The sequence below is a fragment of the Nonomuraea sp. NPDC050478 genome, assembly GCF_044458265.1.
In the GTDB taxonomy this organism is placed as follows: domain Bacteria; phylum Actinomycetota; class Actinomycetes; order Streptosporangiales; family Streptosporangiaceae; genus Nonomuraea; species Nonomuraea ferruginea.
Genome location: NZ_JBITHT010000003.1, coordinates 509873 through 566244, shown reverse-complemented (window position 1 = coordinate 566244; position 56372 = coordinate 509873). Strand labels below are relative to the sequence as shown.

The following is a 56372-nucleotide window of genomic DNA, read 5'->3' as shown; positions in this document are numbered from 1 at the left end:
GTGCTGGCGCAGGCGCTGGGAGCCGACGACGCGCAGGTGGACGCGGCGCGTACCGGCCGCTTGGCCGCATGCGACGTGCTGTGGCAGGCGTTGGAACGCCATCGCGACTGGCTGCTCGTGATCGACGACGCCGACGACGTCGCGGAGCTGGAGACAGCCGGTCGCACGGTGCGCGACGGCAACGGGTGGGTGCGCGGGTCGAGGTCCGGGCTGGTGGTGGTCAGCACGCGCGACGGCGATCCGCGGCACTGGGGCCGTGGGGCCGAGCTCCATCCCGTGGGTTGGCTGAGCAAAGAGCAGGGCGGCCAGGTGCTGGTGGACCTGGTTCCCTGGGCCGGCGACATCACCGAGGCCGAAGCACTGGCAGAGCGGCTGGGCGGTCTCGCACTCGCGTTGCATCACGCCGGATCGCAGCTGGCGTCCCCGTTCGCCCAGCGGCAATCCTTCTCCGGCTACCAACAGGTCCTGGAGTCCAAGGGAACAGCCGTGCTGGGCGGCACGGCAGGCGACGTGGACGATCGCGCCGTGGTGGGCCGGACATGGGAACTGTCGCTGGCTCAGCTGGACGCCGCGGGCGTGGGGCAGGCACGAGGGCTGTTGCGGGTGCTGGCCTGGTTCGCGCCCGCCGTTCCCATCCCGGTCAGCGGTTTGGATCACGAGATACTCGGCCGGGCCTGTGACAGTCCTGATCCGGCCGGCGTGGTGGCAGGGCTGGAAGCCCTGCTCTCGGTGGGGCTGATCCAGACCTCGCTGCCCGCGGCAGAAGGCGCGACGGCGGAGGCGATCGCCGGGGTGATGGTGCATCCGCTGGTCGCCGAGACGGTCCGTGAGGATCTCGACCACGTGGAAACCGACCGTGCCGTATCCGCCGCCACCGAACTGCTGATACACGCGACCGCGGATTTACAGGTGGACAAGCCCGCGCATTGGCCGGCCTGGCAGAAATGGTGGGCCCATCTTGAAGAAATGCTGAACGCCGCCGGCCCACTGGTTCGTGAACCCGTCTTGGCGAACCTGGTCTGCACCGCATGCGTCACCGCGACGATGCTGCTGTGGGCCGGTTCGTACAACGCCTCTGTGAAGATTTCGGAGGCCGCGCTGAAACGCCTGACCCGTCTCGGTTCTGATCACCCTGTCACGCGGCCGTTGCGGCGCGTACAGGCAGGCGCGTACCAGTTCGTCAACAGATTGGCCGAGGCCGATCGCATCTATCGTGAGTTGTTGTCCACGGCGTCGGACGGCAACAGCATGGAATCACTGGAGATACGGGCTGATCTCGCGGTGGTGGTGGCGGAGCAGAAGAGGTTCGCCGAGGCCGAGAATCTTCTCCAGGAGCTGCTGCGGGACCAGGAGTCGGCGTTGGGCGCCGATGACGAGCGTACGCTGGCCACGCGGTACGAGATCGCACGGACCTTGGCGGGCCGGGGGGATTTCGCCGAGGCAGGGAATCGCTTCCGAGATCTGCTCCGGGACCAAGAGGCATGGCTGGAACCCCAGCATCCGGCGACATTGGCCACGCGTTATGAGATCGCCAGGGTGTTGGTGCAGCAGGGAGACCGGGCCGAAGCCGAACGCCTTTTCCGCCAACTGTTGAAGCAGCAACAGCAAGTCCTGGGCAGCGACCATCCCCACACCCGGCTCACGCTTCGGGCACTGTCCGGTTTGAATGAAGGCAACATTCCGTGATCACCTGTAAGGGGACTCCGAGGCCGCCGCGGGCCGGCGATCGAATGCGGCCTGAGTGCTCTTTCTGGTTGCGCGTTTCGCAACTCGCGTGCTCCGGCCAAGTATGGTTGAGTCACCGCAGCTCCCTGCAACTCGGGTGCGGGATCTTCGTCATGAGCGGTGATGACGAACGACGTACTGGTGCGATTACATCTGCGGGCGGGTGTGGCAATGCCTTCCAGCGGCAGCGGCTTCGAGCCGTACGTCGGCCTGAGTGCCTATCGCCGGGAGGACGCGACGAGATTCTTCGGCCGCGAGGCCGAGGCCGCCGCTCTCGCGCACCTGTGGCGGAATCACCGGGTGACGATCCTGCACGGCCCCTCGGGCGTGGGCAAGACGTCGCTGGTGACGGCCGGTGTGCTGCCTCTTCTCGCAGGTTCCGACGTACTGCCCTTGGGAAGTGTGCGGCGGCCCTCCGTCTTACCCGCTGCCGCCATCCTCGACGACAGCGACCCACACGCCTTCGCGCTGATGTCGTCATGGTCGCCGCACGAGCACCCTCTCCGGCTCTCCGGCCTCACGATCAGCACCTACCTGCGCTGGCATCACTGGAACCCGGACGGCGGAACGGTCATGGCCGTCTTCGACCACGCCGAGGAACTCTTCACCGCCCACCGCCGGCATCCTGACGGCCACATCCATCTCCTCGACCAGTTGAGCGACGCGCTCAGCGGCGATCCCCCGCTCCACCTTCTCATCGTCATCGCCGACGAGCACCTCGAGCCGCTGCAGCGCCATGAGGGGATGCGCACGCACATGACCTCTGAGTCGTTCATCCGGCTGGAGCCCTTCGCCGTGGACGCGGCGCTGGAGGCATGCCGACGACCACTTGTGAGCTGCGGCCGGGAACTCGCTCCAGGGGTGGCCGAGAAGCTCGTCGACGAGTTGCGGGCCGACCGCTCCACCACGGTGGAACCGGCTCACCTGCAACTGGTCTGCGAGGCACTCTGGAAGTCCACGAACGAGAAGGACACCCCCATCGGCGACGCCGACCTGGTGGACGTGGACAAGGTGCTGGCCGACCACTGCGACCGGACCATCCAGGAGGTGGCGCGGGACCTGCTGGACGGGGATGTGGACCAGCTGGTCGCCTTGCTGCGCCCGATCGTGACGAACGGGACGGATGGCGAGGACCTTCCTCCCCGGGTCGCGCAGGCGCTGACACGAGGCCGAATCCTGCGCCGCGGGGAGAAAGGGCGCTACGAGATGCCCGCACGCCTCGTAGGACCCTTCTTGAGCACCTCGTTCGGGCGGCAGCAGCCCGAACCGCCCAACCACGTTTCGACCATCGAAGCCGCGTTGCAGCGAGGCTGGTTCGAGTTCGCCGCGAAGCAGGCGGAGAGGGCTCTCCGGAACTCCGCCGACGGCAGATCACGGGCTCGTGCCGAGTCCTTGGCCGGAGATGCCGCCTACCTGCTGGATGACTTCGACGGGGCTATCGCGCACTATCGCGAGGCGGCGATGATGTACGCCACGATGCGCGGCACCGACCGTATCGTCGCCACCTTTCTGGCCGCCATCGGCCGGATCCTGGTCGATCAAGGCGCCTACCAGGAAGCGATCAGGGAACTGCGGGCGGCGGTGAAGCGGAGTCCGGAACCCGTGATCCTGACGGAGCTGGCTTGGGCGTTGTGGTACATCGGGCACGAAAGCGGCGCGGTCGACATGCTGGACGCGGCGCTCCGCTCCGGGAACAACCCGGCCGAGGCGCTGCGGGTCCGGGGGGAGATCCTCTCGGACATCGCGCCTCAGTCCGCGCTGCGCGATCTCGATCGGGTCCGGCCTCATGAGCTGGCCTCGACACGCGCCGCCTACGCGCTCGCCCTGGCGCTGAGCGGGGACGTGGTCGCGGCGGTCCGGGCGCTGCCACGACTGGACGCGGACAGCGACGCCACAACCCTGCTGCGGACCGCACGCGTCATGAAGAAAGCCGGGCAGGACTTGGAAGCGGCTCGTCTGGCCCGGCGCGCCCAGCAGAGTGCGAGCCGCAAGCCGCTCCCACCACGGTTGACCGCCCAGGCCGAACTCCTCATCGCTACCTGACTCCGGACCGGACCGACGCGGAGAGCACCTGGAGGGGTCAGCCGTCGGAGCCCATGGCGATGGTCTGCGACACCTCGGCGTGCCGTTCGGCCTCCTCCTCCGCGAAGCGGGCTGCGTCCAGTTTGTCGGCGATCTCCTCGTCCTGCTTCATCAGCGCCTCCAGCGACTGGCCGGCCATCTCCAGCACGCCCATGTCCGCGTACGCCTGCTGCAGCCGCGGGCTCCACAGCCCGATGTCCTTGACGCACGGCACGATGCGGCTGAACAGCAGGGACCGGAACAGCCGGAGGTACTCCGACTGGTCCACCGCGACCATGGCCTCGTCCACCTCGGCCCTGCTCAGGCCGAGGTTCTCCCAGGTCTCCCGGCCGCGCAGGCGGTCGCGCATGAGGTAGCAGCCCTCGATGACGAAGTCCTCGCGCTCGCGCAGCTCGGCCTCCGACAGCTGCCGGTAGTAGTCGCGCAGCGCCATCCGGCCGAAGGCGACGTGCCGGGCCTCGTCCTGCATGACGTAGGCGAGGATCTGCTTGGGCAGCGGCTTGGTGGTGATGTCGCGCATCACGCCGAAGGCCGCGAGGGCGAGACCTTCGATCAGCACCTGCATCCCCAGGTAGGGCATGTCCCAGCGGGAGTCGCTCAGCGTCGAGTCCAGCAGGGACTTCAGGTACGGGTTGATCGGGTAGGCGAGGCCGACCTTCTCCTGGAGGAAGCGGGCGTAGGTCTCGGCGTGGCGCGCCTCGTCCATCGTCTGGGTGGCCGCGTAGAACTTGGAGTCGAGGTCAGGCACCGATTCCACGATCTTGGCCGAGCAGATCATCGCACCCTGCTCACCGTGCAGGAACTGGGAGAACTGCCAGGACGCGTTGTGCAGCCGCACGTCCTTGCGCTGCTTGTCGTCCATCCGCTCCCACAGCGGGGTGCCGTAGATGGCGATGGTCTGGTCGGGGATGCCGAGGATGTCGTACGGATCGACTTCGAGGTCCCAGTCGATCCGCTTGGTGGAGTCCCACTGCTTGTCCTTGCCCTTCTGGTACAGGGCCAGCATGCGGTCCCTGCCGTCGTCGTACTCCCAGGTGAACTTCGTGGTTCCGGCCATTTCCACGTTCCACGTGGCCAGGCCTGCGGGGATGGTGTAGAGCTCGTGGGTCGACATCGGACCTCCGGAGGGGGGTGACGTACACCGTACGTTCCTTGGAGGCTTGCACGTACGCTGTACGCGCGTCAATAGAATGCAGTGTGACCACCCAGCCGCTGTCCCGGGCCCGGATCGTCGCCGCCGCGGTCGAGCTGATCGAGCGCGAGGGCGCCGACGCCGTCTCCATGCGGCGCATCGCCTCCGAGCTGGGGGTCGGCGTGATGTCGCTCTACAACCACGTGCCCAACAAGGGCGCCCTGCTCGACGGCGTGGCCGAGAGCGTGCTCAGCGAGATCGAGTTCACCGACGACCCGGAGGCCCACTGGGCCGACCGGGTGCGCATGCAGGCGCGCGCCTTCCGCCAGATCGCCCACCACTACCCGCGCTGCACCATGCTCGTCGTCAGCCGCCAGCTCCACAGCCACGCCGGGCTGCTGCCCGTCGAGCGGGCCCTGGCCACGCTGCGCAGCGCCGGGTTCGACGGCGCCGACGCGGTGCGGGTGCTGCGGCTGTTCATCGCGTTCATCGTCGGCTCGCTGCTGCGCGAGGTCGGCGTGACGCCCGCCTTCGCCCCCGGCCGCAGCTCGACGATCGACCCCGAGGAGGTGGATCCCGAGCTGTTCCCCGAGGTGAGCGCGCTGTCCGAGCTGCTGGGCTCCTGCGACCACGAGGCGGAGTTCGCGTTCGGGGTGGAGCTGTTCGTCCAGGCGATCGCGGTGCACCCGGCGAGGAGGGAGGGCACCCGGTGACCCGCGGATGCCCTCCGGCGTCCGGCTAGTACCAGTTGTGCGACCTGAAGTGCCCCCAGGCGCCGCACGGCTTGCCGTACCTCCCCTTGATGTAGGACAGGCCCCAGCGGATCTGGGTCCTCGGGTTGTGCCGCCAGTCCTTGCCCGCTCCCCGCATCTTGCCGCCGGGCAGTGCCTGCGGGATGCCGTAGGCGCCGGACGAACGGTTCACGGCGCGGTGGTTCCAGCCGCTCTCCCTGGTCCACAGGTTGTCCAGGCAGTGGAACTCGCGCAGGCCCCATGACCTGCGCACCACCTGGTCGAGGGCGAAACGCTTGCTGGTGCTTCTCGGACGGTGGGCGGGGACGCGCGGTTCCGCGCTGGTCCGCCACGTACGGACCACCATGGGCGCGTCGTCGGCGCCCTCCGTCTCGGCCGTGGCCGCGACCTCCATCCCGCCGAGTGCGGCGGTGAGCGCGGCCAGGGTCACGATCGTGCTGCGTAGCGTGCGCTTGCTGTTCAAGTCGATCCTCGCGGTCGGGTCGCGTGCGGACGGGCGCTCTCGCTTCCCCGGCGCCCCTGCCGGTCCGCGTCCGTGGCTCGGACGAGAAGGGTCCGCGCGGCCCTCCGGGATCCTTGATCCGCCCGGCTTCTCGCCGGACGGCCCGGAGGGCTCCACGACATGTCCTCTGAGCCGGTTTCTAGTACGCGCGACCGCGCGCGGTCAGAACCCGGGACACGCCAAGGACAGGTGTTTGCGGGATCGATGCGGATAAAGGGCGCTCTCGTTGGGCCCGGATTGATCGGCCCGGCGCCTCGATGGCCGGCGCTTTCCGCGAAACTCGCGCAAGCCTGAGGTTTGGATCAGTACCAGTGGTGGGATTGGAAGTGGCCCCAGGCGCGACACGGCGTGCCGTACCTCTTCTTGATGTAGCTCAGCCCCCAGGCGATCTGCGTCCTGGGGTTGGTGCGCCAGTCGCTCCCGTGCGAGGCCATCTTGCCGGCGGGCAGCGCCTGGGGGATGCCGTAGGCGCCGGAGTAGCGGTTGCCGGCCCGGTGGTTCCAGCCGCTCTCGCGTTCCCAGAGCTTGACCAGGCATCTGAACTGGGTGGCGGCCCAGCCGCGCTTGTTCACCATCTTCTTCGCCATGGACTTGTTCTTGCTGCTCGTGCTGGTCGCACTCGTCTGGGAGCTCTGCGCCTGTGCGGCCGTGGCGCCGCCCGCAACCATGAGCGAGGCGCTCATGAGCAGGACGCTGGTACGGCGGAGCATGGGCATTCGGGTTCCCTTTCGCAGGAATCGGGGACCGCGCCACCCTGCCGGACTTGTCACCTTTACTGCGAATTGACCATGGAAATGTAGATCGTCAGTAAAGATCTCGATATATGCCTGTTGCTGGGCCTTCGGGGGATAAATGTGGATTAGGTCACGTTTTGGGGCTGACAGGCATCTCGTAAGGTCGGACCATGAACGTTCGAGAGATCCCGGTCCGCACCCTGACGGACGAACCCACCACCCTCGCCGGCGTGGCCGGCGACAAGGCCCTGCTCATCGTCAACGTGGCCTCCAAGTGCGGGCTCACCCCGCAGTACACCGACCTCGTCAAGCTCCACCAGGAGTACGGCCCGCGCGGGTTCAGCGTGGTCGGCATGCCGTGCAACCAGTTCATGGGGCAGGAGCCGGGGAGCGCCGAGGAGATCCAGGAGTTCTGCTCCACCACGTACGGGGTCGACTTCCCGCTGCTGGCCAAGGCCGACGTGAACGGCCCCGACCGGCACGCCCTGTACGAGCGCCTCGTGCAGGCGCCGGACGCCGAGGGCGAGAGCGGCGACGTGCAGTGGAACTTCGAGAAGTTCCTCGTCGACCGCGACGGCCGGGTGGTGGCCCGCTTCCGCCCCCGCACCGTGCCGACGGACCCGGCGGTCCTGGCCGCCATCGAGAAGGTCCTCTGACCGCTCGGGAGCAGGCGCCCTAGGGAAATCCCTGGGGCGCCTCCTGACGCGGCCGCCGCCGTGCTCTGAGAGCTTGTCCCCTGTCGGGCAGGCGCGCGGACCGGGAGGCGGCATGGGGATCAGCGAGGGCGCGACCGGGCAGGCCAAGCGGCTGGCCGACGCCGTGGACCTGCGGGACTTCCTGGACACGGCGGGCACGCTCACGCTCGCCGACCGGCGCACGCTCGTGGAGCAGGCGCTGGTGCTGATCGAGCAGAACTACGCGCACCTCCCGCTGAAGATCGCGATGTACGCGGTCAACCCGGTGCAGCGGCTCCGGCTGCTGGCCCTGAGGCTCAGCCGGCAGACCGCCGCGACCGCCGACCCCGAGCCGCGCTTCCACGCGGAGCTGTCGGAGATCTTCCACTCGGTACGCGACCTGCACACGAACTACCTGCTCCCGCAGCCGTACGCGAGCAAGGTCGCCTACCTCCCGTTCCTGGTCGAGGAGTGCCACGAGGACGGCAGACCCCGCTACCTGGTGACCAGGCTCGTGGAAGGGTTCTCCGCGCCGGGGCTGGAGCCGGGCGCCGAGGTCACCCACTGGAACGGGACCCCGATCGGCGCCGCGGTGGACGCCAACGCCGCACGGTACGCCGGCGGCAACCCGGCGGCGCGGCACTCGCGCGGGCTGCAGTCGCTGACCATCCGGCCGCTGGTGATCCACCTGCCGCCCGACGAGTCCTGGGTGACGCTCGGCTATCTGGGCCGGGACGGGATAGCCCACGAGCTGAGGGAGCCGTGGCGGGTGACGGACAACCCGCCGCCGTTCGTCGACGCCGGGGCGCTCACCGAGGCCGCCGTGTCGCAGGGGCTGGACCTGGGCACGGACGCGATCTCCCGCGCGCTCAGGATGCTGTACGTCCCCCGGACGCTCACGGCGGAGATCGTCGACGCCGCCGGGACCGACGCCCCGGGAGCGGACCTTCCGACGTCCATGCCGGCGTTCTTCAAGGCGCGGGCCGTGGAGACCCCGTCGGGGACCTTCGGCCACATCCGCGTGTTCACCTTCAACACCAACGACCCCGGCGCGTTCGTCGGCGAGTTCGTCCGGCTCGCCGGCCTGCTGCCGCGGGACGGGCTCGTGGTGGACGTGCGGGGCAACGGCGGCGGGCACATCCACGCCGCCGAGTTCCTGCTGCAGACGCTGACGCCGCACCGGATCACGCCCGAGCCGACCCAGTTCGTCACCACGCCGCTGAACGTGCGGATCTGCGCGCAGCACGAGGAGAACCCGACCGGGCAGATCGACCTCGGGCCGTGGTGCCCGTCCATGAACCAGGCCCTGGAGATCGGCGCCGTCCACTCGGCCGGCTTCGCCATCACCCCCGAGGCCGGGGCCAACGCCATCGGCCAGTGCTATCACGGCCCGGTCGTGCTGATCACCGACGCGCGCTGCTATTCGGCGACGGACATCTTCGCCGCCGGCTTCCAGGACCACGGGATCGGCCCCGTCCTCGGCGTGGACGACAACACCGGCGCGGGCGGCGCCAACGTCTGGACGCACGAGCTGCTCAAGCTCCTGCTCGAACTGCCCAGCCCGGCGCCCGGCTCGCCGTACCGGCCGCTGCCCGGCGGAGCGGGCATGCGCGTGTCGGTCCGCCGCACGCTGCGCGTCCACGAGCTGGCCGGCACGCCCGTCGAGGACCTCGGCGTACGGCCAGGCCACCGCCACCGCCTGACCCGCCGGGACATCCTGGCCGGCAACCAGGACCTGCTCGACCGCGCGGGCGAGCTCCTCGCGGCCCTTCCCGCCCGCCGCCTCGACGTGCGCGTCGCGGGGGCGGCGGACGAGCTGACCCTACGGACCGGCCTCCTGGACCGGGCGGACGTCTACCTGGACGGCAGGCCGCGGCTCACCGTCGACCTGACCCAGGAGACGGTCACCGTGACCGTCCCCGGCCTCGCCGCCGCGCAGGTCGTCCGCGTGGAGGGCTTCCAGTCCGGGCGGCTCGTCGCCGCCCGCACCCTCAAGCCCTGACCCCGGCCCCGGGCCGGCCGGGGTACGGCCCGCAGCTGCCCCGGACGATCAGCTCCGTGGGCAGCACCACCGTGCGCGGGCGGCGGGCGCCCGTGCGCAGGACGAGCTCGGCCGCCCGGTAGCCGATGTCGCGCCCCGGCTGGGCGATCACCGTCAGGGGAGGCGAGCAGAGCTCCGCCCACGGGACGTCGTCGTACATCACGAGGGACACGTCCCTCGGCACCCGCAGATCGAGTTCGCGGGCGGCGAGGACGGCGGCCTCGCCGAGCACGTTGCCCCCGGCCACCACCGCCGACAGGTCCGGACGGCTCTGGAACAGGCCGGAGGCGGCCGCGTAGGCGGAGTCGCGGCTCCCGGTGGCGAACACGATCAGCTCCTCGTCCGCCGGCGCCCCCACCGCCTCGCGGAACGCCTCCGCCCGCCGGTCGTGCCCGGGGCCGCCGAGATAGGCGATGCGCCGGTGGCCGAGCCCTCTCAGGTAGCGCACCGCCGTACGGATGCCCGACCGGTCGTCGGCGAGGACCGCGGGGACGTCCAGCGGGCGCGACGGCCGGGCCGGCGGCAGGCCGTCGAGGAGCATGAGGTCGCGGTCGGGGCCCTCGCCGGCCGGATCGGCGCCCTCGACCGGCAGGCGGTCGGCGAAGACCACCGTCATGCCCGCCCTGAGGGCCGGCTGCCAGGTCTCGGCGTCGCCGGACGGCACCGCGACCACCCGGTCCACGCTCTGCTCCAGCAGCATGCCGATCATCTCCGACTCCTGCTCCGGGTCGTCGCCGGTGGAGCCCAGCACGACCGGCTCGCCGGCCGAGCGCGCGTACGCGAGCGCCCCCTCGGCGAGCTGGCCGAAGAACGTGTCGGTCAGGTCGGGGACCAGCAGCCCGAGCCCGCCCGTGCGGCGCTGGCGCAGGTTGCGGCCGACGGCGCTGGGGCGGTAGTCGAGCTGGGCCGCGACCGCCAGCACCCGCTCCCTGGTCTGAGGGCTGGCCGAGCCGCCTGACAGCACCCGGGACACGGTGGCGATGCCCACCCCCGCGGCCTCGGCCACGTCCTTGATCGTCGCCCGCTTATCCATGGAAACGATTCCATCATGCTTTCCCGATTTCCGGAAGACCGCCGGTCCCGCGATGGCTGTTCATAGGGGAACCCTTGACAGGGATATCCGTTTCACGATGAGATGCTTGAAAACGTATCCACATACGCAACATCGACTATCGGGGCCATCGCCCTGCGCGAAGGACTGTCATGGCATCCATCGTTTTGACCGACGTCGACAAGATCTACGCCGGTGGCGTCAAGGCTGTGAACGGGCTCAACCTTGAGATCAAGGATGGCGAGTTCATGGTGCTGGTCGGCCCCTCCGGTTGCGGCAAGTCGACCGCCCTCCGGATGATCGCCGGCCTCGAGGACATCAGCGGCGGCGAGATCGCCATCGGCGACAAGGTGGTCAACCACCTGCCGCCGAAGGACCGCGACATCGCGATGGTCTTCCAGAACTACGCGCTCTACCCGCACATGACGGTCGAGGAGAACCTCGCCTTCGGCCTCAAGCTGCGCAAGATGCCCAAGGCCGAGATCCAGCAGCGGGTCCAGGACGCGGCCAAGATGCTCGGCCTCGAGACCTACCTCAAGCGCAAGCCGGCCGCCCTGTCCGGTGGTCAGCGCCAGCGTGTCGCCATGGGCCGCGCCATCGTCCGCGAGCCGCAGGCCTTCCTCATGGACGAGCCGCTGTCCAACCTCGACGCCAAGCTCCGCGTCTCCATGCGCGCCTCGCTCAACCAGATGCACGAGCGCCTCGGCGTCACCACCGTCTACGTCACCCACGACCAGGTCGAGGCCATGACCCTCGGCGACCGCGTCTGCGTGCTCCGCGACGGTCTGCTCCAGCAGGTCGACACCCCGCAGAACCTCTTCGACAAGCCGGTCAACCTGTTCGTCGCCGGGTTCATGGGCTCGCCGTCGATGAACTTCGTCAACGCCGAGCTGGTCCGCGACGGCGGCGCCGCCGTGGCCTTCGCCGGCTACAAGCTGCCGATCCCCGAGTCCACGTTCACCGAGAAGCCCGGCCTCGACCAGTACATCGGCAAGAAGCTCATCCTCGGCATCCGCCCGTCCGACTTCGAGGACGCCGCCTCCGCCGGCGCCCACGCCGACAACGGCTGGGCGACGCTGTCCGCCAAGGCGGAGGTCACCGAGGAGCTCGGCTCCGAGATCAACGTGCTGTTCCTGATCGACGCCCCGCCGGTGGAGCACAAGGACACCGTGGCCGCGGCCGACACCGGCGACGACGAGGAGGCCACGCTGCCGCTGGCCGGCGACAAGTCTCTGTGGACCGCCCGGGTCAACGCCCGCAGCCACGTGCGCCACGGCCAGACCATCGACCTGGTCGTCGACACGCACAACCTGCACTTCTTCGACCCGGCCTCCGGCCTGGCCGTCGGCCACCCGGCCAACGTCGGCCGCTGACCGCAGCCGTACTCCGGCTACCGATTCCCGGCCGCGGGCCCGCCCGCGGCCGTCCGGGCCCTCATCGCGACCCCCTCCCGCGAAGAGGGCCCGACCCGTTTCCCGGGGCGTCCGTCAGCGGCGGCCGATGCGGGCGGAGACCTCCGCGACCAGGCGGCGCGGCACGAACCTGCCGACCGCGACGACCGCCTTGTAGCGCAGGGAAGGCACCGAGACCCACTTGCCCAGCGCCAGATCGCGCAGCGCCTCGGCGACGAGCTTGTCGGCGTTCAGCCACATGAACCCCGGCATGCCGGACATGTCGATCGAGGCGCGCTGGTGGAACTCCGTCCGCACGAAACCCGGGCAGAGCGCCATGACCTTGACGCCGGGCTCGCTGATCTCGGCCGCGGCGGACTCGCTGAAGTTGGCCACCCAGGCCTTGGACGCGCTGTAGGTGCCGCGGGTGAAGAAGCCCGCCACCGAACCGACGTTGACCACCGCGCCCTTGCCGCGCTTGCGCATCCCCGGCAGCGCCGCCAGGGTCAGCCGCAGCACCGCCTCGCAGTGGACCTTGAGCATCCGCAACTCGTCCTCCACCGGCGTGTCGAGGAAGTCGTGCCGCTGCGCGAACCCGGCGTTGTTGACCAGCAGATCGACCCCGGCACGGCAGCGCGCCTCCACCAGGGCCAGGCCGTCGTCGGTCGCCAGGTCGGCGGGCAGGACCTCGACCGCGACCCCGTACCTCAGCTCCAGCTGAGCGGCGGCCTCGCCGAGCCGCCGCTCGTCGCGCGCCACCAGGACCAGGGTGAAACCGTCGGCTGCCAGCCGGCGGGCGAAGGCGGCGCCGATGCCGGCCGTGGCGCCGGTGATCAATGCGGTAGGCATGCCAAGAACCCTAACGTGGCGGGGGTGCGCGATCGCTGGAGCCGATCGTTCCGGTTCGTTCGCGGCGGACCGGCGGCGACCGGAGAATCAACATCGACAACCTTTTTCGGGAACCCCCTCGGGCTGGGCGCCGTCATGCGTGCCTTACGGCCCGCTCAGCCCGCCGTAGCTCCGGAAAACGGAGTGGGGAGGGGGTGCAAGTCCGGGTCGCGGAGCCTGACCGGGTTCGGGCTGCTCGCGATGGAGAAGCGGGAGGCCACGTACCCTCCGCATCACGTGGGTAGTGGCGCGCGAAGAGCGCGCGGGGACGGCGCGGCGGTGACGAAGAGCGCGCGGGGACGGCGCGGCGGTGGCGAAGAGCGCGGTTGGGACGGCGTGGTGGGGAAGAGCGGGGTAGCGCAGGTGGTGGCGAACTGCAGGCGGGGGCGGGTGGTGGTGAACTACAGGCTGGGACGGCGTGGTGGTGAACTACAGGCTGGAACGGCGTGGTGGTGGCAAACTGCGGGTTGGGGCGTGGTGGTGGCGTTGGGCGGTGGTGAGGGCGGTTGGGGCGTGCGAGGATGGGCGGCGTGCGCCTCGCTGTGGCCGTGCTCGTCGTCGTCCTGACCGGCTGCTCCGCCGCGCCGCCGGAAGGGGCCCCCGTCCCGCCGTCCGCATCCGTTCCGGCCGGCACTGAGGCGGCGAGTCCGTCCGCGTCCGTTCCGGCCGACGCTGAGGCGGCGAGTCCGTCCGGTTCGCCCGCGGAGAGTACGCCCGCGCAGGGCGGGCTGCGGTTCACGCGGATCGCCGAGCTGGAGCGGCCGGTGGCATTCGCCGTCCGGAGCGGGGATCGGCGGCTGTACGTGGCCGAGCAGGGCGGCAGGTTGCGCACCACCGACGGTGACACGGTCGTCGACCTGTCCGGAGAGGTGAGCGGCGGCAACGAGCAGGGCCTGCTCGGCGTCGCCTTCCACCCGTCCGGCCGCTGGCTCTACCTCGACTGGACCGACAAGGCCGGCACCACCCACGTCACCGAATGGGCCTACGACGGCGCCCGCGCCACCCGCAGGCGTGACGTGCTGACGCAGGAGCAGCCGTTCGCCAACCACAACGGCGGCCAGCTCGCCTTCGGTCCCGACGGCTACCTCTACATCGCGCTCGGCGACGGCGGCGGCGGTGGTGACCCGGAGGGCAACGGCCAGGACCTGGGCACGCTGCTGGGCAAGATCCTGCGCATCGACCCGCGCGGCGGGAAACCCTACGCGGTGCCAGAGGACAACCCGTTCGTCGGCAAGGAGGGCGCGCGGACCGAGATCTGGGCCTACGGGCTGCGCAACCCGTGGCGGTTCGGCTTCGACCGGGCCAACGGCGACCTGTGGATCGGCGACGTCGGCCAGAACGCGTGGGAGGAGGTCGACTACCAGCCGGCCGGCTCCGAAGGCGGCGAGAACTACGGCTGGAACCTGCGTGAGGGCAGGGAACGCTTCCGCCAGGGCCCGGCCGGGAAGCTGACCGACCCGGTGATCGTCTACCCCCTGAACGAGGGCGGCAACTGCTCGGTGATCGCCGGATTCGTCTACCACGGCGCGAAGATCCCGTGGCTGCGCGGCCAGTTCCTCTACGGCGACTTCTGCGCGGGGTGGATCAGGGCGGCGCCCGTCGACGAGCCGGCACGCGACCGGCGCGTGGGCGAGGTGGAGCAGCTGTCCTCGTTCGGCGAGGACCACGACGGCGAGCTGTACGCGCTCAGCCTGGCCGGCCCCGTCTACCGGATCGATCCCGCCTGACCAGCTCGATCAGGTCCTCGACCTGCTTGCCGAGCCGGGTCCCCCGCGTCCAGCCCGCGTAGTGGGTGAGGAAGACGACGAGCTCCCGCAGCTCGGCCTCGTCCAGGTCGCCCGTGCGCAGCGCCGCGTCGAGCTGCAGCTCCACCTGGTCGTCGATGCCCTGTCCGACGAGCAGGCCGAGCAGGAGCAGGCGGCGTTCTCTGAGGGTGAGCGTCTCCCGCGACCAGAGGTCGGCGAAGGCGCGCTCCGCCGTCATCCCGTACGAGTCGACGATCTCCGTGGCCGGTCCGGCCGGTTCTGTCATCGTGCGCTCCGGTCGCGTGAGGGGGGTGGCTTCATCTTCGGCCACCCACCGCGCGATGACCAAGAGGCCCGGCCGGAAGTCAGACCTGGACGACAGGAAGACCTGTTGATCTGTAACAAGTGAGACCAACGCACGGCCAAGTTTTGGTCAAGATTTCTCATGCCGCGCACGGCTCAGTCGGGAGAAAACGGGCACAACAACTGCGGTGCCTCGTCATGCGGAGGTAATCCCTGGTGAAGACGACGCGGGCGTGGATCGCGCTCATCGCCGCGGCGGCGACCATGGCCGCTTGCGGGCAACCCGAGTTCCACTACGTGCGCGACCGGGACGGCACCACCTACTTCAAGGTGCCGTCCTCCTTCTCCCGGCTCGACGCGTCCCCGCTCGAACGGCTGCTGTCGGACGACCACCCGAGCTCGGCGGCGGCGCAGTTGCGCAGGCAACAGGTCTGGTCGACGGCCTACGACCAGGCGGCCCGTCCCGCCGTGGAGCACCTGTTCGGCTCGCGGGACCCGTTCGTGTACGTGACCGTGCGCAAGCTGACCGACGGGCAGCGCAACGAGATCTCGCTCAACCGGATGCGCGACTTCCTCCTGCCGGTGACCGAGCAGACGCGCACGGCGTACCTGATGTCCGTGCTGCGGGCGGGGCGGGCGCCGGCGTTCAGCCACTTCGAGCCGCTCATGGACAGGGAGCTCACCCTCGGCGACGGGGCCAGGGGGGTCCGGGTCCGCTACAACTACCGGATCGGCGGCGAGATCCAGACGTTCGACCAGACGGTCATCCTCGACGGCCAGGGAACGAGCCTGTCGGTGATGTTCCTCGCGTGCGAGGCGACCTGCTTCACCCGGCGCGCCGCCGAGTTCGACCAGATCGCGGGTTCCTTCAACCTGCTCAGGCTGCCCGGATGAGGGAGCACCCCGTGAAGACCACGCCCCACGCAGGGCTGCGCGCCCCCGGAAGCGGGCCCGCCGACCCGGACGCCGCCACGGCTGAGAGGCGGCGGCTCTGGGACCGGAGCAGGGTCCTGGCCGGCCTGACGGCCGTCTATCTGGTGCTCGCCCTGAAGGTGATGGCGGATCACCCGGGCATCGTGCCGTTCTCCGACGCGGTCCGGGTGGTGGCCAGGGACCATCAGTGGATCTTCTGGCTGCTCGGCGCGGAGGCGGCACGGCAGCTCCACCTCCTGGCCGGCGAGCGCCTGCCGGGCTACCGGCGGTTCTGGCGCCGGCGGGTCTTCGGCGGGTGGGAGCGCTGGTCGCACCGGCGTCTCGACGACTGGACCAGGTTCCGCGTGGCCCGCCTGGCGAAGATCGCTGTCTGGGTGGCGCTGCTGGCCCTGGTGCTCGCGGCGGTGCTCGGCACCAGCCCGGCGGTCGCGCTGTTCGAGGCTCCGGCGCTGCTGTCCCGGGCGCTGCCGCTCGTGGTCCAGATCGCCGTTCCGCTCGTCGTGATCATCGTCGTGTTCGCCGGTCTGCTCTGGTTCCTGTCCCGGAGCGGCGTCGAGACGTACTTCCCCGGCGACGTCACGACCCGCTTCGCCGACGTGTGGGGGCAGGACCACGTGGTCGAGCGGATCAGGCAGAGCCTTGTCCTCCTGGAGAGACCCGGGGAGATCGAGCGGCGCGGGGGGTACGTGCCGGGCGGTCTGCTGCTGTGGGGGCCGCCGGGCACCGGCAAGACGCTGATTGCCGAGGCCGTCGCGGGGGAGACCGGCAAGCCGTACGTGGTCGTGGACTCGGGCGCGTTCACCGGCACGTTCGCGGGCGTCGGCGTCCTGAAGGTCAGGACGCTCTTCAGGAAGCTGCGCAGGCTCGCGCTCCGCTACGGAGGCGTGGTCATCCTCTTCGACGACGCCGACGCGCTGGGCGGGCGCGGCCGGCCGGGACCGCCCGCCGAGGGCGGCGGCCTCTCCGGCTGCCACGGACCGGACTACCTGTCGGAGGAGAGCCGCTCGGTGCTCGCCTTCCCCGGCGAGCCCCTCGGCGGAGGCGGCGGCGATGCCCGCACGCAGCGGGCGCTGCTCACCGAGCTGTCCGGGCTGAAGGAGCCGCGCGGGCTCTTCAACCGGACGGTCAGGCGGCTGCTCGGGATGCGGCCCAAGCCGCCGCCCCCGTACCGCGTCCTCGTCATCCTGGCCACCGAGCGGCCGGACGCGCTGGACCGGGCGCTGCTGGGGCCCGGGCGCGTCGACCGCGTCCACCGGGTCGGCCACCCGTCCAGGGCCGGGCGGCTCCGCACCTACCAGGGGTACTTCGCCGAGGTGGCGCACGAGCTGACCGCGGAACAGATCGGCAGGCTCGCCGCCATCACCCCGTACGCGACCGGCGCCACCATCAAGGACCTGGTCAACGAGTCGCTGATCAGCGCCGTGCGCGACGGGCGGGAGACCATCACCTGGCCGGACGTGCTGAGCGCCAGGCGGCAGCGGCTCGGCCCGGACGAGCACGTCGAGCGCGAGCGCCACGCCGTGGCCGTGCACGAGGCCTGTCACGCGGTGGTCGCGTACGTGACGCGCTCCCACCAGGAGATCGGCCTCGCCACCATCGAGAAGGGCGCCGGCGACCTCGGCCCGTCGAACGGGTCCACCCGCTGGAAGTCGGAGTACGAGGCGGACATCATGGTCTCGCTCGCCTCCCTGGCGGGGGAGCGGATGTTCTTCGGCGAGGACAGCTCGTCGGGCGTCCGCGACGACCTGCACGCGGCGACCTGCCTGAGCGCGCTCATGGAGTCGTCCTGGGGGATGGGCTCGGGCGTCACCTCGCTGCCCGCCCTCCGGGAGCTGGGGATCATCGGCGGGCGAACCGGCGTGCTGGGGGAGCGGATCGAGGACGACCTGGCGCGGCTGCTGGCCAAGACCGGGGACCTGCTCGCGGAGCACCGCCGGGACGTGCTGTGCCTGGCGCACGCCCTGGAGACGCACCGGACGCTGGACGGCGACGACGTGGTGGCGATCCTCCGGCGGCGGCGGGGGCCGGTCGTCGACGGCACGATGTACGCCTCCGACGAGTTCTACCGGGACCTGGAGGACTACCACGCGGAGGCCGCCCTCGCGCACCGCGAACACCGCCCGGTGGCGCGCGACCTGCCCGGCGCGGCGGAAACCAACACCCCCGTCCCACCAGGCGACGGCTCCACGGCGCCGGCCCCGGAAACGGCGAACCCCCTCGCCTTCGCGGTCCCCGGCACGGATCCCGACTGGATCGGCGCCCCCGGCACGGCCCCGGCCTGGCCGGGAGCCCCCGGCACGGCCCCGGCCTGGCCGGGAGCCCCTGGGACGGCCCCCGCCTGGCCGGGAGCCCCCGGCACGGCCCCGGCCTGGCCGGGAGCCCCCGGCACGGCCCCCGCCTGGCCGGGAGCCCCTGGGACGGCCCCCGCCTGGCCGGGAGCCCCTGGGACGGCCCCCGCCTGGTCCGGCGCCTCCGGCGGCGACACCCCCGGGTCGGATCCCGCCTGGCCCGCGGCGCACGCCGGGGTCGGTGCGTCGCCTCCGGATGCTGGCTGGTCCGGCGCGTCTCCTGTGGTGAGGGGTCCGGCGCCCCTTTCCCTCGCCGCGGGTGAGGGTGATGAAGGGCGGCCCGAGATCGTGCCGTGGGGTTCGGAGCAGCCGCCGCCACCGCCGAGGGCAGTGCCGTTGATCGTGGACGACACGGTCGAGCAGCCGCCGCCGCGGAGTCGTACCGGACGGTTGTGGGTGGTCGCGGCCAGCCTGTTCATGCTCGTCGGGCTGGCGATCATCCTCGCGCTCGCGCTGACCGGCGTGCTGACCGCAGGCCCAGCCTCGGGGACGGAGACCGGCGCGGCCGCCGCCCCCGCCCCCGCGCCGGGCATCGCCTCGCCGTGGCTGCTGATCGCGCTCTTCGTGGTGGTGGTCGCGGTGGTCGTCGGCGTCGGGCTCACCACCGTGGCCGTCAAAGGCGTCCGGGTGGCCCAGGCCAAGGCGGAACGGGACCGGGACGAGGCGCACGCCCGCGCCCAGCTCCTGGCGGCGGCGCTGGACCCGGACACCGCGATGCGGCTGCTCGGCTACGACGGGAACGGACGGCGCGAGCTCGGCCAGGAATACCGCCTCACGACGGGTGACAAGAAGCGACGGCCTTAACACGGCGTTCACATAAGGGCAAAAACCGGGAAACGGCGGTCCATAAGACTCGGCGTGGCTGATGAACATGGGAAAGGGACCCGCTGTGAGCTACAAGGCTGAGTACATCTGGATCGACGGCACCGAGCCCACCGCTCTGCTGCGCTCGAAGACCAAGATCCTCGCCGACGGGGCCGAGCCTCCGGTCTGGGGCTTCGACGGCTCCAGCACCAACCAGGCGAAGGGCTTCAAGTCGGACCTCGTGCTCCGCCCCGTGCTCACCTGCCCCGACCCGATCCGCGGCGGCGACCACGTGCTCGTGCTGTGCGAGGTCGAGGAGGTCAGCGGCGACCCGCACAAGAGCAACACCCGCGCCCAGCTCCGCCCGGTGGCCGAGCAGTTCGCCGAGCAGGACTCGTGGTTCGGCATCGAGCAGGAGTACACGTTCTTCAAGGGCAGCCGCCCGCTCGGCTTCCCCGAGGGCGGCTTCCCCGCCCCGCAGGGCCACTACTACTGCGGCGTCGGCGCCGAGGCCGTGTTCGGCCGTGAGATCGTCGAACTCCACCTCGACCGCTGCCTCGCCGCCGGGCTGAAGGTATCCGGCATCAACGCCGAGGTCATGCCCGGCCAGTGGGAGTTCCAGATCGGCCCCGCCGGTCCGCTGGAGGTCGGCGACCACCTGTGGATCGCCCGCTGGCTGCTCTACCGCACCGCCGAGGAGTTCGGCGTGGAGGCCACGCTCGACGCCAAGCCCGCCCGCGGCGACTGGAACGGCGCCGGCGCGCACACCAACTTCTCCACCAAGGCCATGCGCGAGGGCTACGACGCGATCATCACCGCCTGCGAGGCCCTCGGCGACGGCGACAAGCCGATGGAGCACGTCAGGCACTACGGCGCCGACATCGAGAGCCGCCTGACCGGCGCGCACGAGACCGCCCCGTGGAACAGGTACACCTACGGCGTCTCCGACCGCGGCGCGTCCGTCCGCATCCCGTGGCAGGTCGAGGTCGACAAGAAGGGCTACATCGAGGACCGCCGCCCGAACGCCAACGTCGACCCGTACGTGGTCGCCCGCCTCCTGGTCGACACCTGCTGCACCGCCCTGGAGAAGGCCGGCCAGGTCTGACCCGGGTTCGAGGAGGGGAGAGAACGCGGGCACCCCTGAGGCCCGCGTTCTCCTCTTCAGCGCAGCCGGGACTGGTAGACGCGCCGCGCCTCCTCCAGCACCTCCAGGCCGTCCTCGTCGACCCGGTCCCTGATCTGCTTCTCCAGCAGGTCGAGCCAGCGCAGGCAGAACGTCACGTCCTCCTCCCTGGCCACCCGCCGGTGGCACACGTCCAGGTGGACCGGACTGGTGTGGGCGAGCACCCGCCCGCGGCCCTCGGCGACCGCGACGACGTACGTCGGCCACACCACGGACAGGCGCGCGGCCAGCTCGCCGGGCGGCCCCGACGCCAGCTCGCCGTCGGCCGTCAGCAGCCGCACCCGCCCCGCCCCGTCGCCGAGCACCCGCGCCGACACCCGGACCGTCTCGCCCGGCGCTAGGTCGAGCGTGTCGCCCGGGCCCCGGCCGTCCACCTCCAGCTCCAGGAACGGGCCGGTGGTGACGAACGTGCGGCCCCGCCGCACCGCCTCCGCGTACGCGCCGGCGGTCAGCCGCCCCTCGACGTGCGCGTACGTCCGTTCGCGCCCGATCGGGCCCAGCCGGTGCGTGCGGCCGCCCGTCGCCGCGACCCGGTTGCCCGCGCCGATCAGCCGGCGGTACGCGCAGGGCGAGCCGATCACCGACGGGAAGCCGTCGACCAGCCCCAGCGCCGCGTCCACCACGGCCAGCCGCGCGTCGAACCCCGGATCGCCGCCGCTCATCAGCTGGTCGGCCGTCTCCGCCGGCCCGCAGCAGGAGTTCGCGTAACACACCAGCGTGCCCCGGCTGTGCAGCTCGCTCAGCGCGACGGTGGACAGCGGCCACGAGTCCAGGCCCAGCACCTGGTGGACCAGGTCCACCCGGGCCAGGTGCGCGCCGTCCGACCACGGCAGGTCGCGGCCCGACCACCGCGCCAGCGTGTCGCCGTCGCCGGGCGGCACGTTGACGACGTGCAGGTCCTCACCGTGCTGGGCGGAGGCCACCCACCGGGGCGGCCGGTTCAGCGGCACGTGCAGGTCGGCGCCGTACCAGCCGCGCGCCGCCGCGTCGTACAGGCGGGGCGGGGCCAGCTCCACCAGCGTCTCTCCTTCGCCCGGCAGCAGCGTGGTCTCCGCGCACCCGTGCTCCACGCCTCGCGCCGCCCGGACCTGGACCGGCTCGCGGGGCACCGGCAGGACGAGATCGTCGCCGTGGAAGTACGGCAGGCCGTCGAGATCGCGCGCCGGGGGCGTGCCGGGCGGGCACCAGCCGCGCCCGTCGAGGGTGCGGACGCTCCAGCGGCATGGGACGCCGGCCCGCAGGCGGAGGACCGGCTGACCAGGTAATGGTCTCGGATAGTCACGCATCGGCTTCTCCCCGTGATCGAAGGCGCCGTCATCGTGACACGGCCATCACCCGCCGGGAAGGGCCCCCTTCTCGGCGGGGTGGCTTCTTTTACACCCGGTATTAAGGAACTAGAGCCGGAACCCGTGATCGGGAGTAATCTCCGCCACGTCCATCTGCGCCTTCTGCAGGCGGCCGGAGTGATCCCAGTTCATCGACTGCCAGCGGGTGAACTGGTCGAGCACCCACATCCCCGACTGGCGGCTGCCGTTGCCCGACTTGCCGTTGCCGCCGAACGGCAGGTGCGCCTCGGCCCCGGAGGTGGAGTTGTTGATGCTGACCATGCCCGCCGAGACGCCCTCGCGGAAGGCGAACGCGTGCTTCGGATTCGTCGTGTAGATCGAGCTGGACAGGCCGTATCCCGGCCGGTTGGCCAGCTCGACCGCCTCGGCCATGGTCGAGAACGTGGTGACGCCGACGATCGGGCCGAACGTCTCCTCCAGGAAGATCCGGTCGTCCGGCCGGACCCCGTCGACCACCACCGGGTGGTAGTAGAGCCCGCCCTCGCCGGTGAAGCCGTCGCGCGGGTTGTCCTCGGTGATCCGCCCCGTCGGGCCCGAGACGACCCGGTGGTGGGGCTGGATCCAAGTCAGGTACTCCTCGTACCGGTCGGCGAACTTCCGGTCGAGCAGCGGGCCCGCCAGCACGTCCTCGCGCGGGTCGCCGACGCGGGCCGCCTTCAGCGCCCGTACGAAACGGTCGGTGAAGTCCTGGTGGACGCTCTCGTGCACGATGGCCGTGCCCAGGCTCGTGCAGCGCTGGCCGGCCGTGCCGAACCCGGCGAACAGCGCGCCCTCCACCGCCAGGTCCAGGTCGGCGTCCGGCATGATCACCATCGGGTTCTTGCCGCCCAGCTCCAGGCAGGGCGACTGCAGGTGACGTCCCGCCAGCTCGCCGATCTTCCTGCCGACCTCGCTCGAACCGGTGAACCCGATCTTGTCGACCGTCCTCTCGGTGAGCGCCCGCTCCAGGCCCTCGAAGGTCTGCGCGCCGTCGGCGAAGACCACGTTCAGCACGCCGTCGGGGAGCCCGGCGGCCGCGAACAGCCGGTACATCGCGTGCGCCGACGCGGCGGCGTACTCGGCCGGCTTCCACACCACCGCGTTGCCGCACAGCAGGGCCGGCACCAGGTACCACGACGGGACCGCCACCGGGAAGTTGCCCGCCGTGATCACCGTGGCCACGCCGACCGGGTTGCGGAAGGTGAACAGATTCTTGTCCGGCATCTCCGACGGGACCGTCTGGCCGTACAGCCTGCGCCCCTCGCCCAGGAAGAAGTCGCACGTGTCGACGATCTCCCGCACCTCGCCGAGCGCCTCCGCGTACGGCTTGCCGATCTCCTCGGTCACCAGCGCGGCCAGGCTCTCCGCGTTGGCCTCCACCAGCCGGCCGATCGACGCGATCACCCGGCCGCGCACCGGAGCCGGCACCTTCGCCCACTCCCGCTGGGCGTCCTTGGCGGTACGGCAGGCGGCGGCGAACGTGCCGGCGTCGGCCAGCCCCACCCGGGCCACCGCCTCGTCGAGCCGCGCGGGGTTGGCAGACGTGTACGTGTCCGAGCCGGCGGCATCTTTGCCACCCACGACGGAAACAATCTGACGGGTCACCGGTGCCCTCCTCGTAGCTTCTCCGGACAGACAATCATCTCCCCGGAAAATCCCCAACCCACGAGGCGCAAGCTCCCAAGCACGGTGTCACCGGTGTGCCGGTTCTGCACCGCAGCGACGGGCGCGATCGCCTGAGCTTCGGCGAACTGCGCGGCGTCAACGTCGCTGACGCCCAGGTGCCGGAGCAGCCCTTCCGCGCGGAGCTCGGCCACTACCGCGAACCGTTCGGCGATCGACTCGCCCATCCCGCCGACCCGCAGATATGCCAGGTCGAGCCGGTCCAGGCCGAGAGAGCGCAGATCCGCCTCGACCAGGCCGCGCAACTGATCAGGCGTCGCCTGCTCGCTCGGCACACCGTTGGGTCCGCGCAGCGGCTCGGCCGTAGAAGCCCGCCGTGTCGATGTGGTTCACGCCCAGTTCCACGGCGCGACGCAGTGAACAGCCTGCCCGAGCATCTGAGGCAATCGGCTGTTGCGCGAACAGCAGCAGCCGACAAGGCTCGCCGAGCCCGGTGTCTCGTCCTCGGCTGCCGTGAGAGTGCTCTCGCGCAAGCTTGAGGAAGAGCAGAGCATTGGAGGTGGCTCAAGGGGAGAACCTGGAACTGCGCCGCCGCCTTGAGCTTCCTGCGCCGTCGCTGCCGGGATCCGTTGTTCAAATACTCCGGTCGAGCCAGTTCAGTACGTTGGCGTAGGCAGCAGGAGCGCGACGGTGCAGGTTGATCGCGTGGCCGACGTCGTCCAGCACCACGGCATCCACTCGGGGCGCGGCCGGGTAGAGCGGCCGTTCGTCCGCCGCGAGAGCAGCCGGTGACGTGCAGTCGTTGGCGTCGGCGGCGCAGACCAGCCGGTCCCGGTTGCCGACGACGAACAGCACCGGCACGCGAATCGCCTCTGTCACGCCGGGTGCGCCGGCATCGCCGAGCGAGAAGATCTCGCTCATCGTATTCGTTTCTTTCCTGGCGCTGTCGCGCGCGATGACCTGAGGGTCGGCGCCCGGCACGTAGTACATGACCGCGGGCCGCTGCTCGTCCTTGACCGTCACGTAGCCGTCGTCACCCGGAGGAACCTGCGCGGCCAACCGTGGAACCTCGCTCACCGGCTGGCCGTACCGTCCGGCAAGCTCCGCACCGCTCGGCGACACACGGTGCGCGTTGCCCGTCAGGATCAGCGCGTCCGCGGCCTGGAAGCGCGACGCGGCGAACTTCGCCACTTCAGAGCCGAAAGAGTGCCCGACGAGCACCACATCGGCGAACGCCCGAGGGCCCACCTCGCCCGTCCGCAGCGCCGCCACCACCTGTGCGATGGTCAGCGCGTTGGACTGCAACGTCACATCCTTGCTCGCCGGGTGTGAACTGCGTCCGACTCCGATGCGGTCCAGGTTGAACGTCGCGTAACCGGTCTGGTTCGCCCGCTTGACGTAGGAGTACCGGTGGGCGCGGAAGGGGAAATCCCAGTAGACATGGCTGTAGTTCAGGCCATGGATCAGGACCTGGACCGTTGAGGCGGCACGGCCCGCAGGCGTGCACAGTCGCCCCCAGATGTGATGGCTCCGTGGCTGCCCAGCGGCGATCGACACGGGTACGGTGACGTCCCGGCAGCGCGCGGTGGGCGTGGACGTGTCGGCGCCGGCAGGGGCAGCGGTCACCAGACCAGCCAGCAGGCCGGCCGCGGTGGCCGCGAGAAGGATGCGGTGGAGCACAAGGGTCCCTTTCGTGGGAAGAGGGGTCACGGTCGCAGGACCGTCTTTCCGGTGGTGGCGCGCGATTGCAGAGCGAGGTGCGCGGCGGCGGCGTCCGCCAGGGCGAACCGCCGGCCGATCACGGGGATGAGTCGCTTGCTGATCAGCGCTTCCATGGCGCTGAGCTCCAACGCCCGGATGCCTCCTGGGCGCTGAAGGACTCGGGCCCCGACGGCGGAGGCGGCGCTGATCCCTCGGGCGAACAGGTCGTGGGCCGACAACTCGGTCAGGGATCCCGAAGCGGAACCGAACATCACCAGGCGTCCGGCCACCTCGAGCAGTTCCAGCGCGTCCCGGCCGATCTGGCTCCCGACTCCGTCGAGGACCAGCGTCACCGGCCTGCCCGCCAACGCCTCGCGCACAGCGTCGGGCCAGCCGGGCCGGTTGTAGTCGATGGCGTAGTCGGCGCCCAGCCCGCGGATGAGCGCCACCTTGTCGGGGCCGCCCGCGACGCCGACGACCGTCGCGCCGACGGCCAACGCTGCCTGGAGCAGCAGGGTTCCGATTCCTCCGGCGGCTGCGGTGACCAGGACGACGTCGCCGGCGACCGGGCTCGCGAGTTCGAGGATCGCCATGGTCGTCCGGCCGGTGCCGATCATGGCCACGGCGGAGTCGGCGTCGACGTCGTCAGGCAGGACGTGGAGGGCCGCCGACGGGGCCAGCGCGAGCTCGGCGTACCCGCCACTGGCCAAGCCGAGGTCGGCGACGACGCGTCGGCCGATGAGGTGCGCGTCCGCGCCGGAGCCTATCTCGTCGACGAGTCCGGCGACCTCCCGGCCCGGGGTCATGGGCAGGCGGGGCGCGACCCGCGGCCCGCCTCCTCCTTGGCGGATCACCGTGTCCAGGAGGTGAACACCGGCCGACTCGACCCGGATCCGCACCTCGCCGTCGGCGGGATGGGGATCGGGCACCTCCTCCAACCGGAGTTCCCCGGGGCCGCCGAACGCGTGCTGCCTGATCGCTCGCATCGTGCTCAGCCCTCGCCGCGCAGGTTGTGCTTGACCAGCCAGGCGAGCAGCGAGGCGGCGATGGCCTCGGGCTGATCCTCGGGGGTGTGATGGCCGGCGGGCCCGTGCGTCACGATCTCCAGCGCGGACACGTGGGCGGCGCACCAGTCGATGGTCTCCTTGCCCGTCATCGTGCCCGGTCCGGGCTCGAAGGTGAGCAGGAGCTTGGGCACCTCCGCGCTGTCGGCCAGCCACTCGTCGTAGGCGGCGACCCTGGCCACGACGTCGGCCGGCTCCCCCTCCAGGGGCATCGCCCGCGGCCACTGCAGCAGCGGCAGCCGGCTCTGCCTGGTCGGGTAGGGGCGGCGGTAGACCTCGTGGTCCTCCTCGCTCAGCCCGCCGGCGATGGTGGCAGGAAGCGCCTTTTCGATGAACGCGTTCTGGTCCAGGACCATGGCCTCGCCCACACCGGGCGTGCGCATGGACTCGAACAGCGGGCGGGCACCGGTGGGGAAGTCTGCCCAGGACATCGGCCTGATGATCGTCTCAGTGAACGCGATGCCCCGGACCCGTCCGGGATTGCGGGCGGCCCAGTCGAAGGCCAGGGCGCCGCCCCAGTCGTGACCGACCAGCACGACCTGATCGAGACCGAGCGCGTCGAACCACGCGTCGAGGTAGCGGGCGTGATCGTGGAAGGTGTAGGCGATGTCGGGCTTGCCCGACTCGCCCATGCCGATGAGGTCGGGTGCCAGGCACCGGCCGTACTGGCTGACGGTGGGCAAGATGTGCCGCCACAGGTAGGACGAGGTGGGGTTGCCGTGCAGGAAGACCATCGGCGTCCCCGCGCCGGCCTCCCGGTAGAAGATCGTGGAATCAAGAACATGGGCAGCGGGCATGGCAGGTCTCTCTGCGAAGATGGCATACTAGACAGGTACCTGACCATACTAGAACTAGACAGGTGGCTGTCAATATGAGCCGAGATCCGTCCGCCAAGCGCCTGCGGCTCGCCCTCCTCCTGCGCCTCCTCCACCGCGAATACGCCCATGACATCGAGGCGTCCCTCGCAGAGGCGGGCTTCGGCGACATTCGCTCGGGGGATGCCAAGGTCTTCCCGTTCGTCCCGCCCGAGGGAATAGCGATACGCGAGCTCGCCGTCCAGGCCGGCGTGCGCAAGCAGACCATGGCACAGTCGGTCGACCAGCTCGAACGTGCCGGTTATCTGGAACGCCGCACGAATCCCCGCGATGGCCGGTCACGGTTGATCGTCCTCACGGAACGGGGAAGGGCGGTACGGCCGCTGGCGGCGGGCATGGGAGACAGGATCGAACAGCGGTGGGCCGAACTGACCAGTCCCGAGGAGTTCGAGACCCTCCGCGGCCTCCTGCACCGCCTGCTGGACCGCATCGGCCAGGCGGACCCCGACGCGGCCGCCCGCTTGACGTCGCTCGGCGACAGTCATCTCGACTGACCCCCAACCGTGCACGGTACGGCGGGTGTCGTGCGGGCGCAGGGTGCGCGCTGATGTCTGCCCTTGTCAGTGGGGCGGTCCTGTTCGCGCACGCCATGGTCTGGCCGGACCGGCTCCGAACCGCCCCCTGTGAGCTCCGGCGGCTGAGCCGGTACGGGCTCGGGTGCTTCAGGTGCAGGTGATGGCGATCGGCGTGGTGGCGACGCGCTGGGAGAAGTCGGGCGCCCCGCCGTCCAGGTTGGCGAAGCCGTAACCCATGACGTGGTAGTTCCCCGGCACGCAGGACACCATATTGAGCTTGTAGACGTAGGCGAGGTTGTACTGGTAGATCTCGGCGTAGTTCAGGAAGGTGCCGTCCCGGTACAGGGAGAGGTAGCCGCCGATGAACGAGACCTTCTGGTTGCACGAGACCTCGACGTAGGCGTACACGTTCGTCGTGTACAGCTGGGTCGGGTTGGTGATGGTGATGGTGCAGCTCAGGGCCGAGGCGCTGGCCGCGTTCGCCGCCTGGGCGGGTGACACGCCGAGCGCCAGGGCGGCTGCCGCGCCGAGTGCGAGGGCGCGCCTTGCACGGTGAGGTTTCAAGAAGTCATCTCTCCCTACTGCCTCTGGGGCGGGGGGTTCTTGGGCGAGAGTCACACGACGACCGCGGGTCCGGACAGGCCCATTTCGGGTGGTGACCGGCGCCCTGGTGGTCGTATCGCGGCTTCCGGGCGGCCCGTATCCGCCGGACGACGTCGCCCGGCGGATCAACCGGCCGGTCGCGGGCCTCGTGACGGGGAGCGACGGTGTCGTCGCGGTCGCGTCCGCGCGGCGGTGCGGGTGAAACTTTCACCACCGGCTCGTTCGCCACGGGCGCGCGCCGGTCGCGCTAGCGTGCTGCTTATGATCATCCGTACCTGGAGAGGCTGGACGCGGGCGGCCGACGCGGCCGACTACGAGGCATACCTGATGCGCACCGGATACGCCGAGTACACCGCCACCCCCGGCAACAAGGGCGCCTACTTCACCCGCCGCGACGCCGGGGACCGCACCGAGTTCTTCCTGATCACCATGTGGGACTCGTGGGAGGCGGTGAAGGCGTTCGCCGGTGAGGACCCGTCCGTGGCCGTCTTCTACCCCGAGGACGAGCGCTTCCTGGTCGACAAGGAGCTGACCGTGGACCACTACGACATGTTCGCCGGCACGTAGGACGGACGCATGATCACCAAGACCCCGGCGTTCACCGCTCCTTCCGCAGCCAGCGGGTGATGCCCAGCGTCTCCAGGAACGGCAGGTCGTGGCTGACCACGATCAGCGCCCCCCGGTAGGCCGACAGGGCCTGGGAGAGCTGGCGGACGCTGGACATGTCGAGGTTGTTCGTGGGCTCGTCCAGGAGGAGCAGGTGCGGCGGGGGCTCGGCCGACAGCAGCGCCGCGAGCACCGCGCGGAACCGTTCGCCACCCGACAGCGTGCCCGCCGCCCGCTCCGCCCGCTCGCCCCTGAACAGGAAGCGCGCCAGCCGCGCCCGCACCTCGTTCACCGGCGCTGACGGCGCGAAGCGGCGGACGTTGCCGAGCACGCTCAGCGAGTCGTCCAGCAGGTCGAGCCGCTGCGGCAGATAGCCGGTCGGGACCGGGTGGTCGCCGTCCGCGACGCTCCGCAGCAGGGTCGTCTTGCCGGACCCGTTCGGGCCGACCAGGGCGATCCGCTCGGGGCCGCGGACGACCAGCTCCGCGATCGGCTCGCCGTCCTCCTCAGGCCCGCCGCGCAGCTCGTACAGGCCCGTCAGGTCCGGCAGGGTGAGCACCGTGCGGCCGGCCGGGACCGCCGTCTCCGGCAGGGTGACCCTGATCTCGTCGTCCTCGCGCAGCGCCTGCTCGGCCTCGGTGAGGCGGTCGCGGGCCTGGTCCAGCTTCTCGGCGTGCATGGTGCGGTGCTTGCCCGCCGAGACCTGCGCCGCCCGCTTGCGGCCGCCCATGACGATCTTGGGCTCGCGTTTGGTCGCGTTCATCTTGTTGCCGTACCGGACCCTCCTGTCCAGCTTGGTCTGCGCCTCCTCCAGCTCGCGTCTCTGCCGCCGGACGTCGCCCTCGGCCGCGCGGACCGTGCGCTCGGCGGCCTCCTGCTCGGTCTCCAGCGCCTCCTCGTACGCGGTGAGGTTGCCGCCGAACATCCGTACGGCGCCGTCCCGCAGGTCGGCCACCTGGTCCACGAGGTCGAGCAGGGCGCGGTCGTGGCTGACGACCACCAGCACCCCGGACCAGGAGCGGACGGCGGCGTAGAGCCGGCGGCGCGCGTCCAGGTCCAGGTTGTTGGTGGGCTCGTCGAGCAGCAGCACGTCGGGGCGGCGTACGAGGAGCGCGGCCAGCCCGGTCATGACCACCTCGCCTCCGGACAGCGTGGCGGCGGTGCGGTCCAGGTCCAGGTGGCCGAGGCCGAGCCGGTCGAGTTCGGCGCGGGCGCGCTCCTCGACGTCCCAGTCGTCGCCGATCACGGTGAAGTGCTCGGCGGCGACGTCCCCGTTCTCGATGGCGTGCAGGGCGGCCCGCCGCGCGGTGATGCCGAGCAGGTCGGCGACCGTGCTACCGGTGGCCAGCGGGAGGTTCTGCGGGAGGTAACCGATCTCGCCGGCCACGCTGATCGTGCCCGAGGACGGGCGCAGTTCGCCGGCGATCAGCCGGAGGAGGGTCGACTTGCCCGACCCGTTGACGCCCATCAGGCCGGTGCGGCCGGGGCCGAAGGCGACGTCGAGGTCCGACAGGACGGGCGTGCCGTCGGTCCACTCGAACGAGATGGCGTCACAGACGATGGAAAAAGACATAAGGGCGGCTCCCTGACGTGTCTGGAAATTTCGGGACACGTGGAGACACCGCGCGCGCAGGCCGGGAAGACCGGAAAGGAGATGGCCGAAAGAGAGGCGATCGTCTGAGGTCGGGCATGCGCACAGCGAAATGGCGCGGCGTCTCGGCCTCAGATCTCCAACAGGATCACCTCAGGGGTCGGCGACAAGGACGCCGAAACCATACCCGCTCGACCCTCCGAGATCAAGGGGTGGAGCCATCTCCACCCCCGTCGTGCACCTGAATCCACTCACCGGGCGGGCCGCGATCCCTAGCGTCGTCATCGAGGGCTTCGACGAGACGGGGGACCGGTCATGAGCGAGATCACGCGGCGGCTGTTCATCGGGGCCGGGGCCGCGGCCGGGGGCGTGGCGGCGGCCGGCGGGGTCACGACGCCGGCCAGGGAGGCACCACTGTCAGGACCCGTCGTGGTGCGGCCCGGGGACCCGCGCTACGAGTACCTGGCGGTCCGCAGGACCAACCTGCGCTTCCGGCACGAGCCCGAGTACTTCCACCTGGCCGGCTCCACCGAGCAGGTCGTCAAGGCGGTGCAGGAGGCGGTCCGGGCCGGCCGCAGGATCGCCGTGCGCAGCGGCGGCCACTGCTACGAGAACTTCGTCGGCGACGGCACCGAGGTCGTCATCGACCTGTGTGAGATGTCCGGCGTGTACTTCGACGCCAGGCGCGGCGCGTTCGTCATCGAGGCCGGCGCCACGCTGATGGACGCGTACCGGACGCTCTACCTGGGCTGGGGCGTCACCATCCCCGGCGGCCAATGCGGGGGCGTGGCCGCCGGGGGGCACATCGCGGGCGGCGGGTACGGGCCGCTGTCCCGCCGCGACGGGCTGACCGTCGACCACCTGCACGCCGTCGAGGTCGTGGTCGTCGACCGGGACGGCCGCGCCCGCGCCGTCGTCGCCACCCGGGACCCCGGCGATCCGCACCACGACCTGTGGTGGGCGCACACCGGCGGCGGCGGAGGCAACTTCGGCATCGTCACCCGCTACTGGATGCGCGACCCGCGCGCCCGCGGGAACGACCCGGCCCAACTGCTGCCCAGGCCGCCCCGCACCGTCCTGTCCGGAGTGGCGATCTGGTCGTGGCAGGGGATGGACCGCGCCTCGTTCCGCAGGCTGCTGCGCAACTACGCCGACTGGCACGTCCGCAACAGCGAGCCCGGCAGCCCGAACCTGTCGCTGTGGGGCTCCCTGATGATCCCCGGCAGGCAGGCGGGTGACGACCCGGGCGGGATGATCATGCCCACCCAGCTCGACGGCGACCTGCCCGGTGCCGAGAAGCTGCTGCGCGACCACTTCGCGTTCGTCGCCGACGGGGTCGCGCCGCCGCAGTACGTCCCGCCGCTGGTCCGCCAGCCCTGGTACGAGGCCGTACGGGAGCTCTCACTCGGCGCGGACGCCGAACGGGGCCGGTACAAGGGCAAGTCGGCCTACCTGCGGGAGCGGTTCACCGACGAGCAGGCCGACGTGGCCTACGACCGTCTCGGCGAACCGGGCGAGATCTCCTCCCAGGGCATGCTCTGGCTGCTGTCGTACGGCGGGAAGGTCAACACCGTGCCGCCGGAGGCCACCGCCACCGCCGAACGCCGGTCGGTGCTCAAGGCGCTGCACCTCGTCACCTGGGAGGAGGGCCAGGACGGCGACGCCCGCATGGCGTGGGTGCGCGGCCTGCACAGGGACACGTTCGCGAGCACCGGCGGTGTCCCGGTCCCCGGCGGCAACTGCGGCGGCGCCTACATCAACTACCCCGACAGCGACCACGCCGACCCGGCCTGGAACACCTCCGGCGTCCCCTGGTCCACGATCTACTACGACGGGAACTACGCCCGCCTCCAGCGGGTCAAGCGCCGCTACGACCCCCGAGACGTCTTCCGCCACGCCCTGTCGGTGCGGCCGTAGCCGGCGCCGGGTCAGCCGCCACCCCGGCGCTTGGCCCGGGCGCCGCAGTTGCCGTAGCCGTCGGAGCCGCCGGAGGCGCGGTCGTCGAAGAACACGTGCCAGCCGGTCCTGCCGGTCCGCGTCGTCCCCTCGAAGGCGACGCACTTGTTCCTGGCGTAGGCCTTCACCGGTCCCGCGTAGTACTTGTAGTCACTCTTGTCCTGGTAGGTCCGGTCGGGGGTCTCGACCCAGAGGGTCGCGGTGGTCCAGGTGGGCACTCCCACGTGCCTGGTTTTGATGGTGACGACGCAGTTCTCTCCCGTACGCGCGCTGTAGAGCAGGTGGACGTGGGCCCAGACGACGCCCTCGCGGTCGGTCACCGGCCGGGTGCCGTTCGCCACCTTCCCGAAGCCGGGACCGCACACCTGCTCGGGGGTGTGCCCGCCGTGCGCGGCGGCCGGTGAGGCGGTCAGGGCGGTGGCGAGCAGGGCCGCCGAGACGAGTCCTGCCGTGGTTCTGCTCATCATGAGATGTCCTCCCGAGTCGTGGACGGTGATCACGAGAGTGCGGGGCGGGGCGATTGTCCGGAACCGTCCGGCGTGAAGTGCGGACAACGAGTTTGTCCGTGGACAAACCGGTTCTCGTCAGATGATCATCGGAGAGGGGGCGGGAAGGGGGCGGTCGCGATGGAACGCAGGGCGGGCAGACCCCAGGGCCGGCCGAGAGGGAGCACGGAACAGGCCAACGCGCTGGCGGAGTTCCTGCTCGGGCTCACCGGCGGGACGACTCTCCGCGAGCTGGCCGGGCGTTACCACGTGAGCAAGACGCTCTGGGGCGAGTACCGTTCCGGTGAGAAGATCATCCCGCTGGAGTTGCTGCGGCGGCTGGTACGCGACCGCACCCCGGACGAGCGCACCCGCCGGACGCGCCTGGAGACCGCCGAGCGCCTGCACGCGGCAGCCCTCGCCACAACCCCTCAGCCCTCCACCGCCCTCACGGAACCGTCCTCCGCCTCTCCCTCGTCCGTCGAGGCGGCCCCGCCCGCCGGCCATCCCACGTCCGCCGAACCGGCCCCGCCCGCCGGCCAACCCACGTCCGCCGAACCGGCCCCGCCCGCCGACTCTCCCGCGTCCGTCGAACCGATCGGTCCCGCGGCGGGTGGGGTGCCGGTGGGACGGCGTAGGCGGCGTCCTCTGCTGTTCATCGGCGTCGCCGGGATCGTGGTGCTCGCCGTGCTCGTCGCCCTGGCCGGGTGGGAGCCGCCGAGCGCGCCCGGCGTCCCGGCGAGCGGCGTCGTGACGGCCCCGCCTGCCTCGGGCGCCGGGGTGTTCTCCGTCGGGCCGGGCGGCCGGGGCGTCTTCCGGTGGGACGGCGGCGAGGAGTGGACGAAGATCGGGGACGCCGCGAAACGCCTCTGGGCCGGTCCCGCGGGCCTGTTCGCGACGGGCATGGACGACCGGCTCTACGTGTACGGCGGGAGTCCCGGCGTCTGGTCACCCATCAGCGAGCCGGGCGCCGACTTCGCCGTAGCCGGTCCACGGTTGCACCGGCTGGCCGCGGACCGCCAGTCCGTCCACGTCTGGGACGGGAAGGGCACCTCCTGGACCTGGATCGGCGCGCCGGCGGCACGCCTGTACGGCGGCACGCGAGGCCTGTTCGCCGTCGCCCCAGGCACCGGCTGGATCTGGTTCTACCGGGACAGACCCGGCCACTGGGACTTCGCCGGCACCGAGGGCGCCTCGTTCGCGGTCACCGGCCAGGGCCTGTACGGCCTCACCCCGGATCGCGGCGCGGTGAACCGCTGGACCGAGGGGGAGCCGCCGGCGTCACGGCGGCGATGGGTCCACGCGGCGGGCCCCGCGGGCGAGCTGTACGGAGGCGCCGCGGGCCTGTTCTCCACCGACCCGCCGGGCGCGAGGCTGCGCGTCCTGCCGGAGCCGGGACCGGGGGTCTGGCAGGACATCGGCCCGGCGGGCGCGGAGACGCGGGTGGGCGGCCGGGCGGTGTACGTCCTGACCCGGGATCGTTCGCGGATCCTCCGCTGGACCCGCGACACCGGCGCCTGGCAGCGCATAGGCGGACCCGCCCGGACCCTGGCGGTCTGGGAGGACCCGGAAGGTCAGGCCGAACCTCACAGGGCGGGTTAACCGGGGGTTCACCGGTCACCCGTACGTTGACGGGCCATGAGCTGGAAGTACAGGGCCAACGCGACGCTAGAAGGACTGACCGGTTACACGATCACCCGCGCCGGGAGGCGGCGGGCGGCGAAGGCGCCCGAGCCGAGGCCCGCGCCCAGGCCGGCGCCGGAGACGCAGCGGCTGCCCGACGACGTGGTGCGCGAGCCGGTGGACCCGGCGCACGACCGGCTGCTCCGCGAGCCCGTCTTCCTGCTGTCGTCGGTCCGGTCCGGCTCGACCCTGCTGCGGGTGATCCTGAACTCCCACAGCCAGATCCACTCGCCCATCGAGACGCACTTCCGCCGCATGACCGTGGCGTTCGGCACCGACCCCGTACGGCAGGCGATGCGCCTGCTCGGCCACACGCACGCGGACGTCGAGCACCTCGTCTGGGACCGGCTGCTGCACCGGGAGCTGTCGCGCAGCGGCAAACCGATCCTGGTGGAGAAGACGCCGAGCAACGTGTTCGTGTGGAAGCGCCTCAGGACGTGCTGGCCGGACGCCAGGTTCATCTTCCTGCTGCGGCACCCGATGTCGATCGTGCAGTCCTGGCACGAGGCCGACCCCGTCAAGCGGCCCATGCCGGAGGCCGTGCCGCGGACTCTCGCGTACATGAACCACCTCCAGGAGGCCCGCACCCACCTGGAGGGCCACACCCTGCGCTACGAGGACCTGGTCGCCGAGCCGGAAGGGACGCTGAAGGACCTCTGCGCCTTCCTCGGCGTGTCCTGGGAGCCCGGAATGCTCAACTATGGAGACAAGGATCACGGGACGTTCCAGAAAGGGGTGGGCGACTGGCGCGACAAGATCAAGAGCGGTACGGTCGTCGCTGGCCGCCCGTTGCCCCCAAACGACGAGCTGCCTCCCGAGCTCGAGGAGATCTGCAGGCTCTGGGACTACTGCTGACGAGCGCGGCCATTTCGTTATCCGGCTCCGGCAGAGTTCGCTTGCCGTTCTCCCGTGGTTCGCACCCCGATCTCACACTGCACCAAAGGTGTCCTGCATGATCCCCGCTCCCTCACGTCGCACCCTCCTGGCGGGTGCGCTGGCCGGCCTGTCCGTCCCCGCCGCCGCGTCGCCGGCGCAGGCCGCGCTCGTCTCCCGGCCCAACTTCCTGGTCATCCTCGCCGACGACCTGGGGTGGGGCGAGATCGGCATCAACGGGCAGAAGAAGATCGTCACGCCGAACATCGACCGGCTGGCGGCCGACGGGGTGCGGTTCGAGGCCGCCTACGCGGGGGCGCCGCTGTGCGCGCCGTCGCGCTGCTCGCTGCTCACCGGCCTGCACGCCGGCCACTCCACCGTACGGGAGAACCCGGAGGGCGGACCCCAGCGCGCGCTGCGGGATGGCGACCTGACCTTCGCCGAGCTGCTCCAGCTGGCCGGCTACCGCACGGCGTGCATCGGCAAGTGGGGGTTCGGCCCCGAGCTGCCAGGCCAGCCGTCGCATCCGAACGAGCGCGGCTTCGACGAATTCTTCGGCTACATCAGCCACCGCCACGCCCACCAGTACTTCCCCAGCTACCTGTGGCGCAACGGCGGCAAGGTGCCGATCACCGGGAAGAAGTACGCGCCCGACCTGTTCCTGCGGCAGGCCGTCGACTTCATCAAGAAGCCGTCCGACCAGCCGTTCCTGCTCTTCTTCCCGACGAACCTGCCGCACTCGCCGAGCGAGGTCCCCGGCAACGCCGGCCGCTACAAGGACAAGCCGTGGAGCCGCGCCAACCGGCGCCACGCCGCCCAGGTCACGCTGCTCGACTCGTATGTGGGTGAGCTCGTGGGCGCGCTGCGCGAGGCCGGGGTCGCCGACGACACGATCGTGCTGTTCATGAGCGACAACGGCCCGCACCGTGAGAAGGGCGTGACGCCCCGGCTGTTCGACTCCAACGGCCCCTTCCGCGCCGACAAGCGCGATCTGTACGAGGGCGGCATCCGGGTGCCGCTGATCGCCTGGTCGCCGAAGATGCGCTCCCGGGTGGAGACGCGGCCGGTGGCCTACTGGGACCTGATGCCGACGCTGGCCGACCTGGCAGGGGTGCCGGTGCCCGACGGGATCGACGGCCGCTCGTTCCGCGGCATGCTCAGCGGCGGCTCCGGGCCCGACCACGACCACCTGATCTGGAACCGGCCGCGCAAGGCGCAGGCGATCCGCCGCGGCCGCTGGAAGGCGATCAGGTTCGCGCCCGGCGTCGAGGGCGCGGGCCCCGACGGCAGGATCGAGCTGTACGACCTCGACGAAGACCTCGGCGAGCGGAAGGACCTGGCCGCCATCAGGCCGGACGTGGTCTCCGAGCTGATGGACCTGCTCGACCGGTCGATCGGCCCCGACCCGCGCCGCCCGTACGGGCTCAGGGTGACGGCCTCGGGCGACCGCGTCACCGTGACGCTCGTCAACGGCTCGGCCGTCACGTGGCGCAAGGTGCGGCTCGGGCTGACCCTGCCGCGCGGGGGCAAGGTGACGGCCCGCAGGGAGGTGGCCGAGCTGCTGCCGGGCGAGGAGACCAGCGCGACCTTCCGGGTTCCCGGGCGCGGCCTGGTCACCGGGTCGGCGGCCTTCCGCTCGGGGAAGAAGCGGCACACGTTCCGCAGGACCTACCGCCACCAGCGCAGCCTTGTGTGAAATATCGCATCATTCGGCAGCCCGTGATGTGAAGCGTGTACAAAGAGGGCTATGCCAGAGCGGGCGGACGATCTCTCCGCGGTGATCTCGGCGGTGCTGACGGGCACCCGCCTGCTCGTCGGCATCGCCGCCCGCTCGCTCGGCGCGGTGGCGGACCGGGTCACGCTGTCGCAGTTCAGGATGCTGGTGGTGCTGGCCACCCAGGGGGAGACCAAGCTCGTCACGATGGCCGACCTGCTGAACGTCAACCCCTCCACGGCCATGCGGATGGCCGACCGGCTGGCCGCCGCCGACCTGATCGTGCGCGAGGTCAACCCGCTCAACCGCAGGGAGAGCCTGATGCGGCTCACCCCGGAAGGCCTGCACGTCGTGGACGAGGTGACCGCCCGCCGCCGCGCCGAGATCGGCACGATCGTGGCGCGCATGTCGCCGGAGCAGTGCCGCGCGCTGGTCGCGGCCATGAACGCCTTCAACACGGCGGCCGGTGAGCCTCCCGGGGAGGGCCCGCACCCGCTGGGCTGGCCCGAGGGCTAGGACGTGATCGGTTTGGGCAGGGCGGCGATCGCCTCCTGGACCGTGCCGTACGACCTGAACCGCTTGGTCAGGCCCGTGACGTCGAGCACCCGCTGGACCCGGGGATGGAGCTCGCAGAGGACCAGGACGCCGCCGGACGCCTCGGCCCCGCTCGCCGCCGCGATCAGGACGCTGAGCCCCGACGAGTCGCAGAACTCGACGCCTTTCATGTCGACGACGACCTTCGCGGGCTCGGTGCTCGCGATGGCCTCGGCCATGCAGCGGCCGCACTCGGCGGCCGTAGCGATGTCGAGCTCACCCGACAGGCTGAGGACGGCGGCGCCGCCGTTGGGGGTGATGATCCAGGAGAAGCCGGGCTGCATGTCTCCGCCCTCCTAAAGTGTGACATTTCACCCTTGAGCTCACCATTGCACAATGCAATGAATCCAGGCAGTACCCAAGAAACAACGCCAACATGCGCCGAGTCCCGTTAATCTCGCCGCTGCGCGTCAACGATGTGACTCAGCGCTACTGGAGCGTACGTCCTGCAAGCCACGATTGCCAGCCCCGGCATCGTACGGGCACATTGAGCGCATGGATCCGGTCAACCTGCGCGAGTACGAGCAAGCGGCCAAGGACAGATTAGACCCCGATCTCTACGACTATTTCGCCGGCGGAGCCCAGGACGAGGTGACGCTGCGTGCCAACGAGGCGGCGTTCCGGCGGCTGATGCTGGTGCCCCGGGTGCTGACCGGCGCCGGCGAGCCCGCGCTGGACGTCACGATCCTGGGGCGGACGGCGTCGATGCCGGTGCTGGTGGCGCCCACCGCCTTCCACCGGCTGGCGCACCCGGAAGGGGAGCTGGCCACCGGGCGGGCGGTCGCCGCGGCCGGGGGCATCATGATCACCGCGATGCTGTCGACGGTGGCGATGGAGGAGGTGGCGGCCACCGGCGCCGAGCTCTGGTTCCAGTTCTACCTGCAGCCGGACCCCGGCTACACCGAGCACCTGGTGCGGCGGGCGGAGGCGGCGGGATGCCGGGCGCTGGTGATCACCGTCGACTCACCGGCGCTGCGGACAGGGGAGCGGGCCAGGAGCGCGCTGCTGGAACTGCCGGCGGGACTGTCGTGCCCCAACCTGGGCGGCGACGGTGACATCCGGCAGGTGACGCTCTCACCGGAGATCTCGTGGGAGCACGTGGACCGGCTGCGCAGGACCACCTCGTTGCCGATCGTCCTGAAAGGCATCCTGCACCCGGCCGACGCTGCCCTGGCGGTCGCGCACGGCGCCGACGCGATCATCGTGTCCAACCACGGCGGACGCCAGCTCGACTCCGCCGCCGCCACCATCGACCGCCTCCCGGCGGTCGCCGACGCGGTGGACGGCCGCGTGCCCGTCCTGCTGGACGGCGGCGTGCGGCGCGGCACCGACGTCGTCAAGGCGCTCGCCCTGGGCGCCCGCGCCGTCGCGATCGGCCGGCCCGTGGTGTGGGGGCTGTCGGTGGCGGGCGCCGACGGCGTCGCTCACGTGCTGGCGCTGCTCCGCGCCGAACTGGCCAACGCGCTCACCCTGTGCGGCCTCGGCTCGGCCGGCCAGGTGCCGCGCGACCTGGTGGTCACCGACGGCCCGGCGGCAGCGCCGTGAAGTCGGCGAAGTCGAACCCCGGCGACACCACGCAACTGACCAGGACCTCCTGGCCTTCCGCGGGCCTGGCCGACTGCCACACGCCGCCGGGCACCACGGCCTGCGGCACCTGCCCGCGCTCGACGTCCGGCCCCAGGATCACGCTCTCGTCGCCGATCGTCAGCCGCAGCGGACCGCCCCGGTGCCACAGCCACACCTCGTCGGAGCGCACCATGTGCGGCACCGACTCCTCGCCCGGCCGCAACAGGAAGTAGATTCCGGTCGCGGAGGCGCGGGCGCCCTCGTACCCGTCGGGCCGGAACGTCACCCCGGCCCGCCACGTCTCCCTGAACCACCCGCCCTCAGGATGCGGCAGCAGGTCGAGCGCCCGCGCGACCGGCGGCCGCGGCTCGAACCCCACCGGCGCCCCGGTCACGTCCCGCCGCAGGAACCGCGTCCCGTCGAGCACGAGCTGCCCCTCCAGCCCCCGCGCCAGCGCGTCCTCCTCGCCGGCCACCTCGAACACCGGCCCGTCCGGATAGATCATCAGCTCCATCCGGCAGATTTTACGGGGGCGCGGTCGATCGTCTTCGCACGGTCGCGGAATGTCGGTCGGCGTGGCTAATGTGCGGCGAGTGATCGAACGGTGGAGCCGTGATCAGGTCCTCTCCCTCGCCCCCGACGCGTCCTCACGGAAGGCCGCCCAGGGGGTCGCCGCGCCGGGCAGGTGGCCGGTGCGCGGCCTGACGGGCGAGGTGCTGTTCGGCGAGTGCGAGGGCAGCGGCGCCACGCCCTACCAGGCCTGCGTCGACCTGGGCGAGCCCGCCTACCGGTGCAGCTGCCCGAGCCGCAAGTTCCCCTGCAAGCACGCCTTGGGGCTGCTGCTCCTGTGGTCCTCTGACGGCGTCCCGCATGCGGACGGGCTGCCCGCGTGGGCGGGGGAGTGGCTGGCCCAGCGCGAGGCCCGCGCCGCCCGCTCGGCCGCCCGCCTCGAAGCCGCGCCGTCCCCGCCGCCCCGCAACGGCGAGTCGTTGCGGCACGGGCGGGTCGCGGCCGGGCTGGCGGAGCTGGAGCGGTGGCTGGCCGACCAGATCCGCCAGGGCCTGGCCACGGCCGCGCCGCACGACTGGGAAGGTCTGGCCAAACGGCTCATCGACGCCCAGGCGCCGGGGGCGGCGGGCATGGTGACCAGGCTCGCCCGGGTCAGGGACGAGGACGAGTGGCCGGGCCGGCTGCTGGAGGAGCACGCCCTGCTCCACCTCCTCGCGGTCGCCTACCGCAGGCGTGCCGAGCTGCCCCCGGAGCTGGCCGAGACGGTGCTGATGCGGGTCGGGTTCCCGGTGACCCGGGAGGAGGTGCTGGCCCGTCCGGTGGTGCGCGACCGGTGGGACGTCCTCGGCCGGCGCGACGAGGAGCAGGACCGCCTCACGGCCCGCCGCGTCTGGCTGCGCGGCCGCTCGACCGGCCGCGCCGCGCTCATCCTGTCCTTCGCCCCCTCCGGCCAGCCCCTCGACGCCTCCCTGGTGACGGGCACCACCATCGACGCCGACCTCGCCTTCTACCCCGGCGCCGCCCCCCTCCGCGCCCTCGTCGCCCACCGCCACCCACCCGCCCTTCGGGAAGCCGTCGCAGAACACGCGCCGCAGCCCTCGGCTCCTTCGGGAACGCTCGCGGGGCATGCGTCGCCGTCCCTTTCGGGAGCCGGCTCTCCTCGTACGGGCGTGCGCGCCGACGCCTCAGAGGCGCCTCTGATGGGCGGATCGGGCGCCGAGACGGGGTCGTCTGCGGGGGATGCGCACGGGGCTTCTTCGGAAGCGGGCGGGGTCGTGCCGGGGATGAGTGCCGACGACGCGATGGGGGAGGTCGCCGCGGCGCTGGCCGCCGACCCGTGGACCGAGTCGTGGCCGCTGGTGCTGACCGGTGTGGTGCCGGGGGAGGCCACGCTGGCCGGGTTCCCGCTGCTGGCCTCGTGGCGCGGGGTGTGGCGGCTGCTCGCCGTGTCCGGCGGGCGGCCGGTGACGGTGGCCGCCGAGTGGACGCCGCGCGGCCTGCGCCCCCTGACGACCTGGGACGAGGACGGGACGGTGGTGATCCTGTGAAGACCGGCGACCCTTCGGCGGCACTCCGGGCGACGGCGAACGACTGGGAGGAGCTGGCCTCGACGGCCCTCGTCGGGACCGACCGCAGACCGTACCCCGGAGACCTGCTCGGCGCCGCCGCCGTCGAGACGGTGCGGCGGCGCGCCGGGCGGCGGCCCGTGGAGCCCGAGGGCGAGGAGGCCGCGCCCGGGGAGGAGCAGGAGCCGGTCGGCAGGCGCGCCGCCGAGCGGCTGGCGCGCATCGTGGGCGGCGAGCACGAGAGGCTGCTGCCCGAATGGCTGGCCGTCGCCGCCGCGACGGGCCGCAGGGTGCCGCCTTACGTGCTGCCCGAGCTGCTCGAACGCGGCCGGTGGGACCGATCCGTGCGCGCCCACCTCGGGGTGATCGCCGGACGGCGCGGCCGGTGGCTCGCCGCGCGCAACCCCGCGTGGGCCTACCTCCTGGACGAGCCGACCGGCGAGACGTGGGAGCTGGGCAGCGCCGCGGACCGGCGCGCCCACCTGCGGCGGCTCAGGAAGCAGGACCCCGCCGGGGCGCGGCGGCTGCTGGAGACCACGTGGGAGCGCGAGACGCCCGACGACCGGGCCGCGTTCACGGAGATGCTGGCCGACGGGCTGTCCATGGACGACGAGCCGTTCCTGGAGTCGGCGCTCGACGACCGGCGGCGCGAGGTGCGCCAGGAGGCCGCCAACCTGCTCACCCGCCTGCCGGGGTCCCGGCTGTCGCGGCGGATGGCCGAACGGGCCCGCGCCTGCCTGACCGTCACGCCCGCCGCGATCCTCGTCGAGCCGCCCGCGGGTTGCGACGGCGTGATGGAGCGCGACGGCATCAGGGCCAAGCCGCCGCGCGGGTTCGGCGAGCGGGCCTGGTGGCTGCAGCAGGTGATCGCCCGCGCGCCGCTGACGATGTGGGGCGAGCCGCCGGAGAGCCTGCTCGCCCGCCGCATCCCCGAGTGGGACGGCGAGGTGAAGGCCGGCTGGGTGCGCGCCGCGGTGTTGCAGCGCGACCCGGCGTGGGCGCGGGCGATGTTCGCCTGGGATCCGATCGCCGACCTGCTGGAAGCGCTCGGCCCTGACGAGCAGCAGGAGCTCGCCGCCGGGTTCACCCTGGGCCACGACCTCGACAGCCAGCTGATCATGGTGCTCGGCGGGGTGTCGCCCTACTGGCGGGAGCCGCTCGCCTCGGCCGTCCTGCACAAGATCGTCAAAGTGGCCGCCAGCCAGCCGTGGAACCTCGACGAGCTGGTCCGGCTGGCCGGCGAACGCCTCGACCCCGGCCTGGCCCCGCTGGCCGAGAGCTACTCGCCCGCGCCGGCCGTCCAGCGGGTGGCCGCCTCGCTGCGCTTCCGCGCCGACATGTTCAAGGAGTTGTCATGACCGTTCTGCGTCCCCACGCGGAAGACCAGTACGCCGACGAGCTGGCCCTGCTCGCCAAGGAGGACGACCGGGCGCGCCCGCCCGGCTGGAAGCTCTCGCCGTGGGCGGTCACCACCTACATCCTCGGCGACGGCGACCGCGTCACCCCCAAGTACGTCGGCGCCCGCCGCATCGTCGAGGTCGCCGTCGCCACCCTGGCGACCGACCGGGCGCTGCTGCTGCTCGGCGTGCCCGGCACGGCCAAGACCTGGCTGTCGGAGCACCTCGCCGCCGCCGTCAGCGGCGACTCGACGCTGCTCGTCCAGGGCACCGCCGGCACCGCAGAGGAGGCCATCCGGTACGGGTGGAACTACGCGCGGCTGCTGGCCGAGGGCCCGTCCCTGGACGCGCTGACGCCGTCCCCGGTGATGCGGGCGATGGCCGAGGGGCGGGTGGCCAGGGTCGAGGAGCTCACCCGCATGCCGTCCGACGTGCAGGACGCGCTGATCACCGTGCTGTCGGAGAAGACGCTGCCGATCCCGGAGCTCAACCGCGAGGTGCAGGCCGAGCGCGGCTTCAACGTCATCGCCACCGCCAACGACCGCGACCGCGGCGTCAACGAGCTGTCCAGCGCGCTGCGCCGCCGCTTCAACACGGTCGTGCTGCCGGTGCCCGCCACGGCCGAGGAGGAGGTCGACATCGTCGCCCGCCGCGTCGCCCAGCTCGGCCGCTCGCTGGAGCTGCCCGAGACGGCGACCGCGCTGTCGGAGATCCGCCGCGTCGTGACCGTCTTCCGCGAGCTGCGCGCCGGCCTGACCGAGGACGGCCGCACCAAGGTCAAGTCGCCCAGCGCCACGCTGTCCACCGCCGAGGCGATCTCGGTGCTGACCAGCGGCATCGCCCTGGCCGCCCACTTCGGCGACGGCGTGCTGCGGCCCGCCGACGTGGCCGCCGGCATCGTCGGCGCGGTGGTGCAGGAGCCGGTGTCCGACCGGGTGGTGTGGCGCGAGTACCTGGAGACGGTCGTGCGCGAGCGGTCCGACTGGCGCGACTTCTACCGCGCCTGCCGCGAGGTCTCATGAGCGGCGTCTCCGTCCTGGGCGTCCGCCACCACGGCCCCGGCTCGGCCCGCGCCGTCCGGGCCGAGCTCGAACGCCTGCGCCCCGACGTCATCCTCGTCGAGGGCCCGCCGGAGGCCGACTCCCTCGTCCGCCTCGCCCCTGACCTGGAGCCGCCGGTCGCGCTGCTGGCCCACGTCCCCGGCAGCGCGTCCAGCGCCGCCTTCTGGCCGTTCGCCCGCTTCTCCCCGGAATGGCAGGCGATCCTGTACGGGGTCGGGGCGGGCGTCCCGGTCCGCTTCTGCGACCTTCCCGCCGCCCACACCCTCGCGGAGCCCTCGGAGCCCGCCGAGCCCGCTCCGGAGTCCGCGGAGGAGTCGACGCGGCTCGATCCCATCGGGGCGCTGGCCCACGCCGCCGGATACGACGACCCGGAGCGGTGGTGGGAGGACGTGGTCGAGCACCGGGGCGACACGCCGTTCGAGGTGATCGCCGAGGCCGTGGCCGCCGTCCGGGAAGGGTACGTGCCGGCCGGGCGGGAGGCCAGGCGCGAGGCGTACATGCGCAAGACCCTGCGTGCGGCGATCAAGGAAGGGCACGGGCGGATCGCCGTGATCTGCGGGGCCTGGCACGTCCCCGCGCTGTCCGGGCCGCTGCCGCCGGTCAAGGACGACAACGCGGTGCTGCGCGGGATGCCCAGGGTGAAGGCGGAGCTGACCTGGGTGCCGTGGACGTACGGGCGGCTGGCCTGGTGGAGCGGCTACGGGGCGGGCATCACCTCGCCCGGCTGGTACGACCACCTGTTCACGGCCCCCGACCGGCCGATCGAGCGGTGGCTGACCGGGGCGGCGGGGGTGCTGCGCGACGAAGGGCTGGCGGTGTCGCCGGCGCACGTGATCGAGGCGTCGCGGCTCGCCCACGGGCTGGCGGCGCTGCGCGGCCGGCCGCTGGCGGGGCTGGGCGAGGTGACCGAGGCGGCCCGGGCGGTGCTGTGCGAGGGTGACGACCTGGCGGTCGAGCTGATCCACCGGCGGCTGGTCGTCGGCGACCGGCTGGGGCTGGTCACCGACGGCACGCCGATGGTGCCGCTCCAGCGTGACCTGCGCGACCAGCAGCGCAAGGTGCGGCTCAAGCCCGAGGCGCTCGACCGTGAGCTCGATCTCGACCTGCGCAAGCCGCTCGACCTGGCGCGCAGCCATCTGCTGCACCGGCTGCGGCTGCTCGGGGTCGGCTGGGGGGAGCCGGGGGAGGCGCGGGGCAAGGGCACGTTCAGGGAGACGTGGCGGCTGCGGTGGGAGCCGGAGTTCGACCTGGCGCTGATCGAGCGGGCGGCTCTCGGCACCACGGTCGCGACCGCCGCGACCCGCCACGCCCGCGACCGCGCCACCGGCACGCCAGTTCCCGGACCGATGCCCGAGGGCTCGCCGGGGCCCAGTGGGACGGCAGGGGGTTCTCCCGGGTCCGGTGGTGGGCCGGGCGGGGCGTCGCAGGGCGGTGGGTCCGGCGGGGTGTCGCTGGCGGAGCTGACCGGGCTGGTGGAGCAGTGCCTGCTGGCCGACCTGCCCGAGGCGCTGCCCGACGTGCTGGCCGCGCTGTCCGCCAAGGCGGCGCTCGACACCGACGTCACCCGGCTGATGGCGGCGCTGCCGGCGATGGTGCGCGCGCACCGGTACGGCGACGTACGCGGGACCTCGGCCGAAGGGCTGACGGTGATCGTGCGGTCGATGCTCGACCGGATCTGCGTGGGCCTGCCCGTCGCGGTGACCAGGCTGGACGACGAGGCGGCGGCCGGGCTGCTCGGCCACGTCGACGCCGTGCACACGGCCATGGGCCTGCTGGACGAGGGGCCGGGCGGGCCGGATCACGCGGGGGAGCCCGAGCAGCCCGGCGGCGGCGCGGCGTCGCCGCGTGAGCGGTGGCTCGCCACGTTGCTCGGGCTGTGCGGGCGTCAGGATCTGCACGGCCTGGTCGAGGGACGGCTGACCCGGATCCTGCTCGACGCCGGGGAGATCGACGACGCCGGCGACCGGATGGCCAGGGCCGCGTCGCGCGGCGAGTCGCCCGCCAGGACGGCCGCCTGGGTCGAGGGGTTCCTGTCCGGCGGCGGCCTGCTGCTGGTGCACGATCCGCGCCTGTTCGGGCTGGTCGACGAGTGGCTCACCGGGCTCGGCGCCGAGCAGTTCGTCGAGGTGCTGCCCCTGCTGCGGCGTACCTTCGGCAGCTTCGCCGTACCCGAGAGGAGAGCGGTGGGGGAGCGCGTGCGGCAGGGCGGGCGCGCGGCGGAGGCCGCGGAGCCGGAGCTGGACGAGCGGCGCGCGGGAGCGGCCGCGCGCACCGTGCTGGAGATCTTGGGGAGTGCGCATGGCTGACCAGGACGAGCGGCTGCGCAGGTGGCGGCTGGTGCTCGGCGGCGGCGACGCCGACGGCACCGGCCACGGCCTGCGGGGCGCCGACGCGGGGATGGACGCGGCGCTGGCCGCCCTCTACGGGCAGGGCGGCGGGGGCGGCAAGGCGGGCGGGCGCGAAGGCGGGCTGGGCGCGTCGGCGCCACGGGTGGCCCGCTGGCTGGGCGACATCAGGACCTACTTCCCCGCCACGGTCGTCCAGGTGATGCAGAAGGACGCGATCGAGCGGCTCGACCTCACCCGCCTGCTCCTGGAGCCGGAGATGCTGGACGCCGTCGAGCCCGACGTCCACCTGGTGGGCACGCTGCTGTCGCTCAACAGGGTGATGCCCGACCAGGCCCGCGAGTCCGCCAGGGCGGTGGTCCGCGCGGTGGTGGCCGAGCTGGAGAGACGGCTCGCCCAGAAGACCAGGGCGGCCGTCACCGGCGCGCTCGACCGCAGCGCCAGGAACCACCGCCCCAGGCGCGCGGCCGACATCGACTGGGACCGCACGATCCGCGCCAATCTGAAGAACTACCTGCCGGAGCGCGAGACCGTCGTCCCGTCGCGGCTCGTCGGCTACGCGCGCAGACAGCGGGCGGTCCAGCGCGAGGTGGTGCTGGCCATCGACCAGAGCGGGTCGATGGCGGCCTCGGTGGTCTACTCCAGCGTGTTCGGCGCCGTCCTGGCCTCGATGCGCTCGCTCAAGACGTCGCTGGTGGTCTTCGACACGTCCGTGGCCGACCTGACCGACCAGCTGCACGACCCGGTGGAGCTGCTGTTCGGCACCCAGCTCGGCGGCGGCACCGACATCAACAGGGCCATCGCCTACTGCCAGGGCCTCATCACCCGGCCGGCCGACTCGATCTTCGTGCTGATCAGCGACCTGTACGAGGGCGGCATCCGGCGGGAGATGCTGCGCCGGGTGGCCGCGATGACCCAGGCCGGCGTCCAGGTGATCGTGCTGCTGGCCCTGTCCGACGAGGGCGCGCCGTTCTACGACCACGAGAACGCGGCGGCGCTGGCGGCGATGGGCGTGCCCGCGTTCGCCTGCACCCCCGACGCCTTCCCCGATCTGATGGCCGCGGCGATCGAGCGCCGCGACATCGGCCGGTGGGCCGAACGCAACCTCGGCGGCCCCGGCCAGGCAGGTCCCTAGGGCGGACGGCCTACGCCCTGCGCCCGATGTGCCGGCCCGCCGGTTCGCGTAGCTTGACGGATCATGACGATGACTGCGGAGCGCGCCCCCGGCGTGCTCTCCTCCCGATACCGCGGGCTCAGCGTGGGGCTGGTCGCGCTGATCATGCTGGTGGCCTTCGAGGCGATGGCGGTGACCACCGCGATGCCGGTCGTGGCCCGCGAGCTCGGCGGCCTGCACCTGTACAACCTGGCCTTCAGCGCCACGCTGGCGGCGAGCGTGATCGCCACCGTGCTCGGCGGGCGGTGGAGCGACAGGAGCGGGCCGATGCCGCCCATCGCCGCGGGGGTGGCCGCCTTCGTCGCGGGCCTGCTGCTCGCGGGCGCGGCGCCGACCATGGAGGTCCTCGTCGCGGGCCGGTTCGTGCAGGGGCTCGGGGCCGGGCTGATCCAGGTGGCGCTGTACGTGTTCGTGGCCCGGGTGTACCCGCCGGAGCTGCACCCGAAGGTCTTCGCCCTGTTCTCGGCCGCGTGGGTGGTGCCCTCGATGGTGGGGCCGACGATCGCCGGGCTGGTGGCCGAGCACGCCGGCTGGCGGTGGATCTTCTACGGCGTGTCCCTGATCGTGGTGCCCGCGGCACTGCTGCTCTGGCGGGGCGGTGGCGACCGGGCCACGGGCGGGGCCGGCGCGGCGGACGCCCCGGCGATCGGCGGCAAGCTCGCCTGGGCCGCGCTCACCGCCGTCGCCGCCGCGCTCATCCAGTACGGCAGCGCGCTCGGGCTGGGCGGCGTGCCGCTGCTGGCCGCGGGCGGCGCGCTGCTGGCCGTCGCGCTGCCCCGGCTGCTGCCCGCCGGTTCGCTCCGGGCCGCCCGCGGCCTGCCGAGCGGGCCCGTGCTGCGCGGTCTCGCCTACGGCTCGCTCATGGCCGCCCAGGTCCTGATCCCGCTCATGCTCACCCAGGAGCGCGGTTTGTCGCTGGCCGCTGCGGGGGTGGTGCTGACGGTCGGCGCGCTCGGCTGGTCCGCCGGTTCCTGGATCAAGGGCCGCGGCACGATCGGCAACATGACCGCCCTGCGCGGCGGCGCCCTCATGATCGCGGCCGGCATCTCGCTGGTCTCGCTCGTCCTCGTCGACGCGGTCCCGATCGGGCTCGCGCACGTCGCGATGGCGATCTCCGGGCTGGGCATCGGCATGCTCCACCCCACGGTGTCGGTGCTGGTCCTGGAGATGTCGGCGAAGGGCGAGGAGGGCGGCAACGCGGCGGCGCTCGGGGTCGGCGAGTCGGTGTTCACCGTGGTCGCCGTCGCCGTTAGCGGCGCCCTGTTCACCGCCACCGGGCAGGGCTACCTCGTGGGACTCGCCTTCACCGTCGTGCTCGCCCTCGGCGCCGCGTGGGTGGCCCCCCGTTTCGTCCACCCCGCCGGGGCAGGCACACTGGAGGAGGCCGCGTCATAAGAGGGGGGCTCATGCCGCGAGTGCGGGAGCTGGAGGTGCTTCGTGTCGTGCTGCCCTACGGCAGGCGCACGGAGTGCCTGCTGGTGAAGCTGACCGACTACGGCGGCATGACCGGCTGGGGCGAGGCCGTCAGCCCCGCGCCCAAGTCCTGGTCCAGGCTGGAGGAGACGCTCGGGGCGGTGCTCATCGGCGTCGACTGGGAACACCCCGACAGCGTGCCCAGCGGTGACCCGGCCGTCGACATGGCCTGCTGGGACCTGTGGACCCGGATGCGCGGCGTGCCGCTCGCCGACGCGATCGGCGGCACCCGCACCTCGCTGATGGCGACCGTGCGGCTCACCCCCGACCTGTCGATAGAGAGCCTGGTGACGCGGGTCAACCAGCAGGTGTGCGCCGGCTACGGCCACGTGACGCTCGACGTGCGGCCCGGCTGGGACGTCGAGCCGGTCCGGGCCGTGCGCGCCGCCTACCCCGCGCTCACGCTCGCCGTCGACTGCGGCAACGCCTACACCGACGGCGGCCAGCTCGTCGCGCTCGACTCCTACGGGCTGGAGGTGATCGAGCGCCCCTTCCCGGCCGGCGACGTGTACGCGCACGCCGACCTGCAGGACCAGGTGAGCGCCTCGGTCGCGGTCGAGGTCCACCGCACCGCCGACCTCGACGACTACCTGACGCTGCGCGCGGCCAGGGTGCTGCTGCTGCGGCCGTCCGCCTTCCCGTCGATCAGCGAGACCCGCCGCGCCCATGACCGCGCGGTCGCGGCCGGGTGGGACATCCAGTGCGCGGGCGGTCAGGGCGCCGGGCTGGCCAGGGCGGCCACCGTCGCCGTCGGCAGCCTGCCGGGCTGCACGCTGCCGTGCGACGTGACGCAGCCGCCGCGCAACAACCAGATCGTCACCCCGGTCGTGGGCGCGAACGCGGGCGTCATCGCCGTCCCGTTCACCCAGCCCGGCCTCGGCCACACCGTCGACGAGACCCGGCTGCGCCGCCTGGCGAAGGACTACTTCACCTTCACCGGCTGAGCCGGATTCGGTCGAGCGGGCGCTAGGCCTTGCCGCAGCCCGCCGAGAGGTCCGTGGCGGAGCTCTCGTCAGGGTCCGCGGTCTTCTTCGGCGTCTTCGAGGGCGACGGCGTGGCGGTGGCCGCGAGGGTGGCCGCAGAGGTGGCCTCGGGGGTGGCGTCCGGGGTGGCCTCGGGGGTGGCCTCGGAACTGGCCTCGGGGGTGGCCGAGGCCGCGACCGGCGCGGCGCCGGTGGATTCGCGGAGCGCCTTGCGGACGAGCTTGCGGATCTCCCGCCAGTCGGGGTCGTACGTCTTGATCAGCGGCGGCACGAACTGGACGCTGGTCGCCTTCGCGTCCTGTGCCTTCAGCGCGAGCGGCACCAGATGGGTCAGCATGTCGCGGGGGATGTCGGTCTCGACCAGATCCTCGGTCGCCCCGGCGATCGCGGTGAACCTGGAGAGCACCGTCGCCGGGTCCGCCTGGTGGAGCAGCGCGCTGATCACGCATCGCTGGCGGCCCATCCGGGTGTAGTCGTCGCTGTTGGTGCGGGAGCGGGCGTACCACATGGCGTCCGCGCCCTTCAGCCTGCGCGTGCCGGCCTTCACCAGGCCCTCGTTGTACTTGCCGAAGACCACGTCCTGCTCGACGGTGATGGTGACGCCGCCGATCGCGTCGATCAGCCGGGCGAACCCCCACATGTTGACCAGCGCGTACCAGTCGACCTCCAGCCCCAGCGTGTGGCCGATGGTCTCCATCAGGACCCCGGGGCCCTGGTCACGCTTGCCGCCGAAGATCTCCGGGTGCGCGTCGGAGTACTCCCAGACGCTGTTGAGCAGGTCGCTGCGGCCGCCGGCGGCGTCGGCCGGCAGGCGGAAGCCGTCGGGGAAGCGCTCGGCCATCGGCGTGCCCGGCTTGAACCGCACGTTCTCCAGGTTGCGCGGCAGGCTGAACAGGACCGTGTTGCCCGTCTTCACGTCCACGCTGGCCAGGTGCATGCTGTCGGTGCGGACGCCCGGCCGGTGGTCGTCGGCGTCGCCGCCCAGCAGCAGGATGTTCACCCGCTCCCGGCCGGCCCACGGGTCCTCGGCCGGCACCGGCCGGTCGCCGTCGGCCTGGGGGTCCGTCCCGGGGTTCTTGAAGATGTGGTTGATCGTCTCCCGGCCCGTCCACGCGTACTGCGTGACCAGCGCGAACGGCGTGAGCACCGCGACGGCGAGCAGCCCGGCGAGCGCCCCGGTGACGATCTGCTCGGCCTGGCGCAGCAGGCCGGGCCGCAGCACCGTGAACGAGTGCACGATCAGGGTGAACCACGCGATGCCCAGCAGGCCCGCGGCGAAGGTGCCCAGCACCAGCGAGGTGTCGTCGACGAGCACCCCGGCCAGGGAGCCCAGGTCGGTGGTCAGCCAGAGGGCGAGGAGCCCGAGCAGGGCGGCGGCGTACACGCTGAGCAGCGTCAGGCCCGTCCTGCGCCACCCCGCCTTCAGGTGGGCGGCGCCGGGCGCCAGCGCAGCGAGCACCAGCCAGCCGACGAGCCGTAGCGCACCCACCCGAATCCTCCCCTGGAACACCAGATCACCGCTTCCCCGAAGTTCATCACATAGGCCCGAATCGAGGCGGCAGCCTACGGACAAAATACGAAATCTATGTTTATGAATGGATGAACATCTGTCACCGAATAAGATTCGGTCCATGGCGTTCACCGAGATCCAGTACGGCGTGGCCGACCAGGTCGCGACCATCACCCTGTATCGCCCCGACCGGCTCAACGCGTTCACGCTGACCATGCGCGCCGAGCTGATCGAGGCCTTCGACCTGGCCGACGCCGACGACGAGGTGCGCGCGGTGGTCGTCACCGGCGCGGGCCGGGCCTTCTGCGCGGGCGCCGACCTGAGCGGCGGCGGCGGCACGTTCGGCCGGTCCGGACGCGAAGCCGAGCTGGTGAACGGCTATCCGCGTGACGGCGGCGGCACCGTCGCGCTGCGCGTCGCCCGATCGCTCAAGCCCGTCATCGCCGCGATCAACGGCGCCGCCGTCGGCGTCGGCCTCACGATGACGCTGCCGATGGACATCCGGCTGGCCGCCGACACCGCCAAGCTCGGGTTCGTCTTCGCCCGCCGCGGCATCGTGCCCGAGGCCGCCTCCAGCTGGTTCCTGCCCAGGATCGTCGGCATCGCGCAGGCCATGGAGTGGGCCGCCACCGGCAGGGTCTTCGGCGCCGCCGAAGCGCTGGAAGGCCGGCTGGTGTCACGCGTCTACCCGGGAGAGGAACTGCTGCCCGCCGCGTACGCGCTCGCCCGCGAGATCGCCGAGAACACCTCCGCGGTGTCGGTGGCCGCCGTGCGCAGGCTGATGTGGTCGGGGCTGTCGGCGTCCTCGCCGTGGGAGGCGCACGCGGCCGACTCCCGGCTCATGACCGAGCTGGGCCCCGCCGCCGACGCGGCCGAGGGCGTCACCGCGTTCCTGGAGAAGCGGCCGCCCGCCTTCCCGATGTCCGTCGGCGAGGACCTCCCCCCGGGAGTGCCGTCGTGGCCCGATGATCCGTATGGTGGCTGACATGTACGAGACGACCGTGCTCGCCATGCCGCCCGACTACGAGGGCGAGGTCGTGGCGACCCTGATCTCCAAGCGGACCGGATCGCGCCGGGCGGTGCTCTACATCCACGGCTTCACCGACTACTTCTTCCAGGACCACCTGGCCGACCACTACGTCGGGCACGGCATCGACTTCTACGCGCTCGACCTGCGCAAGTACGGCCGCTCGCTGCTGCCGCACCAGACCCGCGGCCTGGTGCGCAGCGTCACCGAGTACTTCCCGGAGATCGACGAGGCCGTCCGCCTGATCCGGCGCGACCACGACGAGCTGACCATCAACGCCCACTCCACCGGCGGGCTCATCGCCCCGCTCTGGGCCGACCGGGTCCGCGGCCGCGGCCTGGTGCAGGGGCTCGTGCTCAACAGCCCCTTCTTCGACCTCAACGTCTCCCGCCCGCTCCGCCTGGCCGCCGACCTGCTCAAGACCCCGCTCTCGTACGTGCTCAGGCCGCTCCCGCTCGGCTCCAGCCACGCCTACGGCCACAGCCTCCACCGCGACCACGGCGGCGAGTGGCACTACGACCTGGAGCTGAAGCCGCTCGGCGGGTTCCCGGTGCACGCCACCTGGCTGGCCGCCATCCGGCGCGCCCAGCGCCGCCTGCAGTGCGGGCTGAAGGTGGACGTGCCCGTGCTCGTCCTCGCCGCGGGCAAGGGCCTGCGGGTACGGGACTTCGTACCGGAAGCACGCTCGGCCGACATCGTGCTCGACCCCGAACACATGGCCCGCTGGGCGACCTCGCTCGGCCCGCACGTCACGTGCGTGCGCGTCGACGGCGGCGTGCACGACCTGGTGCTGTCGGCCGAGCCGGTGCGCAAGCAGGTGTTCGCCGAGCTCGACCGCTGGATGGCCACCTATGTCGGGTCGCGTCCAGCGGCCGGGCTGACGTAGTCCGCGCCGATGCGGCCCCCTACCAGGGGAACGAGAACAGCCCGTAGTAGGCCGCCGCGACCAGCAGCAGGCCGGTGCCGCCCAGCACGCCCGCGATCGCCACGTGCTGCCAGCGGCTCGGCCGCATGCCCTCGCGCAGGCCCGACACCACAGCGGCCACCGCGGTGACCTCCTGGATGAGCATCAGCACCGCCAGCACCCGCACCACGAGCCAGCCCGCCAGCACCGCCGGCCAGGCCCCCGCCTGGTTGATGCTGAACAGCACCAGCAGCATGATGAACGCCACCACCGACAGCAGCAGGCCGAGACCGGTCCACACCATCTTGGCCAGCCTGCGCCTGATCGGCGGCCACAGCCTGGCGTTCAGCTCAGGGATGTGATGCCGGCCGCGCAGCCGCACCACCATCGCAGCGACCGGGCCCGCCACGTAGCCGACGGCGGCCAGGCAGATCGTCAGCCCCAGCATCGTGCCGCCCGCGTACCACGGCGCGGCCGGCACGTCGGCCGCCTGGAACCGCTGCACCGGCGTCGCCCCCGCGACGTGCGCCGTGGGTCTGGCGGTGGCCGGCAGGCTGAGGATCCAGTTGGCGAGCGTGTCGAGGTAACCGGCGGTGAAGTCGCCGCCGCGCACCCGCATCGCGTGGTCGCCCTCGGCCATGAAGCGGATCGTGTAGCGGTCGTTCCCGGCCGCCTTCATGCCGCGCAGCAGGGCGTCCGTCGACTCCACGAACGGGATCGACGGGTCGGTGGTGCCGTAGAAGGCCAGCACCGGCTGCTCGATCCGGTCCAGCGCGGGCTGCGCGTCATAGCGCAGGAAGTCGAAGCCGACCGCGCCCATCGCCCTGGTCAGCAGGTCGCGCACACCCACCGGGGCGCGCAGCCGCAGCAGCTGCTCGTTCAGCGCCCAGGCGACCTGCCGCAGCGGCGAGACGTTCGGCGACGAGACCAGCACCACGAACCCGACGCTCGCGCTCTTGGCCGCGGCGATCGGCACCACCCAGCCGCCCTCGCTGACGCCCCAGACGCCGACGCGGACCGGGTCGACGTCGGAGCGGGTGCGCAGATACTCGACCATGCGCAGCGCGTCGTCCGCGAGCAGCGAGAAGTCGCGGTCGCGGAAGTTGTAGCCGACCGTCCGCTTGTCGAACGCCAGCGTCACCACACCCGACCGGGAGAGGAACTCCGCCTGCGGCGTGAACTCCGTCCGCGACCCGTTGCCGGAGCCCGACACGAACACCATCGCCGGGTAGCGGCCCGGCTTCACCGGAAATCGGACCGTTCCGTGGAGCGTCTGCCCTTCGGCCCGGACCGAGATCTCTTCCTGCCGGAAGTCGGAGACCTTCGCCACCGGGCGCAGCTCCGCGGGGGGCTGGGGAGGCAGCGATTGTAATGCGACATCGGCCTTGAGCGGCGGCGGGTCGAACGCGGGCGGCAGGATGTACCCGACGGACGCCAGAGCCACCAGCAACAGACCGGCGGCAACGCTCAGAATGCCACGGCCAGTCCGCATCGGCCTCCCCATGTGCGTTGGTTTGCCCGTCGATCTTTCAGCTTACTCCCAGCTCATGTGGCGCAGGGGGCCGCATTTGTCAGCGGGACCTGTTAGCTTCCTGCGAATGCGGATCCTGCACACCTCCGACTGGCACCTGGGCCGCTCGTTCCACCGCGAGAGCCTGCTCGACGGGCAGGCGGCGTTCGTCGACCACCTGGTGGAGACCGTGCGGGCCGAGCGGGTCGACGTCGTGCTCGTCGCCGGCGACGTCTACGACCGGGCGCTGCCGCCGGTCGACGCCGTCGCGCTGTGCAACGAGGCGCTGCGCCGCCTGCGGGAGGCGGGCGCGCGCACGATCCTGATCAGCGGCAACCACGACTCGGCGCGCCGGCTCGGCTTCGGCGCCGCCCTGATCGAGGCGTCGGGCGTCCACCTCCGCACCGACCCCGCCCAGGCGTGGGAGCCCGTGGTGATCGACGACGTCGCCTTCTACGGCATCCCCTACCTGGAGCCCGAGCTGGTCCGCCGCCCCTGGGAGCTGACCGAGCGCAGCCACACCGCCGCGCTCACCCACGCCATGGACCGCGTCCGCGCCGACGCCGCCCGCCACCCCCGCTCGGTGGTGCTCGCGCACGCGTTCGTGACCGGGGGAGCGGCCAGCGACAGCGAGCGCGACATCAGCGTCGGCGGGGTCGCGCACGTCCCGCTGGCGGCCTTCGCCGGGGTCGACTACGTCGCGCTCGGCCACCTCCACGGCCGCCAGCGCATGTCCGAGACCGTCCGCTACTCCGGCTCCCCGCTGGCCTACTCGTTCTCCGAGGCGGGGCAGCTCAAGGGGTCCTGGCTGGTGACGCTCGGCTCGCGCGCGGAGTTCGTGCCCGCGCCGGTGCCGCGCCCCGTCGGCCGCCTCTCGGGCCGGCTCGACGACCTGCTCACCTCGCCCCGGTACGAGTACGTCGAGGATCACTGGCTGCAGGTCGTCCTCACCGACCCCGTACGGCCGCGCGCCGCCATGGACCGGTTACGCGCCCGCTTCCCCCACACACTGGCCCTGTCCTTCGAGCCGGAAGGCGAGCGGGCCGCGCCCGCGCCGGCCAGGCTGCAGGGGCGGCCGGAGGCGGAGGTCGCGCTCGACTTCGTCCGCGAGGTGCGCGGCGAGCCTGCCACACGCGAAGAGCAAGAGCTGCTAAGACGGGCCATCGAGGAGTCGAGGGTGAAGGAGACGATGGCGTAGATGCGGCCGCACCGGCTCTCGCTGACGGCGTTCGGGTCCTTTCCCCGGCCCGAGACGGTCGACTTCGACGCCTTGACCGAATCGGGGCTGTTCCTCGTGCACGGGCCGACGGGGGCGGGCAAGACCACCGTCCTCGACGCCCTCTGCTTCGCCCTCTACGGGCAGGTGCCCGGCCAGCGCAACAGCGCCCGCAGCCTGCGCTGCGACCACGCCCCGCCCGGGGCGGGGCCGTCCGTGACGCTCGAAGTGAGCATCCGGGGCCGCTTACTCCGCATCCACCGCTCCCCGGCCTGGCAGCGGCCCAAGCTCCGCGGCACCGGCTACACCGAGGAGAAGGCCAAGGTCATCGTCGAGGAGCGGCGCGGCTCCGGCTGGGTCGGGCTGACCACCCGCGCCGACGAGGCGGGCGACCTGGTGGGCGGGCTGCTGGGGATGAACGCCGACCAGTTCTGCCAGGTGGCGATGCTGCCGCAGGGCGACTTCGCGCGCTTCCTGCGCGCCGACGGGCTGGAGCGCCGCAAGCTGCTGGAACGGCTGTTCACCGTCAAGATCTTCACCCAGGCCGAGGCGTGGCTGGCCGAGCACCGCAAGCAGGCGTTCCGGTCGCAGCAGGAGCTGCGCCAGCAGGTGGAGTACGCCGTCCACCGAGTCGC

Annotated in this window: 48 protein-coding genes (2 of these 48 running past the window's edge); 29 read left to right on the top strand and 19 right to left on the bottom strand. The window is 72.0% G+C overall.

Features of this window, described 5'->3' with window-relative positions; translation table 11 throughout:
- Both ACIBF7_RS17025 and ACIBF7_RS17020 read left to right on the top strand, forming a co-directional pair.
- A protein-coding gene (locus ACIBF7_RS17025; RefSeq protein ID WP_397197515.1) for a tetratricopeptide repeat protein crosses the window boundary here: on the top strand, positions 1 to 1686 show its 3' portion. It extends 384 nt beyond the left edge of the window; 1686 of the gene's 2070 nt are visible here — the last part of the coding sequence; its start codon lies beyond the left edge, outside the window; its stop codon occupies positions 1684 to 1686.
- 162 nt (positions 1687 to 1848) lie between these two features.
- The gene (locus tag ACIBF7_RS17020) at positions 1849 to 3768 is read left to right on the top strand and encodes a tetratricopeptide repeat protein (protein ID WP_148030505.1); all 1920 of its coding nucleotides are present in this window, start codon (positions 1849 to 1851) and stop codon (positions 3766 to 3768) included.
- A gap of 37 nt (positions 3769 to 3805) precedes the next feature.
- Here ACIBF7_RS17020 and ACIBF7_RS17015 read toward each other — a convergent pair whose 3' ends face one another.
- The gene (locus tag ACIBF7_RS17015) at positions 3806 to 4921 is read right to left on the bottom strand and encodes a ferritin-like domain-containing protein (RefSeq protein ID WP_397197514.1); all 1116 of its coding nucleotides are present in this window, start codon (positions 4919 to 4921) and stop codon (positions 3806 to 3808) included.
- Between the two features lie 83 nt (positions 4922 to 5004).
- On the opposite strand from ACIBF7_RS17015, the gene ACIBF7_RS17010 reads away from it, so the two are divergent.
- Positions 5005 to 5652, top strand: a complete 648-nt coding sequence (locus ACIBF7_RS17010) for a TetR/AcrR family transcriptional regulator C-terminal domain-containing protein (protein ID WP_148030507.1) — start codon at positions 5005 to 5007, stop codon at positions 5650 to 5652.
- A gap of 25 nt (positions 5653 to 5677) precedes the next feature.
- On the opposite strand, the gene ACIBF7_RS17005 is transcribed toward ACIBF7_RS17010, so the two are convergent.
- Both ACIBF7_RS17005 and ACIBF7_RS17000 read right to left on the bottom strand, forming a co-directional pair.
- Complete coding sequence (locus ACIBF7_RS17005) at positions 5678 to 6154, bottom strand: transglycosylase SLT domain-containing protein (RefSeq protein ID WP_315970602.1); 477 nt, start codon at positions 6152 to 6154, stop codon at positions 5678 to 5680.
- Between the two features lie 341 nt (positions 6155 to 6495).
- Positions 6496 to 6909 (bottom strand): transglycosylase SLT domain-containing protein, encoded by a 414-nt coding sequence (locus ACIBF7_RS17000; protein ID WP_308248950.1) that lies wholly within the window; start codon positions 6907 to 6909, stop codon positions 6496 to 6498.
- Between the two features lie 188 nt (positions 6910 to 7097).
- Between ACIBF7_RS17000 and ACIBF7_RS16995 the strand changes: the two genes are divergently transcribed.
- Together ACIBF7_RS16995 and ACIBF7_RS16990 are read left to right on the top strand one after the other, a co-directional pair.
- Positions 7098 to 7583, top strand: a complete 486-nt coding sequence (locus ACIBF7_RS16995) for a glutathione peroxidase (protein ID WP_219545355.1) — start codon at positions 7098 to 7100, stop codon at positions 7581 to 7583.
- A 112-nt stretch (positions 7584 to 7695) separates the two neighbouring features.
- The gene (locus ACIBF7_RS16990) at positions 7696 to 9603 is read left to right on the top strand and encodes a S41 family peptidase (protein ID WP_397197513.1); all 1908 of its coding nucleotides are present in this window, start codon (positions 7696 to 7698) and stop codon (positions 9601 to 9603) included.
- Here ACIBF7_RS16990 and ACIBF7_RS16985 read toward each other — a convergent pair.
- The gene (locus ACIBF7_RS16985; RefSeq protein ID WP_148030510.1) at positions 9593 to 10675 is read right to left on the bottom strand and encodes a LacI family DNA-binding transcriptional regulator; all 1083 of its coding nucleotides are present in this window, start codon (positions 10673 to 10675) and stop codon (positions 9593 to 9595) included. The genes ACIBF7_RS16990 and ACIBF7_RS16985 overlap by 11 nt on opposite strands.
- A 170-nt stretch (positions 10676 to 10845) precedes the next feature.
- Here ACIBF7_RS16985 and ACIBF7_RS16980 point away from each other — a divergent pair, with 170 nt between their 5' ends.
- A complete protein-coding gene (locus ACIBF7_RS16980) occupies positions 10846 to 12066 on the top strand; it encodes an ABC transporter ATP-binding protein (RefSeq protein ID WP_271274889.1) in 1221 nt (406 codons plus the stop codon).
- 114 nt (positions 12067 to 12180) lie between these two features.
- On the opposite strand, the gene ACIBF7_RS16975 is transcribed toward ACIBF7_RS16980, so the two are convergent.
- Positions 12181 to 12933 carry an SDR family NAD(P)-dependent oxidoreductase gene (locus ACIBF7_RS16975; protein WP_397197512.1) on the bottom strand — a complete coding sequence of 251 codons (753 nt, stop codon included), beginning with the start codon at positions 12931 to 12933 and terminating at the stop codon, positions 12181 to 12183.
- A gap of 569 nt (positions 12934 to 13502) precedes the next feature.
- Between ACIBF7_RS16975 and ACIBF7_RS16970 the strand changes: the two genes are divergently transcribed.
- Positions 13503 to 14699 (top strand): PQQ-dependent sugar dehydrogenase, encoded by a 1197-nt coding sequence (locus ACIBF7_RS16970; RefSeq protein ID WP_397197511.1) that lies wholly within the window; start codon positions 13503 to 13505, stop codon positions 14697 to 14699.
- Here the strand turns inward: ACIBF7_RS16970 and ACIBF7_RS16965 are convergent.
- Positions 14659 to 15003 (bottom strand): carboxymuconolactone decarboxylase family protein, encoded by a 345-nt coding sequence (locus ACIBF7_RS16965; protein WP_148030513.1) that lies wholly within the window; start codon positions 15001 to 15003, stop codon positions 14659 to 14661. The genes ACIBF7_RS16970 and ACIBF7_RS16965 overlap by 41 nt on opposite strands.
- Positions 15004 to 15236: 233 nt before the next feature.
- Here ACIBF7_RS16965 and ACIBF7_RS16960 point away from each other — a divergent pair, with 233 nt between their 5' ends.
- From ACIBF7_RS16960 to glnII, 3 genes are all read left to right on the top strand, one after another.
- Positions 15237 to 15914, top strand: coding sequence for a hypothetical protein (locus tag ACIBF7_RS16960; protein ID WP_397197510.1), 678 nt, complete (start codon positions 15237 to 15239; stop codon positions 15912 to 15914).
- Positions 15915 to 15925: 11 nt separating this feature from the next.
- The gene (locus ACIBF7_RS16955; protein WP_397197509.1) at positions 15926 to 19105 is read left to right on the top strand and encodes an AAA family ATPase; all 3180 of its coding nucleotides are present in this window, start codon (positions 15926 to 15928) and stop codon (positions 19103 to 19105) included.
- 85 nt (positions 19106 to 19190) lie between these two features.
- Positions 19191 to 20210, top strand: coding sequence for a glutamine synthetase (glnII, locus tag ACIBF7_RS16950; RefSeq protein WP_148030515.1), 1020 nt, complete (start codon positions 19191 to 19193; stop codon positions 20208 to 20210).
- A gap of 56 nt (positions 20211 to 20266) precedes the next feature.
- Here the strand turns inward: glnII and ACIBF7_RS16945 are convergent, their stop codons facing one another.
- The 6 genes from ACIBF7_RS16945 to ACIBF7_RS16920 all read right to left on the bottom strand — a co-directional run bounded on the left by ACIBF7_RS16945 (position 20267) and on the right by ACIBF7_RS16920 (position 26798).
- Positions 20267 to 21574 (bottom strand): CehA/McbA family metallohydrolase, encoded by a 1308-nt coding sequence (locus ACIBF7_RS16945; protein ID WP_397197508.1) that lies wholly within the window; start codon positions 21572 to 21574, stop codon positions 20267 to 20269.
- Between the two features lie 108 nt (positions 21575 to 21682).
- A complete protein-coding gene (locus tag ACIBF7_RS16940) occupies positions 21683 to 23194 on the bottom strand; it encodes an aldehyde dehydrogenase family protein (RefSeq protein ID WP_397197507.1) in 1512 nt (503 codons plus the stop codon).
- A 20-nt stretch (positions 23195 to 23214) separates the two neighbouring features.
- Entirely contained in the window at positions 23215 to 23571 is a 357-nt protein-coding gene (locus ACIBF7_RS16935) for an aldo/keto reductase (RefSeq protein WP_397197506.1), read from the bottom strand.
- Positions 23572 to 23869: 298 nt separating this feature from the next.
- Complete coding sequence (locus ACIBF7_RS16930; RefSeq protein WP_148030518.1) at positions 23870 to 24916, bottom strand: alpha/beta hydrolase; 1047 nt, start codon at positions 24914 to 24916, stop codon at positions 23870 to 23872.
- 26 nt (positions 24917 to 24942) lie between these two features.
- Entirely contained in the window at positions 24943 to 25923 is a 981-nt protein-coding gene (locus ACIBF7_RS16925) for a zinc-binding dehydrogenase (RefSeq protein ID WP_148030519.1), read from the bottom strand.
- A gap of 5 nt (positions 25924 to 25928) precedes the next feature.
- Positions 25929 to 26798 (bottom strand): haloalkane dehalogenase, encoded by an 870-nt coding sequence (locus ACIBF7_RS16920; RefSeq protein WP_397197505.1) that lies wholly within the window; start codon positions 26796 to 26798, stop codon positions 25929 to 25931.
- Between the two features lie 74 nt (positions 26799 to 26872).
- On the opposite strand from ACIBF7_RS16920, the gene ACIBF7_RS16915 reads away from it, so the two are divergent.
- On the top strand, positions 26873 to 27370 hold the full coding sequence (locus ACIBF7_RS16915; RefSeq protein WP_271274879.1) for a MarR family winged helix-turn-helix transcriptional regulator: 498 nt from the start codon (positions 26873 to 26875) through the stop codon (positions 27368 to 27370).
- 168 nt (positions 27371 to 27538) lie between these two features.
- Here ACIBF7_RS16915 and ACIBF7_RS16910 read toward each other — a convergent pair whose 3' ends face one another.
- Positions 27539 to 27955, bottom strand: a complete 417-nt coding sequence (locus ACIBF7_RS16910; RefSeq protein ID WP_397197504.1) for a hypothetical protein — start codon at positions 27953 to 27955, stop codon at positions 27539 to 27541.
- Between the two features lie 300 nt (positions 27956 to 28255).
- Between ACIBF7_RS16910 and ACIBF7_RS16905 the strand changes: the two genes are divergently transcribed.
- Positions 28256 to 28561: a hypothetical protein gene (locus tag ACIBF7_RS16905; RefSeq protein ID WP_148030523.1), complete on the top strand. Its 306-nt coding sequence runs from the start codon at positions 28256 to 28258 to the stop codon at positions 28559 to 28561.
- Between the two features lie 31 nt (positions 28562 to 28592).
- Here the strand turns inward: ACIBF7_RS16905 and ACIBF7_RS16900 are convergent, their stop codons facing one another.
- The gene (locus tag ACIBF7_RS16900) at positions 28593 to 30173 is read right to left on the bottom strand and encodes an ABC-F family ATP-binding cassette domain-containing protein (RefSeq protein ID WP_397197503.1); all 1581 of its coding nucleotides are present in this window, start codon (positions 30171 to 30173) and stop codon (positions 28593 to 28595) included.
- 333 nt (positions 30174 to 30506) lie between these two features.
- Between ACIBF7_RS16900 and ACIBF7_RS16895 the strand changes: the two genes are divergently transcribed.
- Positions 30507 to 32108 (top strand): FAD-dependent oxidoreductase, encoded by a 1602-nt coding sequence (locus ACIBF7_RS16895; RefSeq protein WP_397197502.1) that lies wholly within the window; start codon positions 30507 to 30509, stop codon positions 32106 to 32108.
- An 11-nt stretch (positions 32109 to 32119) separates the two neighbouring features.
- Here ACIBF7_RS16895 and ACIBF7_RS16890 read toward each other — a convergent pair whose 3' ends face one another.
- Positions 32120 to 32614, bottom strand: coding sequence for a hypothetical protein (locus tag ACIBF7_RS16890; RefSeq protein ID WP_397197501.1), 495 nt, complete (start codon positions 32612 to 32614; stop codon positions 32120 to 32122).
- A gap of 159 nt (positions 32615 to 32773) precedes the next feature.
- On the opposite strand from ACIBF7_RS16890, the gene ACIBF7_RS16885 reads away from it, so the two are divergent.
- The 4 genes from ACIBF7_RS16885 to ACIBF7_RS16870 all read left to right on the top strand — a co-directional run bounded on the left by ACIBF7_RS16885 (position 32774) and on the right by ACIBF7_RS16870 (position 37418).
- On the top strand, positions 32774 to 34234 hold the full coding sequence (locus ACIBF7_RS16885) for a hypothetical protein (RefSeq protein WP_397197500.1): 1461 nt from the start codon (positions 32774 to 32776) through the stop codon (positions 34232 to 34234).
- A gap of 36 nt (positions 34235 to 34270) precedes the next feature.
- Positions 34271 to 35170, top strand: a complete 900-nt coding sequence (locus ACIBF7_RS16880) for a sulfotransferase family protein (RefSeq protein ID WP_397197499.1) — start codon at positions 34271 to 34273, stop codon at positions 35168 to 35170.
- Positions 35171 to 35267: 97 nt separating this feature from the next.
- Positions 35268 to 36884 (top strand): sulfatase-like hydrolase/transferase, encoded by a 1617-nt coding sequence (locus ACIBF7_RS16875; RefSeq protein ID WP_397197498.1) that lies wholly within the window; start codon positions 35268 to 35270, stop codon positions 36882 to 36884.
- Positions 36885 to 36935: 51 nt separating this feature from the next.
- A complete protein-coding gene (locus ACIBF7_RS16870; protein WP_148030530.1) occupies positions 36936 to 37418 on the top strand; it encodes a MarR family winged helix-turn-helix transcriptional regulator in 483 nt (160 codons plus the stop codon).
- Here the strand turns inward: ACIBF7_RS16870 and ACIBF7_RS16865 are convergent.
- Positions 37415 to 37780 carry an anti-sigma factor antagonist gene (locus tag ACIBF7_RS16865; protein WP_148030531.1) on the bottom strand — a complete coding sequence of 122 codons (366 nt, stop codon included), beginning with the start codon at positions 37778 to 37780 and terminating at the stop codon, positions 37415 to 37417. The two genes, ACIBF7_RS16870 and ACIBF7_RS16865, sit on opposite strands and share 4 nt — an antisense overlap.
- Positions 37781 to 37991: 211 nt before the next feature.
- On the opposite strand from ACIBF7_RS16865, the gene ACIBF7_RS16860 reads away from it, so the two are divergent.
- Positions 37992 to 39041 (top strand): alpha-hydroxy acid oxidase, encoded by a 1050-nt coding sequence (locus tag ACIBF7_RS16860; protein ID WP_345482527.1) that lies wholly within the window; start codon positions 37992 to 37994, stop codon positions 39039 to 39041.
- Here ACIBF7_RS16860 and ACIBF7_RS16855 read toward each other — a convergent pair.
- Positions 39013 to 39576 (bottom strand): cupin domain-containing protein, encoded by a 564-nt coding sequence (locus ACIBF7_RS16855; RefSeq protein ID WP_364232596.1) that lies wholly within the window; start codon positions 39574 to 39576, stop codon positions 39013 to 39015. The genes ACIBF7_RS16860 and ACIBF7_RS16855 overlap by 29 nt on opposite strands.
- Before the next feature lie 79 nt (positions 39577 to 39655).
- Here ACIBF7_RS16855 and ACIBF7_RS16850 point away from each other — a divergent pair, with 79 nt between their 5' ends.
- The 7 genes from ACIBF7_RS16850 to ACIBF7_RS16820 all read left to right on the top strand — a co-directional run bounded on the left by ACIBF7_RS16850 (position 39656) and on the right by ACIBF7_RS16820 (position 49531).
- A complete protein-coding gene (locus tag ACIBF7_RS16850; protein ID WP_364232593.1) occupies positions 39656 to 41119 on the top strand; it encodes an SWIM zinc finger family protein in 1464 nt (487 codons plus the stop codon).
- Positions 41116 to 42495: a DUF5691 domain-containing protein gene (locus ACIBF7_RS16845; RefSeq protein ID WP_261808429.1), complete on the top strand. Its 1380-nt coding sequence runs from the start codon at positions 41116 to 41118 to the stop codon at positions 42493 to 42495. Before ACIBF7_RS16850 ends, ACIBF7_RS16845 begins: the two co-directional genes overlap by 4 nt.
- Positions 42492 to 43556 (top strand): AAA family ATPase, encoded by a 1065-nt coding sequence (locus ACIBF7_RS16840; protein ID WP_148030534.1) that lies wholly within the window; start codon positions 42492 to 42494, stop codon positions 43554 to 43556. The genes ACIBF7_RS16845 and ACIBF7_RS16840 overlap by 4 nt, the downstream gene beginning before the upstream one ends.
- The gene (locus tag ACIBF7_RS16835; RefSeq protein ID WP_397197497.1) at positions 43553 to 45901 is read left to right on the top strand and encodes a DUF5682 family protein; all 2349 of its coding nucleotides are present in this window, start codon (positions 43553 to 43555) and stop codon (positions 45899 to 45901) included. The genes ACIBF7_RS16840 and ACIBF7_RS16835 overlap by 4 nt, the downstream gene beginning before the upstream one ends.
- Positions 45894 to 47075 (top strand): VWA domain-containing protein, encoded by a 1182-nt coding sequence (locus ACIBF7_RS16830; RefSeq protein ID WP_148030536.1) that lies wholly within the window; start codon positions 45894 to 45896, stop codon positions 47073 to 47075. The genes ACIBF7_RS16835 and ACIBF7_RS16830 overlap by 8 nt, the downstream gene beginning before the upstream one ends.
- A 63-nt stretch (positions 47076 to 47138) precedes the next feature.
- Positions 47139 to 48509 (top strand): MFS transporter, encoded by a 1371-nt coding sequence (locus tag ACIBF7_RS16825; protein WP_261808430.1) that lies wholly within the window; start codon positions 47139 to 47141, stop codon positions 48507 to 48509.
- An 11-nt stretch (positions 48510 to 48520) separates the two neighbouring features.
- The gene (locus ACIBF7_RS16820) at positions 48521 to 49531 is read left to right on the top strand and encodes an enolase C-terminal domain-like protein (RefSeq protein WP_187281060.1); all 1011 of its coding nucleotides are present in this window, start codon (positions 48521 to 48523) and stop codon (positions 49529 to 49531) included.
- A gap of 22 nt (positions 49532 to 49553) precedes the next feature.
- Here ACIBF7_RS16820 and ACIBF7_RS16815 read toward each other — a convergent pair whose 3' ends face one another.
- Positions 49554 to 51059 (bottom strand): LCP family protein, encoded by a 1506-nt coding sequence (locus tag ACIBF7_RS16815; protein ID WP_261808431.1) that lies wholly within the window; start codon positions 51057 to 51059, stop codon positions 49554 to 49556.
- Positions 51060 to 51201: 142 nt separating this feature from the next.
- Between ACIBF7_RS16815 and ACIBF7_RS16810 the strand changes: the two genes are divergently transcribed.
- Positions 51202 to 52065: an enoyl-CoA hydratase-related protein gene (locus ACIBF7_RS16810; protein ID WP_148030537.1), complete on the top strand. Its 864-nt coding sequence runs from the start codon at positions 51202 to 51204 to the stop codon at positions 52063 to 52065.
- 1 nt (position 52066) lies between these two features.
- A complete protein-coding gene (locus ACIBF7_RS16805; RefSeq protein WP_148030538.1) occupies positions 52067 to 52993 on the top strand; it encodes an alpha/beta hydrolase in 927 nt (308 codons plus the stop codon).
- A 19-nt stretch (positions 52994 to 53012) separates the two neighbouring features.
- Here the strand turns inward: ACIBF7_RS16805 and ACIBF7_RS16800 are convergent, their stop codons facing one another.
- Positions 53013 to 54503 carry an alpha/beta hydrolase family protein gene (locus tag ACIBF7_RS16800; RefSeq protein ID WP_397197495.1) on the bottom strand — a complete coding sequence of 497 codons (1491 nt, stop codon included), beginning with the start codon at positions 54501 to 54503 and terminating at the stop codon, positions 53013 to 53015.
- Between the two features lie 106 nt (positions 54504 to 54609).
- Here ACIBF7_RS16800 and ACIBF7_RS16795 point away from each other — a divergent pair, with 106 nt between their 5' ends.
- Positions 54610 to 55719, top strand: coding sequence for an exonuclease SbcCD subunit D (locus ACIBF7_RS16795; RefSeq protein WP_397197494.1), 1110 nt, complete (start codon positions 54610 to 54612; stop codon positions 55717 to 55719).
- Positions 55720 to 56372, top strand: the start of a protein-coding gene (locus ACIBF7_RS16790; protein ID WP_397197493.1) for an AAA family ATPase. It continues 3211 nt past the right edge of the window; the window shows 653 of its 3864 coding nt (coding positions 1-653); its start codon is at positions 55720 to 55722; its stop codon lies beyond the right edge, outside the window.

What these genes read in the sequence shown, in the direction of transcription:
- ACIBF7_RS16965 (WP_148030513.1), bottom strand. Translation starts at nt 15,003, where the DNA reads ATGACAGAACCGGCCGGACCGGCCACGGAGATCGTCGACTCGTACGGG.
- ACIBF7_RS16835 (WP_397197497.1), top strand. Translation starts at nt 43,553, where the DNA reads ATGAGCGGCGTCTCCGTCCTGGGCGTCCGCCACCACGGCCCCGGCTCG.
- ACIBF7_RS16865 (WP_148030531.1), bottom strand. Translation starts at nt 37,780, where the DNA reads ATGCAGCCCGGCTTCTCCTGGATCATCACCCCCAACGGCGGCGCCGCC.
- ACIBF7_RS16795 (WP_397197494.1), top strand. Translation starts at nt 54,610, where the DNA reads ATGCGGATCCTGCACACCTCCGACTGGCACCTGGGCCGCTCGTTCCAC.
- ACIBF7_RS16900 (WP_397197503.1), bottom strand. Translation starts at nt 30,173, where the DNA reads ATGTCTTTTTCCATCGTCTGTGACGCCATCTCGTTCGAGTGGACCGAC.
- ACIBF7_RS16875 (WP_397197498.1), top strand. Translation starts at nt 35,268, where the DNA reads ATGATCCCCGCTCCCTCACGTCGCACCCTCCTGGCGGGTGCGCTGGCC.
- ACIBF7_RS16990 (WP_397197513.1), top strand. Translation starts at nt 7,696, where the DNA reads ATGGGGATCAGCGAGGGCGCGACCGGGCAGGCCAAGCGGCTGGCCGAC.
- ACIBF7_RS16830 (WP_148030536.1), top strand. Translation starts at nt 45,894, where the DNA reads ATGGCTGACCAGGACGAGCGGCTGCGCAGGTGGCGGCTGGTGCTCGGC.
- ACIBF7_RS16820 (WP_187281060.1), top strand. Translation starts at nt 48,521, where the DNA reads ATGCCGCGAGTGCGGGAGCTGGAGGTGCTTCGTGTCGTGCTGCCCTAC.
- ACIBF7_RS16880 (WP_397197499.1), top strand. Translation starts at nt 34,271, where the DNA reads ATGAGCTGGAAGTACAGGGCCAACGCGACGCTAGAAGGACTGACCGGT.
- ACIBF7_RS16825 (WP_261808430.1), top strand. Translation starts at nt 47,139, where the DNA reads ATGACGATGACTGCGGAGCGCGCCCCCGGCGTGCTCTCCTCCCGATAC.
- ACIBF7_RS16890 (WP_397197501.1), bottom strand. Translation starts at nt 32,614, where the DNA reads ATGATGAGCAGAACCACGGCAGGACTCGTCTCGGCGGCCCTGCTCGCC.
- ACIBF7_RS16855 (WP_364232596.1), bottom strand. Translation starts at nt 39,576, where the DNA reads ATGGAGCTGATGATCTATCCGGACGGGCCGGTGTTCGAGGTGGCCGGC.
- ACIBF7_RS16995 (WP_219545355.1), top strand. Translation starts at nt 7,098, where the DNA reads ATGAACGTTCGAGAGATCCCGGTCCGCACCCTGACGGACGAACCCACC.
- ACIBF7_RS16800 (WP_397197495.1), bottom strand. Translation starts at nt 54,503, where the DNA reads ATGCGGACTGGCCGTGGCATTCTGAGCGTTGCCGCCGGTCTGTTGCTG.
- ACIBF7_RS16985 (WP_148030510.1), bottom strand. Translation starts at nt 10,675, where the DNA reads ATGGATAAGCGGGCGACGATCAAGGACGTGGCCGAGGCCGCGGGGGTG.
- ACIBF7_RS16805 (WP_148030538.1), top strand. Translation starts at nt 52,067, where the DNA reads ATGTACGAGACGACCGTGCTCGCCATGCCGCCCGACTACGAGGGCGAG.
- ACIBF7_RS16810 (WP_148030537.1), top strand. Translation starts at nt 51,202, where the DNA reads ATGGCGTTCACCGAGATCCAGTACGGCGTGGCCGACCAGGTCGCGACC.
- ACIBF7_RS16980 (WP_271274889.1), top strand. Translation starts at nt 10,846, where the DNA reads ATGGCATCCATCGTTTTGACCGACGTCGACAAGATCTACGCCGGTGGC.
- ACIBF7_RS16895 (WP_397197502.1), top strand. Translation starts at nt 30,507, where the DNA reads ATGAGCGAGATCACGCGGCGGCTGTTCATCGGGGCCGGGGCCGCGGCC.
- ACIBF7_RS16915 (WP_271274879.1), top strand. Translation starts at nt 26,873, where the DNA reads ATGAGCCGAGATCCGTCCGCCAAGCGCCTGCGGCTCGCCCTCCTCCTG.
- ACIBF7_RS17000 (WP_308248950.1), bottom strand. Translation starts at nt 6,909, where the DNA reads ATGCCCATGCTCCGCCGTACCAGCGTCCTGCTCATGAGCGCCTCGCTC.
- ACIBF7_RS16905 (WP_148030523.1), top strand. Translation starts at nt 28,256, where the DNA reads ATGATCATCCGTACCTGGAGAGGCTGGACGCGGGCGGCCGACGCGGCC.
- ACIBF7_RS16975 (WP_397197512.1), bottom strand. Translation starts at nt 12,933, where the DNA reads ATGCCTACCGCATTGATCACCGGCGCCACGGCCGGCATCGGCGCCGCC.
- ACIBF7_RS16925 (WP_148030519.1), bottom strand. Translation starts at nt 25,923, where the DNA reads ATGCGAGCGATCAGGCAGCACGCGTTCGGCGGCCCCGGGGAACTCCGG.
- ACIBF7_RS16870 (WP_148030530.1), top strand. Translation starts at nt 36,936, where the DNA reads ATGCCAGAGCGGGCGGACGATCTCTCCGCGGTGATCTCGGCGGTGCTG.
- ACIBF7_RS16860 (WP_345482527.1), top strand. Translation starts at nt 37,992, where the DNA reads ATGGATCCGGTCAACCTGCGCGAGTACGAGCAAGCGGCCAAGGACAGA.
- ACIBF7_RS16945 (WP_397197508.1), bottom strand. Translation starts at nt 21,574, where the DNA reads ATGCGTGACTATCCGAGACCATTACCTGGTCAGCCGGTCCTCCGCCTG.
- ACIBF7_RS16920 (WP_397197505.1), bottom strand. Translation starts at nt 26,798, where the DNA reads ATGCCCGCTGCCCATGTTCTTGATTCCACGATCTTCTACCGGGAGGCC.
- ACIBF7_RS17015 (WP_397197514.1), bottom strand. Translation starts at nt 4,921, where the DNA reads ATGTCGACCCACGAGCTCTACACCATCCCCGCAGGCCTGGCCACGTGG.
- ACIBF7_RS16885 (WP_397197500.1), top strand. Translation starts at nt 32,774, where the DNA reads ATGGAACGCAGGGCGGGCAGACCCCAGGGCCGGCCGAGAGGGAGCACG.
- ACIBF7_RS17020 (WP_148030505.1), top strand. Translation starts at nt 1,849, where the DNA reads ATGACGAACGACGTACTGGTGCGATTACATCTGCGGGCGGGTGTGGCA.
- ACIBF7_RS16840 (WP_148030534.1), top strand. Translation starts at nt 42,492, where the DNA reads ATGACCGTTCTGCGTCCCCACGCGGAAGACCAGTACGCCGACGAGCTG.